Here is a 57,671-nt window from a genome sequence, read left to right on the forward strand (position 1 = left end):
GGGTTTAAAGTTGGCCAACAGACATCCTTTTTTGTTGCGGATATAATAGTTCCCCCAGGGGTACATTGAATTGGTTCTGCCACCGCGGGCTGCATATTCCCATTCTGCTTCGCTTGGTAATCGGTAATCGCTTTCAACAGCCATCTTTTTTCTTTCCAAAGCAGCATTTTGTATATGGGTGCGCCAGTGGCAAAATGCAACGGCCTGTTTCCAGTTAACACCTACTACAGGGTAGTTACCAAAAGCAGGATGTGCAAAATATCTTTTAGTCATCGGTTCATTGTAGGAATAGGAAAAATCACGCATCCATACCAGGGTGTCCGGATAAATGGGAACCTGATAACGCACAATAAATTTACTGCGTGGCTGCCCGGCATTTTCTCTTTTGGCGGCTTCAAATAAATTAAAAGTTTCTACCTGATACAACAATTTGTTGGGGTCAATATCCGGCTTGCCATATAATCTGTTATCCGGCGCAAGAATGAGCTTGTTGCCTAATTTTTCCAGATTTGAGGCATCATATTTAATGGTACGCGCTTTGTTCCAGTCAATGGCTATGGCAGAATCACCACCGGTAGCACCGGCAGATGATTTATAGTAACCCAACTCTTTTGCGGCAAGTGAGTCACGCACCCAATATACAAACTGCCGATAATCATTATTGGTTATCTCTGTAGCATCCATCCAAAAGCCCGGAATAGATACCTGTCTGTTACGGGCGGTATAATTAAAATTAATATCTTCATCACTGGGGCCCATGTGAAAGGTTCCTGGTGGAATGTAAACCATTCCTCTCGGTTTTCCCATACTTTTTCCGGCGCCCGGCGCTACTCCATGTAACTGGCCATCATCCAGCGGATTTTTACTTTTCCCTTTGAAACAGGCAGTAAACCCCACCGATACCAACGACACCAGCAAAATACTATAATGGTACTTCTTCATAATTTCTTGATAGAATATTGACAAATATATAGCAATAAGTAGCACACATGCTACTTTGTAAAATTAGCTTTAATTTAAATTTTAGTTCGAGTAAAGTTCAACGATGCATTTACTTAACGTTCTTTTTACTAACTTTATTTTCCGGGAGGGATAAACAGGGAGAGTGCAAATTAATGGTTTAATTGAAATTCAGAAAAAAAATTTGAAAAATTGGACTGAGGATTTTGGCAGGCATAATTTTCACAAACATGAAACATTGATTTACAGTTAAATTCTTTACCTATTAACAAAGGGAAGCCTTCATTAAATTTTATTGAAGCCTGAAAAATTTTATTGGGATAGTACTTTTTTAAAAAAGGAGCAATATAGTCTGTTGCCTCATTTCCGGTAAAAACCACTTCTTTATTGGGATAAATAAAATGTTGTACTACCAATGCCCAGTAACCAAATGACGTTGGATACTCAACAATAACTTTTTGAAGGCTTGAAATCATTTGCCTGCTTCGCGCTGCCCATTCTGGTTGATGAAAGATGATTGACAGATACCACAAGTTAAAAGCCATTATTGCATTGGCACTGGGTATAGCACCATCATATAGTTCTTTTTTTCTTACAATAATATCTTTTTGATACTGTGGTGTAAAATAAAAATAGAGTTGTTCTTCGTCAGAGTAATCGGCTATTACATGATTACAAAGTGTTTTTGCTTTTTCCAAATAATCAGCATTACCAGTAATTTCCTGCAAAGTAATATAGGCTTGAATTAAAAAAGCCTTATCATCTAAAAATGCGGGTATTCCAGCCTGATTCGACTTCCAGCTATGATACCAAATGCCATTTATATTGAAATTTGTTTCAAGAAATTGCATGTTCTGAATTGCCAAATCCCGATAACTTTCAATGCCCGTGGCAGCGTATGCTTTTCCTAATGCGTTATTCATCAATGCATTCCAACCGAGTAAAATTTTATCATCTAACCCGGGCGCAACTCTTTTTGACCGCTCTTTTCGTAATACAACCTTGCAATTTTCAAGCATGAGGTTGAAAGCATCGGGCTGAATACCTTGTTTTTCTGCAAAAACTTCTGTGGGCTCCTGTATCCATAAAATATTGCTATGCTCCCAATTACCTGCATCTGAAATTCCATAATATGCACAGAAGAGCGGTGCATCATCACCCAAAATTTGTTCTATTTCAGCTTTTTGCCATACATAATATTTGCCTTCTATCCCTTCACTATCTGCATCCAATGCACTGTAAAAGCCGCCATTTTCATGCATTAAATCTCTTTGCAGCCATTCAATGGTTTCAGCTATAGCTACCTGATAGTTGTTTTTTAGGGTGATTTGGAAAGCTTCTGACAATACCTCAACCAAAAGTGCATTATCGTACAACATTTTTTCAAAATGGGGCACCAGCCATTCTGCATCAGTACTATATCGTGCAAAACCACCACCAATCTGATCATAGATGCCACCTTGCAGCATTTTATCAATACTCAATAATGCCTGCTGCAGTGCCTGTTCATTGCCGTTGTGATGATAATCACGTAATAAATTCCGTATCACCATGGTTTGTGGAAATTTAGGCGCTTTCCCAAAACCACCCCATTTGGTATCGGCTAACCGCAATATGTTTTGGGTAATTGTGATACCCATTTCTTTTTGCAATCCATCCATTTGCTGTTGCAGCTCTGATATGCCAAACTGATTGGAAACGTGAATATGTTGCGTTAGGGTTTCGGCCTGTTGCTCCACCTCTGCCCTTCTTTCTGTAAACGTTTTGTGTACAGCCACCAACACTTCATTCCAACTCATTCTGTTATATGCCCGTTCAGGCGGGAAATAGGTTCCGCCAAAAAATGGCTTTGCATCTGGTGTTAAAAAAACATTCAATGGCCAGCCGCCGCTGCCTGTTAAGGTTTGTACGGCATCCATATATATATGGTCTAAATCCGGACGTTCTTCACGGTCTATTTTTATATTAATAAAATATTCGTTCATTAAAGCAGCCGTATATTCATTTTCAAAACTTTCTTTTTCCATTACATGACACCAGTGGCAGGCAGCATAACCAATGCTCACCAAAATGGGCTTATTGTTTTGTTTTGCTGCAGCAAGGGCCGCTTCGCCCCAAGGATACCAGTTTACCGGATTATGCGCATGTTGCAATAAATACGGACTGGTTTCGTGTATTAACCGATTGGCATGTTGCATATTTGTGAATATTACCGGCAAATTACAGAAAAGAAAAAATCCTTCTGCAAACAAAAGGGCTTTTGATATGTGATTTAGGGAAAATTTTTAAATGAATCAACAACGCTTCAATGCTATTTTACCGGTTGATTGGATGCTAAAAAATGTTCAATGGCAGCAGTCATACTGGGAATATGTATATCGGGTGCTTTAATATTTAATGTAAGACCTGCTTCTTCCACTGCTTTGGCCGTATTGCCACCAAAAGCACCAATGAGTGTACCATTTTGATGAAAATCGGGAAAGTTATCGAAAATTGATCGCACCGCACTGGGCGTAAACAAACAAACCATATCAATATCATTGTTTGTAAAAAGGGGTTTGATGTTGTTACTAATACTGCGATACATAAAGCCTAACTGGTATTCACACTTATTGGTTTTTAACCAGTTTACAATCTCATTATCCTGCTGATTTTCACTGCAAACATATAAGAAATTTTCATTTTCTTTATGTTTGTTAATCACAGAAAATAAGCTCTTATTGGTACCATCAGCACCATAAAAAACCTTCCGTTTTCTGTATAAAATAAATTTTTGAAGATAGAGGGCTACTGCCTCGGTAATGCAGAAATACTTGGTATCCTGACTAATAGAAACCTTCATTTCCTCGCATATACGAAAAAAATGATCAATGGCATGGCGGCTGGTAAAAATAATGGCAGTGTAAGCAGCAATATCAATTTTTTGTTTTCGAAATTCTTTGGCAGTAATTCCTTCTAAACATATAAACGGCTCAAAAACAAATTGCACATTATATTTTCTTTCGATGTCGAAATAGGGCGATTTCTCACTTTCCGGTCTTGGCTGGGCAATTAAAATTTTTTTTACCGGTTTACTGCTAACAACGTTCGAATTTTTAGTTGCTTTTTTTACCATGCTGTTGTACTAAGTGAATACAAAATTAAAAACTATTTGTCTAAATATTGGAACATTAGCCTGTACATGCACAATACAGGTATTATTTCTACGGCGCAAATGTACAGGAAAAAATGTAAGCTGCTTATTTTAAGCTCACGCCGAAGAGTAGATAAACTAATGATAAAACGATACAACCATAAAAATGCCAGTAGGAAAAAACTAAACTGTAACGCAAATGAAGCATAGGGTTTAGCCGAAAATGCAATTAGCCAAATAACCGGAATTAAGAAAATGGCTGCCACTTTATTGATTAAAAAAACAATAAAATTGTAACCCGATGCAGCCTGTTTTACGTTAAAAATCCATCCGGCAGCCGAAAGAATTAAAAATTTACCCCCATATATAATAGCCAGCAGAACACTGCTGTACAGCACCAACAACCAGAATGAAAAAATATGAATGGAAAAATATTGTGCAATCAGCGCAATATATAATCCGCCATTCAAAAAAAACAGAATATTATAAAGCAATGATGACAATTGCCCCTGAATTAATTGTTCCCGCATTTGTTTTTGCCGGTAGGTGGTTTGAAAAAAATAAGCAAATAAATTATCAAAATATTTAGGAAACAATTGACGCAATAACCCTAAATAGAATAACACGCCACACAAAACATAAAACAATTCATCTTTGCCACCCGACTCTTTGAACCTGGTTATTTGATAAACAGGTGCTTTCAGAAATGGCAGGGTTGAAACAGGAAGCCATTGGGCGTAAGTGCTGGTATCCAAATTGCTTTTTACAACTACAGGTACTGGCACAACGATATTTAAAGTCGAATCAGTTACATTTTTAATACTGTCGGTTTTAAGCACAACGCTGTCTTTCCTAACCACGGGCCTTATTTTTTTTATCAACGGTTGTACCATTGTACTTTCTAATGCAGGCTGGGTGGTGGTAATTTTTTTTTGCAACTGTGGCAATGTGCTTTTTTCAGCTTGCTGAACCGGCAACTGATGGCCAGAATCAGTCTGTGCCGCAGAAAACCCTGGCATTAGTGCAAAAAAGAAACCCAACAAAGCAATGGCAATCCACTTCATGATGCGCAAAAATAGTGATAAGCCTTACCTGTTAATCAGATTTATGAATTTTTGAGTAGTTATTTTACCGGGCAATGTTGTCTATTACAGTAGTTCATACCTGTAACTTTACATTTTAATTGATACAATATTACCCATGGCAGGCATTTATGTGCATATACCATTTTGTAAACAGGCTTGCAATTATTGCAATTTTCATTTTTCAGTTGCAAAAAAACAGATACCCGAAATGGTACATGCTATTGCACAAGAAGCGGAATTACAAAATCAGTTTTTAAAGCAACAGATAGTTGATACACTCTATTTTGGAGGAGGAACCCCTTCATTGCTAACCATTGAACAGCTTTTGTTTTTGTTGGAAACCATACAACAACAGTATACCCTTGCCGCTGATGCAGAAATTACCTTAGAAGTGAACCCAGATGATTGCACTCCGGAAGCTTTGGTGCAATGGCGCAGTGCAGGCATCAACCGATTAAGCATGGGTGTTCAATCTTTTCGGGATGCTGATTTAGTATGGATGAACCGTTCGCACAATGCAACAGCTGCCGTACAAGCCATTCAACAAGCCTATACTGCCGGGTTTTATAATATTAGTATTGATTTAATATATGGTATACCCGGCTTAACAGAAGAAGCCTGGAAAGAAAACATAAATAAAGCCATAACACTACCTATTCAGCATCTTTCCTGTTATGCATTAACCATTGAACCCAAAACAGCCCTGTATCATTCCATTGAAAACAAATCAAAAGAAAATATTGATGCTGCTGTTCAGGCCAAACAATTTGAATTGTTAATGCAATGGTTACCGGAAGCAGGTTTTGAACAATATGAAGTTTCTAATTTTTCCAAACCAGCCTATGAAAGTAAACACAACAGTAGCTATTGGAAAGGGATACCTTATGTTGGATTGGGCCCATCAGCACATTCGTATAATGGCAAATTGCGGCAATGGAATATTGCAAACAACACATTATATATACAAAGCATTCAAAAAGGAAAGATTCCTGCAGAAACAGAAGTGCTTACACCCGTTCAAAAAAGAAATGAACAAATTATGATTGCCTTACGTACCAGAGAAGGCCTCACTTTGTCAACACTTGATGATAACTGGACTGAAACAAACAAATTACGATTAATACGAGCTGCTCAAAAATGGTTATACCAGGGCTTCATGGAATGGCAGCCACAAAAAGAACAAATTCGTTTAACAAAAAAAGGAATGTTGTTTGCCGATGGTATTGCTGCTGATTTATTTGAAGTAAATGCTTAATTACAGCATTAAATTAAATAGCTTTCAATTTTTTTAAACCCTTCTTCCGGTGATAAATTTTCCCATAAAATGGCATAGATAACTGAAGCAATGGGAATAGATGTTTTAAATTGCCGGTTGATGGTAACCATACACTTTGCAGCATTATAGCCTTCAGCAACCATATTCAATTCCAGCTGAGCCGACTTTACGCTATAACCCTTGCCAATCATATTTCCAAAAGTACGGTTGCGGCTAAACAGTGAATAACAGGTTACCAATAAATCGCCCAAATAAACGGATGCAGCATAGTTAGTGGTATGATTTTTTTTATCGGGTAAATAGTTGGCAGTAACTACCGATAAAAAATGACTCATTTCATGAGAACAGTTGGCAATATATACGCTTAAAAAATTATCGCCATATTCTAATCCATGCGCAATACCGGCACCCAACGCATAAATATTTTTTAATACTGCTGCATATTGCACACCTATAATATCACTATTAACCCCGGTATTGATGTATTCTGTTTTAAAATAATTGGCCAATTGCTGCGTCATTGTTGTATCCATACCGGAAAAGGTAAGATAGGAGAGCTTTTCAGCCGCAACTTCTTCGGCATGGCAGGGGCCTAATAATGTATAATAATCAGATATTGGGAATTGAAATTTTTCTGACAAATACTCATGAAACAAATAATTCCCTTCAGGCAAAATACCTTTGATAGCCGAAATAATTTTTTTTCCCTGCAATGCATGAGCAGGCAAATCAGTGAATGCAGCAGCAACAAATGCAGATGGGATGGCCACTACAATTACTTCGCTTGTATTCACAACTTCATGTATGGAAGCTGACAAATGCAACAATTCCGGATTAAAATAAGCATTGCTTAAATAATGCGGATTGTGTTTGCGTTGCTGCATTACAGCAATGGTTTTTTCATTTCTAATCCACCAATAAATTTTGTTTTGGTTATCGGTTAAAATTTTGGCTAAAGCTGTTGCCCAACTTCCGCTTCCTACAATACCTATTTGCATACTTGTATTTTTTCGATTGAACAAACATACAATACAAAGAGTTGATCCCTGCAATTACAACATAAAAAACCGGCTACAGAACTGCAACCGGATAAAAAAATTGATACAGCAAAACTCAATTTGCTTTCACTTCATACAATTTATCTTTAGGGGTAACCAATACCTTGTCTTTGTCTTTCAATAATTTACTCACGGTTGCATAGGGCCCTGTTACCACTTCATCACCTAATTTTAAACCATTGGTTATTTGAATATAGTTTAAATCCTGAATACCGGTTTTAACGGGTACCATTTTAACGGTACCATCTTTCTGTATTACAAAAACTACTTCCCGGGTATTATCATTTGGGGTATTATTATTAACAGTAGCATCACTATTATTATTAGAAGTTGCCGTTTTTTTATTAGATGTGGAATCGGCATTCATATCGCGGGTAGTCACTGCATTCAATGGTACACTTAACACATTACTGGCAGTTTTGGTTTGTATATCGGCACTGGCACTCATACCGGGCCGGAAGGGGAAACGGCCTTTTACAATTAAATCTTTATAACTATCCTGCAACAAACGAATGTGTACTTTGTAATTGGTAACATCGGTTGAAGTAGTAGTTGAAGATGCATTGGTAACGGGGTTTGCTATTTTATAAACAACCCCTTTAAATTTCCTGTCGTTGTAAGCATCTACCTCCACTAAAGCAGTATCACCAATTTTAATTTTGGGGATATCATTTTCACCTACATCTACTTGTGCAACAATACTGCTTAAATCAGCAATCCGCATCATTTCAGTACCTACATTAAAACTGTTACCGGCCACACGTTCGCCCTTTTTAATACTCATTAAACTGATAACACCACTCATGGGGGCGGTAATAATGGTACGCGATAAATCTTCATTGGCTTTTGCCAACTGTGCCTGTGCATTTTTAATATTGGCTTTATTGGCAATAATATTTTGAAGTGCTGCATTGTAATTGGCTTCAGCAGCGCGATACGCTTGCTGGGCTGTTTCAAATTCCTGTCGGCTGATTACTTTGTCATCTAACAATTTTTTTTGGCGATTAAAATTTGCCTCAGTTTGTTCAACGGTTGCTTTTAAGCCTGCCAGGTTTGCCTGTGAATTGGCCACCTGTGCCTGTGCCTGTGCTACTACCGCAGCCACCTGATCGCGCTGTGTAACATATATGTCGGCATAAATTTTTGCCAATTCCTGGCCTTTCTTTACGGTGTCACCTTCATTTACATTGAGTGCAACCACTTCCCCACTAATATCAGGACTAATTTTCACTTCCACTTCCGGATAAATTTTACCACTGGCATTTACACTTTCAATAATGGTTCTGTTCTCGGCCTTTTCGGCAGAAACCTTAATGCCTTCATCTTTACCAATAATGCCGGCAGCTTTTAATCCCCATAAACCACCGAGTAGTATAACCAATATAATGATGGTCCAAAATAATTTTTTATTCATAATATTTTTTTATTATATGTTGATTGAGATGTTGGATGTCTTGTTGAAATATTTCGTTGCTTATAATTTTAAACCCATGCCTTTATAAAATTCTAATAATTTCATTTTGAAAATATAATCATACTCATTGGCTACCTGTTGCAATTTGGCTTTCAGTAAATTATTTTGATTGGTAATTAAATCAACCGTACCCAACATACCAATTTCATAACGTTTTAATGCAAAATCGTAAGCCTTCTGAGCACTCATTACGCTTTTTTTACCGGCAGTAAATTTTTCGAAAGCAGACTCTGCGTTGCTGTATGCTGTATAAATATTGTTTTTTAAGGTAAAATTTGCCTGTTCATTTTGCAACTGTGTGTTTTTGTAATTGAGCTTGGATTGCTGGTATGCAATTTTGCTTTGCCCATTGTTAAAAACAGGAATACTTAAACTTAAACCCAACCCCTGACCAAAGTTGTTGGTAATTTGATTACTCCATCCCTGCCACAACTGTCCAAAGTTTCTTTTAGACTGAGTAATAGAAATATTTGGACTTTGCACATAATAGGTATTGGTACCAATTTTTACAATAGGCTCTGCACCGGTTATTGGTGAATACCCATTGAAAGTGTACCCATCAATCTGATTAAAAGAATTATAAAAGTTGGTACCTAAACTTAGGCCAAACCCAAGCGTAGGATATAAAGCTGCTTTGGCTACCTGAATATTTTTTTGTGCAGCCTTTAACCGAAAGGCGTTACCCTTTTGTAAAGGCTGATTATTCAAAGCTAAAGCATACACAACTTCGGGTTGTAAATCTGCAAAGGATTCTAATGGTATCGTTGAAACATCTGGTGTATCTACTTCAAAGGGTGCAGCAGCATCCAAATTCAATACTGCTTTCAATTGTAAAACGCTTTGTAAAAAAGTGGTTTTAGCAGCAATGTAATTGCTACTATCATTGGCTAATTGTGCCTCTAGTTCAATTTGGTTCAACTCAGGCAATGCACCTGCATCTACCTGCTTTTTAGTAATATCTAACTGCGTTTGCGTTTGTTGAATTTGTACCTTACTAATATTAATTTGCTCATTGGCACTTAATACCTGTAAATAATAGGTAGCCACATTTAATGCCGCATCGTTCGATGCTTTTTCTACATCGGCCAAAGCCGCCTGTGCACTGAATTGAGCGGCAGAAACATTGCTCTTCAATCGATTCCAATTGTATAAAGTTACATTGCTATTGGCTTGTATATTTTGATACAAAGCCTGTGTATTGGTGTAAATATTGGTGGTTCTGTCAATTGACCGGCCAAATTGCACCCCAACACCCGTTCCTAACGAAACGGTGGGTATTTGAAATAATTTAGCCTGCTGTACCTGCAATGCAGCCAGTCTGGCCTGCACATCAGCCTGTTTTACAGAAATATTGTTTTTCATGGCATATTCTACGCATCGCTGCAAACTCCACTTGTCTTCTTTGTTTTGCGCATTGCTATACAAGAAGAGTAAGGAAAAACTAATCACCAAAAAATATTTCATGCATTATCGTTTGTGTCCATTAAAAAACATTCCCATACCAGTTAGATGCCTGATTCTCTATTTTATATGGATGTTTCGGAAAACTGCATTCCATACCTCCTTCAAATTGTTTAGCCCCCCGTTAACCAAAAACTATCTTCAATCAAACATCTTATTACAAAAATAACAGAATAGTTCAGGCACTCCGAAATTTTAGATAAATGGTTTATTGAGCAGGAGCAACGGCTTTTAGAAAGGCCTGTTGTAAATCGGCCACCAAATAATTGGCTTCTTCTAATCCAATATACAAACGAAGCATTCGGTGATTGGGGTTCATTTTGTTGTATTCATTTTTTGGCATACCGGCGCAACGGGGAATGATTAAACTTTCATAACCACCCCAGCTAACCGCCATTTTAATATGTTGCAGGGCATTACAAAATAATTCTATTGTTTCAAGCGCTACCGGCTTTAAAACAAGGGTACACAAGCCACAGGCGCCTTTCATTTGTTGCTGCGCCAATTCAAACTGCGGAAAACTGCTGTCGAACGGAAAGATAACCGATTCAACCATGGGCTCCTTTTTTAAATAACCAATAACCTGTTTCGTGGTTTGTGTAATATGCGCTAACCGCATGGGCAATGTTCTAAGGCCGCGAATTAACAACCAGGCATTAAAGGGCTGTATACCACTGCCTATATTCATATATTCACTATTAAAAATGCGTTGAATCATTGCGCTGTTACTACTTAAAACACCTGCTACCACATCGCTATGTCCGCTAATGTATTTAGTAGCCGATTGCAGGCTAATATCAATACCCATTGCAATGGGTTGCTGATAAACGGGTGTACAATAACTGTTGTCGATAACGGTAACAATGTTGTGCCGTTTTGCCAATGCTGCAACAGCACGAATGTCCTGCAGTTCATACGTCCAGCTATTGGGCGATTCTAAATAAAACAATGTGGTATTGGGCTGTAGTGCATTTTCCCAATTTACAATAGCTGTTCCATCAATATAGGAATGCGTAACACCAAAACGGGGTAAAATTTCTTCAAACATTTTTCTTGCCCAGGTATACACACCTGCCACACTTACAATATGACTACCTGATTTTACATTGGCCAGCACTGCTGCAAAAATAGCTGCAGCACCACTGTTAAACACCAAACAATCTTCCGCACCATCTAATGCAGCTAGTTTTTGTGTCAGCATTTTAACTGTGGGATTTAACCCACGGCTATAGAGCCAGGTATTGTATTCATCAGCAAAAGCTTCACGCAAATCCGCCACCGTTTTAAAGGAAAAATTAGAAGTTTGCACAATGGGTGGAGCCACCGCCCTGAAGTAGGCCTCATTATCTTCGCCCAGCTCATTTAAAATGTATGATAAAGAATAAGTATCTTCCATAGCAATTCAATAAATATTTAAATAATGGTTTCTTTTCGGTTTTGTTGTTTTTTATGAAACAGAAAATACAATGCAATAAATCCAGCCAATACCAAAATACCAACCAGCGCTGTATCAGGACTGTGAATAATAATGCTGATACAAACAAACACATAGGCAGCAATAAAAATAAGCGGCAGTAATGGATATAATTTCATTTTATATATTCCGGTGCCATCTAAGTGTTTTGTTTTTCTTCTTAAAATAAAAATGGTAGCACTGGAACCCACCATACCAAACGAATCTAAAAAAATAGTGAAATTTAAAATTCTTTCAAAGGTTTGGGCAAAGAATAAAATTACAATACACATTGCAGCAAATACCGTTAAAGAAACAGTTAACACCTGATTTTTATTATTTTGAACAGCAAATGCTTTAGGCAATGAACCTTCATCACTCATTGCATACATGACTCTTGGATTGCTAAGCAATAAGGCATTTACATAAGAAAGAACACCCACAAACAAAAAGAATGAAAAAATTTCAGCACCTCGAATACCAAATACATTTTGAATTAACACATAAGCAATTTCTGTTTCATTTTTCATCTGATGAAAACCGATAACCCGATAATAACTCAGGTTTACCAATAAGTACAATACAATAATGATGGTAATGCCCATAAAAATACCACGGGGCATATTTTGGGCCGGCTTGTTGATTTCATTACCAAAATTGATGGTTTGCTGATAGCCTCCATAAGTAAACGATACAGCTATGAGACTAATCCCTAAACTTTGAATCCAGCTCATATGTGGAGTGCTATCAGCCATAACACTTGCTGTTGCTACTGCCTGATGATATGGAAAAAACAAGGCCGCAATGAGTACCACTATCATTCCTATTTTAATTAGCATTAAAATATTTTGAGCCTTTGCACTCATACGCAAACCCATTAAATTAATACCATAAAACACTAAAATAGCCCCGGCACTGATAATGGCTTTATCAATATCCGTCCACTGATGACCGGGAAACAATTTTGTAATATAACCACTTCCTATTAATGCAACGCCACTTAGTGATGCAGCATTGCTGATTAAAATGATACAGTTAATGGCAAACGCAATACTAGGATGATAGGCTACTGAAAATATTTTATAATACCCGCCGGTAACCGGGTAACGGCTACCTATTTCCGCATATGTTAAAGCACCACAAAAAGCTATCAATCCACCCAATATCCATGCAGTAAAATAAACAGATGGCGTAATGGCATCCTTGGCAGAAGTAGCGGCGGTTCTGAAAATACCCATTCCAATTACCAGCCCTACTACAATCATGGTAAAGCTAAACAAATTCAGTTGTTGTTTTCCCTGCATGTTGCTAAAGTATGGCACTCAATATAGTAAAGAAATCAATGAAACACAGAAAAAGCTGTTCATTCTATAGGCCACTTTCTATCCATGCATAAATAGCAGGATAGATACCACCCTAAAAACCGACCCATGAATTGAACATAAAGCATCATTTTCCGGCAATAAGCAATGGCACATATCTGTTCAAAAAACAGCTCAATATATTGGTTTAGAAGTTGAGATGATTCTTTTTTCAATACGCCTGTCCGGCACAATCCAAATAACAGCTACTACCCCATATAAAAACAAAGCCACCCAGGCATTCCAAAATCCAACTGCAATGGCAATAATATAAATATAAACTGAAACTTTTCCCTTAACATCATTGTTTATGACTGCAGCTAAAGCAGCCTCTTTTCCATGCAATGCAATTAACGTACGAACCAAAATAAAGTAAGCAATGGCATTCATTAATAACACAAAGCCATACAATACCACCGGTAAACTTTCAAAATGATTTTCCCATCCATCCCGACACAAATGGTACCAATGACAACCAAAAAAACAAATACAAATTTTCAATAATATTTTGCCGTTTACAAGCGCAACACTTTGCATTAAATAAATGGTGGTGGTTACTCCAGTAAATTCCAATATAAATAAAACTCAAAATATAACTTAGCAATACCGGCCATATTGCTTGTAATGCACTAAATGTAGCAGTATGTGGCACTTTAAACTCTAACACCATTATGGTAATAATTATGGCTATTACGCCATCGCTAAAAGCTTCCAATCTTCCTTTTCCCATGGTGAATCATTCGGTGAAAAAAATGAAATTAAATAAAAAATGTACAATTCAAAGCAATTACTATTTTTGCCTTGTATTTGGTTCTTTTTATTGCATTGCAAGCCATTCTTTCAACGGTATGCATTGTGATAGAAGGATTAAAAGGGAAACCGGTGTAATTCCGGTGCTATCCCCGTAGCTGTAAGGGCCTCAGTAAAAGAGAAAGCGATAACAACCACTGTTCCTAAAACGGAATGGGAAGGTGCTAAAGCCCCAAGCCAGAAGACCTGCCAGATACAGCCTCATTGAAAAATGAGTTTGTCATTCACGGCTTTCGGGTGAAAAGCATGGAATGTAAAAGACTGTCTGCAGCAGTCAATTATATTTCTCCGTTTTTTTGTTTTCCTGAAAGCTCATTGTTTCATTTTAAAAACAATCAACAATGAGCAAAAAATTAACGCTCCTTCTTACATCCATAGCTTTGGGCTATGCAGCTTTTGCACAACAAGACTCTATGGCCACCCGCCAGTTAAACGAGGTGGTAGTAACCGCTTCTAAAACACCTATTAAAGAATCAGAAACGGGTAAAATTGTAACCGTAATTGATCAAAAAACCATTCAAAACCATGCAGGCAGCAGTTTAGCTGCATTGTTGAATACACAGGCAGGTTTTTTTATTAATGGCAGCAACAATGCATTGGGTACTAATTTAGATTTGTACTTCCGTGGTGCTTCTGGAGGCAATATGTTAATTGTGATTGACGGAGTGCCGGTGTACGACCCCTCACAAATCAACAATTCATTCGACCTGAATAATATTCCTTTAGACCAGGTAGAACGTATTGAAATTCTGAAAGGCGGACAAAGTACTTTATGGGGCAGCAATGCCGTTGCAGGTGTTATTCAAATTTTTCTAAAAAAAGAAGCCAAAAAGAAAATGGCCCTGAATGCCAACGCATCTTATGGCACTTATAACACTTTCAATAGTGGTGCCGGCATTAGCGGCTCGCTTAAAAAATGGGATTATTTGGTGCAGTACAACTACATTAAAAGCGCCGGTTTCCCTGCTGCTTATGATAGTACGGGTAAGCAGAACTTTAAAAAAGATGGTTTTGAGCAAAGCAGCGTAATGGCTGAAACCCGTTACCATTTTTCACCTTCATTAACAGCAAAAGCGTTTGGCAATTTTAGCCATTACCAAACCGATTTACCTGCCGGTGCTTTTACCGATGAAAAAGATTATACCCTTAACAATAAAAATAATTTGGGTGGACTGGCATTAGATTTTCAACACAAAAAAGTAAACTGGACTTTACAGGGAAGTTACCAGCAGACCAACCGCCATTATGTAAACGACAGCACTTATGTTTCGAGCCCTTATTACAATTATTCGAACCAGCAATATAACGGCAATACCACTACGTTAGAAACCTTTGGCAGTATCCGTTTCCAAAAACATATTCGCCTGGTTTCGGGTATTCAGTACCAACATCAAAACACCAGCCAAAGCTATTTCAGTACCGGACCTTACGGACCCTACACCTCTGAACTGGGAAAAGACAGCGCCAATGTTAACCAGCTTTCGGCGTATGCCTCTTTGCTGTTGCTGAATATTCATGGGTTTAATTTTGAAGCCGGTGGCCGCGTTAACCACCATTCCATTTATGGTAACAATGCAACTTATACCCTTAATCCCTCATTTGTAATTGATGAAAATACCAAGTTATTTATTAACATTTCATCAGGCTATAATATTCCTTCGTTGTATCAATTGTATAGCGCTTATGGCAACAAAAATTTAAAACCTGAAAGCAGTACTACTTATGAAATTGGACTCCAAACCCAAAGCACAGATAAAAAAATGAGCCTGCGCCTTGCTGCATTTAAAAGAGATACCAAAAACCTGATTATTTTTTATACCGATGCCAATTACAACAGCTACTACATCAATCGCGACCAACAACACGACTATGGCTTTGAAGTAGAAAGCAATACACAAATTGGTACAATTGGCACCTGGAGTAATAATCTTACCTATATTGACGGGCATGGCATTCAAAATGGTGTTAGTGTAAACAACCTGTTCCGACGTCCTAATTTTGTGATGAACAGTGTACTTACCCTTTCGCCCGTAAAAGGCTTTACCATTGCACCGGCCTTTAAATACGTAGGTACTCGTTTAAAAGGGCCTTATGATATTGGACCTGATTTACAGCCCGCTTATTATACTGTTGACTGTTTTATCAGCTACCGGGTTAACAAACAAATTCGCCTGTTTACTTCGCTCAACAATATTACCGACCAACAATATTTTGATATTGTAGGCTATAACAGCAAACGCTTTAATATGATGACAGGGGCTTATTTTAACTTTTAAATTAAAACAATCGTTATGTCTATTCAAAAATTCAATCCGGCAACAGCAATTGTATTGTTGTTTATTTTATTAGCCGCTGCTTTGCGTATTTGGAATGCAGGCAGTACCCTATCGCCTTTGGCCAATTTTACGCCCATTGGTGCCATGGGGCTATTTGGTGGTACTTATTTCAATCAGCCCTGGAAAAAATATGCATTTCCTTTAGGTGCTCTTTTTTTTAGTGATGTGATAATGATGCATACCATTTATGCAGGTTACGGTAACGGGTTGCTGTACAAAGGATGGATATACACTTATCTTGCATTTGCAGTAATTGTTTTAATAGGCACATTGATTAAGCATGTAAAAATGAGTACGGTAATCACCGCGGCATTTGCGGCTGCACTGGCACACTGGATTATTACAGACTTACCCGTTTGGTGGTTTGGTGGATTAGATATCAGAAACGGCCAACGCTTACAGCGCAATTGGGATGGGTTTGTTCAATGTTATGTTCAGGCTTTACCCTTTTTAAGGAATATGCTGGTAGCCAATATTGTATACGGCGCCATTTTTTACGGCAGTTTTGAATGGCTGCAAAAAAAATATCCGGCCTTATCAGTGCATGCGGTTTCAAAATAATAAACGTACAGGGCTTGCTGCAGTAGCCCTGTTTTTTCTTAAACCCATACTATGCTAAAAATTGTTTCCTTTTTGCCGGCCGCCACACAAATGATATATGATATGGGCCTCGACCATATGCTCTATGGTATTACCTTCGAATGTCCTGAACCTGCCCTTTCTCAAAAACCCAAAGTGGTTCGCTGTGTTTTAGAAGACAACCATTTAAGCAGCACTGAAATTGATACTATTTTTTCTGCTGCGAAAGCATCGGGAAAAAGCTTGTATTATGTGGATGAAGATTTACTCCAACAAATAGACCCCGATATTATTTTTACACAGGATGTTTGTGAAGTATGTCAGATTGATACGGCCTGCACTGCCGCTGCCATTGCCCGATTGAAGAAGCAACCACAGTTAATTGCCTTAACACCGCAAACACTGCAGGATGTGTATCAAACTGCCATCACTATTGCTACTGCCATAGGTAAAGAAGAAAAAGCATATCAGTACCTGGCACAACTGCAACAAACCACAAACCATATTTTAGATAAACTTCGTCAGCACCAAATGCCGCTTAAAACCGTGGCATTGTTGGAATGGATACAACCCATTTATAATTGCGGACATTGGATTCCTTACCAGATAGCCATGGCCGGTGGCATAGACATGCTCAGCCATCCCGGTGGCGATTCCATTGTTACCCCCTGGAGCAAAATTGTACGTTACAATCCGGAAATTATCATCATTGCACCCTGTGGCTTTTCCATTCATCGTGCAAAAGAAGAAATACATCTTTTAACTCAATTTCCGGAATGGAATGGTTTAAAAGCAGTACAAAACCGGCAAGTTTATCTGGCCGATTTTGATTTGTTTACCCAACCCAGTGCCGGAACACTTGTTAACGGTATTGCCTTGCTGGCAGCATTATTTCATCCCCAATTATTTCAGATTCCTGCATCATTGCAACATAAATATCTTCAGCTTTATCCCCAAACCTTTGCTTATGCCACACCATGAAGAAAAATTATGCGCCCGCTGCCAGCAACCTTTTGAATGTAAAGTGGGCGATATAACCCATTGCCACTGCACTGAAATTACATTAACAGATGCGGAAAGATCTTTCATTGAAAACCGTTACAGCGATTGCCTTTGCAAAGCATGTTTATTGGCACTAAAAAACAAATATATTTTATTTAAAGAAAAATATTTTTTACCATGATTATTTTAATAACCGGTGGAGCCAGGAGTGGCAAAAGTAATTATGCGCAAAATCTGGCATTAAATATGAGCAACAGCCCGGTTTATGTTGCCACGGCTAAGGACTGGGGAGATGATTTCACCGAAAGAATTCAACACCATAAAAATAACAGAGGAAAAGAATGGATGAGTTATGAAGAAGAATTTGAAGTGAGCAAACTGCCTATTCAGGAAACAGTTGCAGTAATAGATTGCATTACGCTATGGCTTACCAATTTTTTTATCAAAAACCAAAACAATATTGATACAGCACTAATAGAATTTAAAAAAGAAATAATAGCCATCCATCAAATGCCGGGTACTTTTATCATTGTAAGCAATGAGATTGGAATGGGTGTTCATGCAGAAACGGCCATTGGCAGAAAATTCACGGATTTACAAGGCTGGGCTAACCAATTCGTGGCCTCACTGGCCGATAAAGTGATTTTTATGGTGAGTGGTATTCCTGTAATCATAAAAGAAACAAATCAATAATGGCACATCTATCTGTTTTTAACTGGAGTGGCGGCAAAGACAGTGCATTGGCACTTTATAAAGTTTTTCAAAATACTGAATGGCAGGTTGGCGCATTACTTACCTCTGTAAATCAAACTTATAATCGGGTGTCTATGCACGGTGTTAGAAGTATATTGTTAGAACAACAGGCTGCCGCCATTGGCATACCGTTAGTAAAATTATTACTGCCAGAACAACCTGATATGGATACCTATAACAGACTGCTCACCAATACCATGCAACAATTCAAAGCACAAGGGTATACCCACTCCATTTTTGGCGATATATTTTTAGAAGATCTGCGCAACTACAGGGAAGAAAAATTAGCAGCAGCCGGCTTTCAGGCACATTTCCCTTTATGGAAACGCAACACTATTGAATTGGTGCATGAGTTTATTGATCTCGGCTTTCAATCTATTATCGTTTGCACAAAGGCAGAACTGTTAGATGAAAGTTTTGCAGGCAGAATCATTGATCATGATTTTCTGAAAGACCTTCCCGCAAATGTTGACCCATGTGGCGAAAACGGTGAATTCCACAGCTTCGTTTTCAATGGCCCTATTTTTAGGCAACCCATCCCGTTTACCATTGGCGAAAAAGTATTGCGTACCTACAACGCACCTAACAATGCAAGTAACCCCTGTTCATCACAAAATCATCAACAAAACCAGATGGGCTTTTGGTTCTGCGATTTAATTCCTGCTAACCATGGAACTATTTGATGTATTCAATAAAAGAAGAGATACCCGGCATTTTACCAATGATGTTGTTCCGGATATGGTATTAGAAAAAGCACTGCGGGCAGCACACATGGCTCCATCTGTTGGATTAAGTGAAGCCACCAAATACTATTTGCTATTAGAGCAGCATATCAAGAATGCTATTCACGAACTATTTCAAAGCGAAAACCAAAAAGTTGAAGCAGAACTTTTACACAACACTGCTCTGTTACAACAGTACAAAAAATTAAAACTGGAAGCAATTAAAGAATCGCCCGTTGGATTAATTATTGCAACTGATTATAGTGTACTGGAAAAATTTACCATTGGCATTTCAGGCACTGCCGATACCCTGCAATGGAGCAGTGTTTGTGCTTTACAAAACCTATGGTTATCATTAACTGAAGATGGATTTTCACTCGGTTGGGTATCTATTCTAAATTTTACGGCATTTAAAAATTTACTGAATATACCGGCGCATGAATACCCATTGGGATATTTTTGTATTGGGAAACCGGCAACCGATTATGGACAACAACCCATGCTGCAAAAAGATGGCTGGAAGTCCAAATCAAAAAATTCGGAAGTAAAAGAAATTAAACAGTTATATCCTACTGCAAGTAATGCTGCAAACTTTCAATTCAGTAAAATTGCCGGAACAAACAATACTTTGCTCAAAGAAGCACTCATCAAAAAAACAAATGGCAAAACCAAACCCGTAGGTGCATTGGGTATATTAGAGTCCATTGCAGTTAAAGTTGGATGTATACTGGAAACAACTGCTCCGGAAATAAAAAATCCGAACATGATTATTTTTGCGGCTGATCATGGTATTGCTGCAACCGGACTGGTAAATCCATATCCGCAGGTAGTTACACAACAAATGGTTCGCAACTTTTTACAAGGTGGTGCAGCCATTAATGTTTTTTGCAGGCAAAACAACTTAAAACTTACCATTGTTGATGCAGGTATCAATTGCGTTTGGAAAAATGAGGATTTAGCATATCCCAATTTTACAGTGAGCAAAATAAATATGGGTACTAAAAATTATTTGGAAGTACCTGCAATGACCAAAGACGAGTTGGTAACCTGTTTACAAAAAGGGAGGGAGTATATTCTCCAACTAAAACAACAGCAATGCAATACAATTGCCCTTGGCGAAATGGGCATTGGCAATAGTTCATCGGCAGCACTTATTATGCATGGCTTATTAAATATTCCTTTAGCAGCATGTGTGGGAAGAGGCACTGGCACAAATAATGACCAATATCAAAAAAAATTGAAAGTATTGGAAAAAGTGGCTCATCAATACCACCTCCATCATAACAATATCGACCCTTTACAACTTTTACAACTAATTGGAGGATTTGAAATTGCCATGTTAACAGGCGCTTACTTGCAGGCGGCTGCGGAAAAAATGGTGATTATTGCTGATGGATTTATTACAACAGCAGCATTGCTTGTAGCAAAAAAATTACAGCCAAATGTTACAGATTATTGCATAGCATCACATCTTAGCAACGAAAAAGGTCATCAGCAAATGTTAGCCTATCTGCAATTACAACCATTGTTGCAATTAGAATTACGTTTAGGTGAGGGAACCGGTGCAGCATTAGCCCTTCCCTTAATCCAGTCGGCTATTGCTATGCTGAATGAAATGAATGATACCGATTCCTTTCAAATCAACGGACCTTCCAACTAAATTAAATTTTTTATTTGTATACATGAAGAAGCAAATACAATTTTTTTTTACTGCATTAATGTTTTTTACCCGATTACCGGTTCCAAAAAATATTAACCACAACCAAAATTTACTGCAACAGTCGGCTCGCTATTTTACCTGGGTGGGTCTCTTGGTTGGTTGCATTACTGCAACTGCATATTATGTTTTCAGCCTGCTGCTGTCTGCACATCTTGCCATTGCTTTTTCTATGTTAACAGGTATTTTAACTACAGGTGCTTTTCATGAAGACGGCTTTGCAGATTGCTGTGATGCATTTGGCGGAGGCTGGACAAAAGAAAAAATTTTACAAATTATGAAAGACAGCAGGCTGGGTACTTTTGGAGTAACCGGCTTAACAGGAGTATTGGCATTGAAGTATTTGCTATTGGTTGAAATTAGTCCTCAAATTCATAGCAAATACTTTTTACTGCTTTTTCCATGCGCACATGCTGCCAGCAGGTTTATGGCCATTGTTATCATGCAAACAAGTAGTTATGTACAGGATACAGATACCAGTAAATCAAAACCATTGGCTAATAGAAAATTAACCGTTATTGAAATAGCAATTGCTATTGCAGGAGCCTTAATTCCATTTTGTTTTCTTCCCGGCATTTGGCTTGTTACATTAGTGCCCATGTTATGGGTAACATGGCGGGCTGACACATATTTTAAAAAATGGATAGGCGGTTATACAGGCGATTGTTTGGGCGCCACCCAGCAGGCTACTGAAGTTGTTTTCTATATTGCTGTTTTGATCATAGTTAACCACCTGCATTAAATATATAAAATGATCATTTATTTAATACGTCATACCACACCTTCTATACCAAAAGGAACCTGTTATGGTCAAACTGACATTGAACTATCCCATACTTTTGCTGAAGAAGCAGCAACCCTTGCAAAATTTATTCCACCACTTAGTTTTAAGGTATACAGCAGCCCCTTACAACGTTGCAAATTATTGGCTAAAAAATTGTTTCCGGATGTGCCCACTCAATACATACCTGAATTAATGGAAATAAACTGTGGCCAATGGGAAATGAAATTTTGGGATGATATTCCAAAGGAAGAACTCAATACCTGGATGTTCGATTTTGTAAATTGCCCCTTCCCAAATGGTGAAAGCTATATACAGTTCCATGAAAGAATATCAAAATGTTTTCAGCATATTACATCCAACCCAAACTATCCTTTGGCCATCATTACCCACGGTGGTGTAATCAGAAGTATTTTATCCTATCTTACCCAAACACCCTTGCAAAAATCATTCGAAATTTTTAATATACCATATGGTTGCATCATTCAACTTACCTTACAAAACAATCAAAGCAGCTGGCAATATTGTTACAATCCACAACCAACACAAACAGAACAACACAGACCTGCTTAATCGTTTTTTGATTGTACCTTAGCAAAAACCTAACCGAATGACGATTCATTTCGACCAGCTCATTACCGTAACATTTACCTTGTTTGCGGTGATTGATATTGTAGGCTCCATTCCACTGCTCATTTCTTTAAAAGACAAAATGGGCGATATTCGTTCGTCCAAAGCCACACTGGTTTCGGGCGGCTTAATGATTTTGTTTTTATTGGTGGGCCAACAGTTTTTAAGTATTCTCGGTTTAGATATCCGCTCTTTTGCAGTGGGTGGGTCCATCGTTATCTTTTTATTAGGTTTGGAAATGGTATTGGGCCACGAAATATTTAAAGGCGATGCCGATGCTGCCTCGGGCACTGTGGTTCCCATTGCATTTCCCATCATTGCCGGAAGCGGAACCCTTACTACCATCATGTCGCTCAAAGCCAACTTTCAACAGGGTTATATTTTAGCAGGCATCCTCATTAACCTGGTCATCGTGTATATTGTACTTAAATCATTGAAATGGATTGAGCATGCCCTCGGAAAAGCAGGCCTGTTGGCTGTTCGCAAATTTTTTGGGGTAATATTATTGGCCATTGCCGTAAAAATATTCAGCAGCAATATTGGGGCATTCGGCAAATAATACTTTTGTTACCGGCTTTGGCTATGCTATTGAGCTTCCGTTGCGTCGCACCCTTGTACGTTCTGTTCATAGCGCAGCTTTGGGTATCACCGCAACAGTTTATTCAGAATTATTGACGTTTCAATAGCCGAAACATTTATTTTTGCGGCCGAACAACTACAGGCCTCGTAGTACAATGGATAGTATAAGAGTTTCCGAAGCTCCAGATCCAGGTTCGATTCCTGGCGAGGCCACAATCTACCCTTTGAAACCCTTATTTTAGCTGTAAATATACAAAATCAGGGTACAAAGAAGGGCCGATTTATTATGACACTGAGCCAATCCTTAACAATACCTCAAAACAAATTTTGACCTCTCCCCAAAAAATTAAACAAGAAAAAATTATAAATATCCTGCCTTAACCCCTTAATACCCCCACCCAAATAAACGAGCGTTTTTTTGCCTACTTGTTTTATATTTGAAAGATTAAATATGCAAGTAGAATGTTTGAACAAACCTTTAAAAATATTGACGATATACTTCACAAAGACGCAGGATGCGGCAGTGAATTGGATTACGTGGAGCAAACCTCCTGGATTTTGTTCCTAAAATATTTGGACGACTTAGAGAAAGACCGTGCCACAGCAGCCGAACTTACAGGAAAGGCATACACGCCTATTATTGACAAAGAATATCGCTGGACAACCTGGGCTGCACCTAAAAACAAGGACGGTAAACTCGACCACCACAACGCTTTGACAGGTGACGACCTCACCGACTTTGTAAATGGCAAACTCTTTAACTACCTCAAAAAGTTTAAGCAAAGTGCCGAAAGTGCCGACACCATTGAATATAAGATTGGCGAAATTTTCAGCGAACTGAAAAACCGAATCCAAAGCGGTTACAACTTACGGGAAGTGATTAACCTCATTGACCAGTTGCGTTTCCGCACCCACGCAGAAAAGCACGAAATGAGCCACCTCTATGAAGACAAGATTAAAAATATGGGCAACGCTGGGCGTAACGGTGGCGAATACTACACGCCTCGTCCGCTCATTACGACCATTGTAAAAGTGGTTGCCCCTAAAATTGGCGACAAAATTTATGATGGTGCTTGTGGCTCTGCTGGCTTCCTGTGCGAAGCGTTCAATTATCTCAAGTCACACAAATCGCTTTCCACCAAAGAAACCGAGATACTTCAAAAGAAAACCTTTTACGGCAAGGAGAAAAAATCGCTGGCTTACATATTGGGTGTAATGAATATGATATTGCACGGTGTGGAAGGTCCTAACATCATACACACCAACACGCTTGCCGAAAACCTTGCCGACATACAGGAAAAAGACCGCTATGATGTGGTGCTTGCCAATCCACCATTTGGTGGAAAGGAACGTGCTGAAGTGCAACAAAACTTTCCGATAAAAACAGGCGAAACCGCTTCACTCTTTTTGCAGCACTTTATTAAAATTTTGAAAGCAGGTGGCAAGGCGGGTGTAGTAATCAAAAACACATTTTTAAGCAATACCGACAATGCCACTGTTGCCATACGCAAAACCTTGTTGAAAAACTGCAACTTGCACACCGTGTTGGATTTGCCCGGTGGCACTTTTACCGGTGCAGGTGTAAAAACCGTTGTGTTGTTTTTTGAAAAAGGAAAACCCACGCAAAAGGTTTGGTTTTACCAATTGAACCTCGACCGCAATTTAGGCAAGACAAACCCACTCAACGAAAACGATTTGGCGGAGTTTATTGAACTGCAAAAAACCTTTGCCGATAGCGAAAACTCTTGGACGGTAAATGTGGCAGCCATAGACCAAAGCACTTTTGATTTAAGCGTAAAAAACCCGAACAAAAAAGAAGAAATTACGCTACGCCAACCGCAAGCCATTTTGGAAGAAATGAAAGCATTGGATGAAGAAAGTGCGGAGATTTTGGAATCTATTAAAAGTCTGATCTAATATGAAAGACGAAATTGTATTATACCGGCCCGATGCACTTGCCGAGCATATTGAAGTTAGGATTGATGAAAAAACGGAAACCATTTGGCTAACCCAACAGCAAATTGCTGATTTATTTGGCACGCAACGACCCGCCATTACCAAACATTTAGGAAATATTTTTAAATCGGGCGAATTAGACGAAAATGTGGTTAGTTCCATTTTGGAACATACCACCCCTCACGGTGCCATTAAAGGCAAAACACAAAAGTCCAAAGTGAAGTATTACAATATAGATGCCGTATTATCTGTGGGTTATAGGGTAAATTCTGTCCGAGCTACCCAATTTCGCATTTGGGCAACCAGAGTTCTCAAGGATTACTTGTTAAAAGGCTATGCCCTAAACAATCGAATGAACAGAATGGAAGACAATGTGGAAGCTATTTCAGAAAAAGTTAACCAAATTGAGCTGCAAATAAATACGCACCTTATTCCTACCCAAGGTGTATTTTTTGATGGGCAGGTGTTTGATGCTTATGAGCTGGCATCAAAAATTATCCGATCGGCAAAGCAAAGCATAGTATTGATAGACAATTACATAGATGAAACCACCCTCACCCATTTGGCAAAAAAGAAAAAGGGGGTAAACGTGCTGCTGCTCACCAAAACCATCACTAAACAATTACAACTGGACGTGCAGAAAGCCAAAGCACAATACGAAAACTTTGAACTAAAAACCTTTACCCATAGCCATGACCGTTTTTTAATTGTTGACAACAAAGAAGTGTATCATTTGGGAGCTTCACTCAAAGATTTAGGTAAAAAATGGTTTGCTTTTTCGAAACTGGAAGCCAAATCGGTAGAAAGTATTTTAAACTCAATTTTGGAAATGATATGACTTTCGACAAGCTCAAGTCCCAAGAAGGACCACAAAAAACAAAGGCAGGTGCGCCAAGTCGAACCTGGGAAATAAAGAAGTTGGGGGAAGTTTCAGAAATTCTAAATGGTGGAACTCCAAAAACCAATATTGCAGAATATTGGGACGGTGATATTCATTGGATTACTCCTGCGGATTTAGGAAAGCTAACGAAACCAACAGTTAATAATACTCCTAGAAAAATCTCAAGGTTAGGTTTAGAGAAATCTTCTGCAAAGTTGTTTCCTGAATACTCAGTAATACTTTCAACGAGAGCACCAATCGGACACTTGGCAATAAATGAAGTTCCGATGAGCACCAATCAAGGTTGTCGTGGAATTGTGCCGAGCAAAAAACTTGACACTTGGTTTTTATATTATTTCTTGAAAAAGAATGTTGATTTACTTGATAGTTTAGGAACTGGAGCAACTTTTAAAGAGCTTTCAACAAAAGCACTTGCCGGAATTGAAATCCCCCTTCCCCCACTCCCCGAACAACAACGCATTGTTTCCATTTTAGATGAAGCCTTTGCCGCCATAGCCAAGGCAAAAGCCAATGCCGAACAAAACCTCAAAAACGCGAAAGAACTTTTTGAAAGCTATTTGCAGGGGGTGTTTGAGAAAAAGGGTGATGGTTGGGAAGAAAAAATGTTAGAAGAATTAGCAGACGAAAATTGCACCCTTTCTTACGGAATAGTTCAACCTGGTGAAGAATTTGAAAATGGTTTGCCAGTAATCAGACCAACTGACTTAACAAGCAGATACATAAAAGTTGAAGGATTAAAAAAAATTGACCCAAAATTGGCTGATGGTTACAAGAGAACAAAATTAATTGGAGATGAATTGTTTTTATGTGTTCGGGGAACAACTGGAGTAGTTTCAATTGCTACCCCAGAATTGAAAGATGCCAACGTGACAAGGGGCATTGTTCCTATTCGTTTCAATTCAAAAATTATCAATCAGGAATTTGGATATTATTTGCTCATTTCAAACTATGTCCAAAAGCAAATTAGAGCAAAAACCTATGGTGCAGCATTAATGCAAATCAATATTGGCGATTTAAGAAAAATTCTTACTCCTTATCCATCACTCAAAGACCAACAACCTATCGTCCGCCAATTAGATGCCCTGCGAACCGAAACGCAAAAGTTGGGAGGGTTATATCAAAAGAAAATTGATGATTTGGAAGAACTGAAAAAATCAATCTTGCAGAAAGCATTTGCAGGAGAGTTGAAAATGGATAGTGTAAAAGTTGCACAAATAGCATAAATCAATGGATAATGAATGAAATAGTCATATATACAACTGCTGATAAAAAAACTGAAGTAGAAGTTCAGTTTGATGGTGATACCGTTTGGCTCAACCAAAGGCAAATGGCTAAATTGTTCAACCAAACCAAGCAAAACATAAGCCTGCATATTAATAACTGCTTTAGAGAGAAGGAATTAAACAGAAAGGCAACTGTCAAGGAATCCTTGACGGTTCAAAAAGAAGGTAAACGGAACGTAACACGCAAGATAGAATATTACAATCTGGATGTGATTATTTCAGTAGGATATAGAGTAAAATCAGTAAGAGGCACACAATTCCGCCAATGGGCAACCCAACGCCTGAAAGATTATTTGGTAAAGGGCTATGCCATTAATCAAAAGCGATTGGAAGAATTGGGAAAAATGGTGCAACTGATTGAACAATCAGGCAAAGCGGAAACCTTGCAATTGCACGAAGCCAAAGGGCTGTTGGACATTTTGAGCCATTACACCAAAAGTTTTGTATTGCTCAATCAATATGACAGCCGCAATCTACAAACAAGCAACTTAAATGAAAACATTACCTATGCAATTAGGTACGAAGAAGCCATAACCGCCATAACAGCGTTGAAAAAGCAACTCATGGGAAAAAAAGAGGCAACGGACTTGTTTGGAAAGGAGAAAGACAATGGTTTCAAAAGTTCGTTAGAAAGCATTGTACAAACTTTTGGCGGGCATTACTTATATCCAAGCATAGAAGAGCAGGCGGCTCATTTGCTGTATTTTGTTATCAAGAATCATTCTTTCAACGATGGTAATAAACGCATCGGAGCATTTCTATTTATCTGGTTTTTAGAGAAGAATAAACACCGTTTCAAACAAACAGGTGAATTAAAAGTGAACGACAATGCACTTACAGCCATTGCTTTGTTGGTAGCGCAAAGTGCCCCCGAAGAAAAAGAACTAATGATACAACTAATCATTAACCTAATTAGAGACTAATATGAACGAAGCAGAAAATAGAGCAGAACTCATAGACCCAAAGCTAAAAGCTTGTTGTTGGGGCGTTATTAAATGGACAATAAACCTCAATTAAAAAAGTAAATGAGCAGCACAAAAATATCCATACGATTTTTTGACGACCGGGAAGTACGTGCCTTATGGGACGAAGAAAACGCTAAGTGGTGGTTTTCGGTATTGGATATTGTTGCCGTGCTTACCGACCAGAACGATTATGCCAAAACCCGCAACTATTGGAAATACCTGAAAGCCAAGCTAAAGAAAGACGGCAGTGAAGTGGTTAGTGCCACTACCCAGTTGAAATTACTCGCTCCTGATGGCAAAAAACGCTTGTCTGATATGCTTGATTACAACGGTATTATTGCCTTGGGTAAAGAGTTTCCAGGCAAAAAGGCAAACCGGTTTATTGAATGGTTTACCTACAGTGATGAAAGTATTGACGGAAAAAGTAAAACCAAAGCGTATGCCTTATTTGACAGTTCATTTATCAACAGCATAGAAGTAGGTACCACTAAAGGATTGCAGCAAATACACGGCTACTTATTTGGCGGTTTGTATGACTTTGCAGGGCAAATCAGGCAGAAAAATATTTCAAAAGGTGGTTTTCAATTTGCAATGGCTCGTTTTCTTGAAGATACACTAAAGCAAATAGATGAAATGCCTGAAAACACTTTTGATGAAATAGTAGCCAAATATGTAGAGATGAATGTTGCTCACCCATTTATAGAAGGCAATGGCAGAAGCACCCGAATTTGGTTAGACCTGATATTGAAAAAACGTCTGAAAAAATGCGTGGATTGGAGTAAAATCGGGAAAGCTGAATATATGAACGCAATGGTAAAAAGTCCTGTAAACAGTAGTGCTTTGAAAAAACTACTCAAAAACGCTTTAACCACCGAAATAGATAGCAGAGAAATGTTTATGAAAGGAATTGACTATTCCTATTACTACGAGGAGAACAATTGAAAATTGATAATTGAAAATGGAAAGTTGAAAATGATGGAAAAGAAAGAAAATATCGTAATGAACAAATCGTATGTGTTTGCATTGCGGATTATAAAATTATACAAGCATTTGTTAGCGGAACAGAAAGAGTATGTGTTGTCAAAACAAATATTGAGAAGCGGAACTGCAATAGGTGCTTTAGTTAAAGAAGCTGAACACGCCCAGTCAAAAGCAGACTTTATCAACAAAATGAATATAGCTTTAAAAGAAGCCAACGAAACAGAATATTGGTTAATGCTGTTAAAAGATAGCGATTATTTAGACGAAAGAAGTTTTCAATCTATTCATTCTGATAGTTCAGAACTTATTAAGCTTTTAGCAAGCATCGTTAAAACTTCTAAACAAAACAATGGCAAATAATTTTCAACTTTCAATTATCCATTTTCAATTATGAATGAGGCAGAAACAAGAGCAGAACTCATAGACCCCAAGCTAAAGGCTTGTGGTTGGGGCGTTGTGGAAGGCTCTAAAGTCCTTCGTGAATACAACATTACAGCAGGTAAAATTCAAACAGGTGGTGGCAGGGGCAAAAGAGAAACTGCCGATTATGTGTTGGTTTACAAAGGAATCAAATTGGCAGTAGTTGAAGCCAAAAGTGATGAATTAGAAGTGGGCGAAGGTGTAATGCAAGCCAAAAAATATGCGGAAAAACTTCAATTAGAAACCACATACAGCACCAACGGAAAAGCCATTTACCAAATCTGTATGAAATCAGGCGAAGAAGGTTTGGTAACAGATTTTCTAAGCCCCGAACAACTTTGGAATAAAACTTATTCAATTGAAAATGGACAATTGACAATTGAAAATGAATGGCGAGAAAAGTTTGCGAATGTGCCGTTTGAAGATAAAAGCGGCACCTGGCAACTTCGCTACTATCAGGAAATAGCAGTGCAAAGGGTAGTTGAAGCCATTGCACAAGGCAAAGACAGAATTTTACTCACCCTTGCCACAGGAACGGGAAAAACAGCCATCGCTTTTCAAATTGCGTGGAAACTGTTTCAAACCCGTTGGAATCTTTCAGTAATTGAAAATGGAAAATGGAAAATGAAGGCTATGAAAAAGACAATTTTCAGCTTTCAACTGTCAATTCTCCATTATACCGAAGACCGAGAATTTTATTTTTAGCCGACAGAAATATATTAGCCGACCAAGCCTACAATTCGTTTTCTGCATTTCCTGAAGACGCATTGGTGCGTATAAAACCCAACGAGATAAAGAAAAACGGAAAAGTGCCCACCAACGGCAGCATTTTCTTTACCATTTTTCAAACCTTTATGACTTCACCAATGGAAAATGGAGAATTGAAAATGGAAAATGACCCGGACAGTGAAAATAATTCTCAATTTTCCACTTTCAATTTTCAATTATATCCGAAGGATTATTTTGATTTTATCATTATTGACGAGTGCCACCGTGGCGGAGCAAATGACGAAAGCAATTGGCGGAGTATTTTAGAATATTTCAGTCCGGCAGTGCAATTGGGTTTAACAGCCACACCCAAACGAAAAGACAATGTGGACACTTACCGCTACTTTGGCGAACCAGTTTACATCTATTCGCTGAAAGAAGGCATCAATGACGGTTTCTTAACACCATTCAAAGTAAAACGCATTAAAACCACGCTGGACGATTACTGCTACACTTCTGATGATACCATTGTGGAAGGCGAAATTGAAGATGGCAAACTCTATGAAGAAAAAGACTTTAACCGCACCATTGAAATTATAGAAAGAGAAGCCAAAAGAGTAAATATCTTTTTAGATGAAGCCAACCAAAACGAAAAGGCAATTATATTTTGTGCCAATCAAGGACATGCAGCATTGATAAGAGATTTGGTAAACCAAAACGCCAAAAGTAAAGACCCATTTTATTGTGTTCGTGTTACAGCCAATGACGGAGAAGAAGGCGAAAGATTGTTGAGAGAATTTCAGGATAACGAAAAGACAATACCAACTATACTGACCACTTCGCAAAAACTTTCCACGGGTGTAGATGCAAGAAACATTCGAAATATCGTGTTGCTTCGTCCCGTTAACTCAATGATTGAGTTTAAACAAATCGTAGGTCGTGGCACACGATTGTCTGACGGCAAAGAGTTTTTCACCATTTACGATTTTGTAGATGCTTACAAACACTTTTCAGACCCCGAATGGGACGGAGAGCCAATTAGAGAAGAACCAAGCAGTGTAAAAGAAGCAAAGGGCGAGTATAAACCAAGAGAACCAAAAGAACCGACTGAAACAGAACGCAAACAGAAAATAAAAATCAAACTGCGAAACGGAAAAGAAAGGGAAATCAAACATATGGTTTCTACTTCGTTTTGGAGTGCAGACGGCAAACCCATTTCAGCAGAAGAGTTTTTGAATAACCTGTTTGGTGAGTTGCCTAAACTTTTCAAAGACGAAGAAGAATTGCGGAAACTTTGGAGCAATCCAATTACCCGAAAAGGTTTATTGGAGAATTTAGATGCAGCAGGTTTTCCAAAAAACGATTTACTGACTTTGCAAAAGTTGGTAGATATGGAAAAAAGCGACTTGTATGATGTGTTGGAATACGTTTTCAATGGCGACTATATCGCAATGACAAGAGAAGCCAGAGCTAAAGCAGCCGAAGCGACCATTTTTGCCTTACTCAACGACAAACAAAAAGAGTTTATCACTTTCGTGTTGAGCAAATACGTTGAAACAGGCGTTGACGAACTCGACCAAGAAAAACTACCTATCTTGCTGACAAACAAGTATCAATCATTAGAAGATGCGAAAGAAATTTTGGGTGATGTGACTAACATTAGTAGGCTTTTCATCGAGTTTCAACAATTTTTGTATCAGAAGAGAATTGCATAGGAGATTACTCATTTAATATTTAACCTAAGATATTTCCAAGACATTTTAATATATATTTAAAATTAAATATAATGTGAATTAGAGAAACTCTTCAAAAAAATAAATACAAATTCATATAAACTTTTAAGCTCCCTCTAAATGAAGGCCTTATTCCATGCTTCAGAAGTATTTAGTAACATCAAAATGAGTTCTGGCGAGGCCACAACATTTCCTACACTTTAGTTTTTTTCAATACAGGTATCCTACCTTACCCATTGCATTCATACCCAATTGATGCTTATTCATGCACAATTTTAAGAACCTGAAACGAACCTGCTATCATTTTAGGGCGTCCTTTTTCACCCGGTTGCATGGGCTCAAAATTAGCGGTAGGCATATAAATGGTATGCGTTGCTTCATCCACGCAACTGGTTCTGGCACCACGCTTAGTAGGTACATTTTCCACCACTTCATATTTGTCTTTAGATAGTTCTTTTATTACCGTCATAGTGCCCGATCCATTCGAAGTGCAGATATAATGCAAAGCAGGGTCAAACACCACGCCATCACATCCATCCCCTATTGGCAAATCAGCTACTATCTTCCCATTGTTGGCATCTACTACCATTAATCGTTTTTCACAACCGGCAAATAATCGGTTGGTGTGTACATCTATCACTAAACCAGTAGGTGATTCTCCCGGAGCAATTGGCCAATGGGCTATTACAGCCATTTTCTTAATATCAATCACCACTATTTCACTTTTATCTTCAATATTTACAAATATTTTCCCTTTACCATCGCTCACTGCAGTTTCGGGTTTGCCGCCTACTGCAATGGTGCCCACTACTTTATCTGCTGCCGGGTCTATCACCGACAAATCTTTACTTCTACCATTACAAGTAATGATTTTTTTGGAATAGCCATCATAAAAAATGGCATCCGGATTTTCACCAGTGGCAATCTGGCCAATTACTTGATTATTCGATAAATTGAATACAGTTACATTGTTACTACCGCCATTGCTGATATATCCTTTCCCCAACCCATGTACCAGTGCAATACCGTGAACGCCCTTCGTATTGGGAATAACACCCAATGAATCGCCGGTATTTTTATCGAGAATATTCACCTGTGTACCATGCGATACGTATAATTTATTCGAAGCGGCATCTACTGTTATGTAGTCCCACCAACCTGTACTGGCAATCGGAAAATGGCCGCTGAGGTGATAGCCGGATTGGGCTATACAGACTTGGGCAGTCATTATACTTACCAGGAGTAGGCAACAATAAGTGATAATTGATTTCATATTGTAATTTTTATTAAAAAAAGTTGTTTCATTGCGGTCATGAAATATGGCAACAATGAATGCGCAGTAATATAGAATAAGAATTTATGGGGTGTCCAATCAAAATTATGGGTACATTTTGTAGCAAATCTGTAGTTGTGTCTTGGACATTGTAAACGGGCTTTTCTATCTTCGAAAAAAAACCGTGTGCAGTGCCGCCGGTAAAAATATGCACATAGGTACACTGCGCATAATCTGGATGTCTTCATTAATACTACTTTCATTATTCAGAAACCTTAGTATGGTGTCAGGTGCGTTCTGTTTAAAAATAGCGGCAAATACCTCATGGCCGGGTAATAATTGTTTTTGCAATACGCGTAATAACACACTGTCAAACCACCTGAATTTTCGCTGTTGCAAAGAAATGCTGAGTTTAGGTTGCCCAAACTGCAACAGACTTTTTACAATGGCTTCCGTTTGTTGCTGTATAAAATAAAAAGCATAGCCACTGCTGCCCTTAGCCTGTCCGCCGGCAATACCTATATGAATAATGTGCCCTTCTTTTGGGGTAAAATGATAATTGGTCATAGGTATTTTCCCAAATTCCTCATGCAATACATGATATCCATTGCCAACTCCATATTTTTCCTGCAAGTAAGTATCAATGGCCGCATCGTATACTTCGTATGCTAAAAGTTGTTTGGTAAATAAAGTGTATTCTACCAATGCGGTATTTGAAGTAAATGGCAATACATACATAAATGTGGTGCCGTTGTGCTGACTTACGGTAAAATCCATAAAAGTAGCCATACTCGGATCAAAAACCGGTTGGTTGGTTTCTATTAGTTTTCCTTTAAAATGCTGCCATAAAAAATATCCTTTAAAATCATCAGGTGGCCAGTTGCCGGCATTTACAATACTGTTAAACACATACTCTCCGGTATATGTGCCATGATCAGTTACAACAGTTACGCCATTGTTTTCATTACGCAATGCCTGTACCGTTGCATATACCAATTGAACATTGTCAAATCCGGCGCTTTGCTGCAGCACATACTCGTAGAAATCAATGCCACGAATCATTTTGTATTGGTAAGGTGTAATTGAAAAATTAGTATCAACAGCAGGTGCCACAAACCGAAGCTGCTCCCATCTGTGGTGAACAATTGGCTCAAATAATCCGGGTGATGCTTCCCAGAAACACCAGGTACGGTCATTATTTTTTTTAGCATCCTTGTCAATCACCAGAATTTTTTTTTGTTGCATGGCAGGCTCTTGCAGCAAGCGCATTAATAAACTTAACCCGGCACAACCGGCACCGGTAATAATATAATCAAATTGCAGGGGCAAATATTTCTATTGATGATGTGAGGGAATCATTGTATTGTTTTGCGATTGCTGAATTTGTTCATCGCGTTTTACTTTATCCCAATATTTTTTGGCAACAATCAACATCCCAAAACTTTCGCCTTCTTCTTTCTCCAAATGTTTGTGGTGCATTTTATGCGCCCAGCGAATGGCTTTAACATACTTGTTATTGCTGCGCGTAAACCACTTAAACCGCTGGTGTATAATTACTTCATGCACCAGAAAATAAGCCAGCCCATATAAAGCAATGCCAAAACCAATGGCAGCGGCAAAATAATTGACATGCTGTAAACCCAGCATAATACACAACCAACTGGGTACGGCAAATATGAGGAAGAAGGCATCATTCTTTTCAAAAAAACCTTTCCCTTTTTGGTGGTGGTCTTCATGCAGGTACCATAAAAAACCATGCATAACATATTTATGGGTTAACCAGGTAATGCCTTCCATCACACAAAAAGTAGCAATTGTAACAAATATATAAATAGCTAACATCATAAATAAAGACTTAACACCAAAAAAAACAGGGCTTGAATAATGAACAAATGTACAGCGAAATGGTTCTTTTTATAAAAATCCATGTATTGAAAAACTGTTAATAAACCGGCACTGACAAGAAACCAGCAGAGATAATTATACACGGGTACCTTTATTGCATCCCAATGCCAAAAACCTAATTTAATGGCAGTAGGCTCCATGATTAAATCAAAGCACATGGCTAAAATGGCACCATCTATCACCATTACAATGCGTACCGACCTCCGGTCGAAAAATCCGTGCATATAGGTAAAAACCCTGAACAGGCGTTCTATCACAAATCGCATAATGGTACCACTGCAAAATACCACCACAAACCAATAGACCCCAATTAGTAATGGTACACCGGCTAATTGAATGCCCATTACTTTGCCATACACATAATCACCAAATAACCAGCCGGTATGTACACCAATCATTTCTGTTACCATTCCAATTGCAAAGCACAGGGCTGCGTACATCCAAAAAGCCTTGTTGCGTTTGCGCTGATTGGCGATTAACAAAAACAACATCAACAACAAATTGAGTGGAGTGAATGCCACAAACCAATGTTTGTAACCGGTAAACAATATACCGATAGCACCACTTACATGCACCAGCAATGCAATAAATACCGACCCATTTTCTATTTGTTTATCTGTCATCCCGGGTGCTGATTTTTTTCAAATAAGGAATGGCTAATCCACTCATAATTTTAGCGCTTTGCAAACATAAGGGTATACCTCCACCCGGGTGTACACTGCCCCCCACAAAGTATAATCCTTTGATGGTTTTACTGAAATTGGGATGCCTCAAAAAAGCAGCCCATTTGCTGTTGCTGCTGGTGCCATATAAAGCACCTTTATACGATCCGGTTATAGATTCAATTTGCACCGGATCTAATATGGCTTCTGCCTCTATCAAGGGGGCAATATCGGTATGTAACATCCGGTTTAATTTGTTAATGATGGCGGCTCGGGCCTGTTGTTGCATGACAGCCATATCTTTACGTGTTGCAGCAGGCACATTGATCATTACAAACCAGTTTTCCTTATCGGCAGGTGCCTGTATGCCGGGTTCACATTTGGCCGTAATGTTGATGTATACGGTTGGATCGGGGTACAGCTTTTTTTCATTGAATATGGCAGCAAACTCAGCGGCATAATTGTTACTGAAAAATATATTGTGCAGATCTAATTCAGGAAAACTCTTTGCAATACCCCAATAAAATATCAGAGCACTGCTACTCCGCTCCTGCCGGTCAATTTTTGCTGCTGTCTTTTCATCTTTTAATAAATAGCGATAGGTGAAATAAGTATCAACATTGCTCACTACCAGATTGGCCATGTACGGTACACCCTTGCTGTAAATACCTTTTATCCGTCCATCTTCGTGGATAATGCTTTCAACAGGGGCATTAAAATGAAACTGCACACCTTTCTTCAAAGCAAGGTGATGCAATGCATGGGTAATGGCAATCATGCCTCCTTCAGGATAAAAAGTGCCTTCATTCATTTCTAAATGTGGTATTACACTTAACATACCCGGTGCCCGGTATGGGTTACTGCCATTATAGGTAGCATATCGGTTAAATAACTGTGCCGTTTTCTCCTGCCGGAAATATTGTTTGTTCAGTTGGTGTAAACTTTTAAAAAGATGTTTGAAGCGAATTGCTGCTAAAGCAGTAATGATTTTTTTTTGAAAAAAAACAGCCGGTTGATGTAACGAATAATTTAAAAATAGCGTACCCACCTTGTTGTACAAGTTGGAAGCATCTTTTAAATAATGCGCAATATTGGCCGCAGGCTCACCAAGCATTTGCTCTGCTTCTGCGGCAAACTGGCTGATATTGGTATAAGCCACTACTTTAGTGCCATCTTCATAAAAATAACGACAGGCCACCGGCATACTACGGTATTGAAAATAGTCATGGATGGGTTCACCGGCCAATTCAAATAAAGCTTCAATATTGGCAGGTTGGGTAAACAAACTGGGGCCTGCATCAAAATGATAGCCATCCAGTTCAAAATAACTCAGCTTGCCACCGGGATAACTGTTTTTTTCAAATACCTGTACCGGATAACCTGCCACAGCCAATCGAATGGCAGCCGCTAAACCTGCTACACCTGCACCAATAATAATTACGGAGGGCTGTTGCTGCATGTAACAAATTTAAAAAGAAAATGCCGGTTGCATTTGCCACCAGGCATATACTTTTGGAAAAGCGATCTGAAACCAGGTGGTATACAACTGAGCATTGATGGTTAATTCATGCTGAATGGCACCCATAGCAGCATAACGAAAATGGTGCACTTCAGTATTGCAGGGTTCTATTGCTGCATCATAATAACCCACCAGTACATGATCAAATTCATGTTCGGTTAATCCATTTTCAAAAGGAGCACGATATACAAAATCAAATATTTTATGCAAAGGCGTGGTAAATCCCATCTCTTCACTCAATCTTCTTTCTGCGGCAACTATAATACTTTCACCGGGTCGGGGATGGCTGCAACAGGTATTGGTCCACAAACCCGCACTATGGTATTTCTGCAATGCTCTTTGCTGCAATAACAATTCTCCTTTTGTATTAAAAATAAATATACTGAACGCACGATGCAGCAAACCTTTCCGGTGGGCTTCCATTTTTTCCATCACCCCAATGACTTCATCTTTTGTATTGACCAACATTACAGATTCCATAGGAGCACTATTACATTTTTAGCATGAATGATATCGATTTGTATACAAAAACATCGCAAATTGTATACAGTTATATCGAATATTATAACAGGTTAAACTGACCGCGTATTCCGGCCTTTGCTAAAATAACCATTTTGCCATAATCGGGTATGCGAATGCGTTCCTGCATAATTCTATGTGGTGCAGTTTGCTTAATTTTTTTGAACAGGGAGAGGTAATATTTGTATGCTACATATACCCCAAAACGGGCTTTCATGGGCAGTTGCAGAATACCCTGATAGGCAGCATCAAAATCATCCTGAATATCGGCCTCAATGGCCGCTTTCTGCAAAGCACTGAAATTTTTGAAATCACATCCGGGAAAATAGATGCGGTCTAACCCTTCATAATCGGCCTTTACATCGCGCAGAAAATTTACCTTTTGAAAAGCAGCCCCTAATTTCCTGGCTGCCGGTTTCAATTGCGCATACAATGTTTTGTTTCCATCACAAAATACATGTAAGCACATTAAACCCACTACTTCGGCGCTGCCATAAATGTATTCTTCATAACCGGTACGGTCGTAACATTGCCGGGTTAAATCCATTTCCATGCTGTATAAAAAAGCATCAATTAAATCACGTTCAATATGGTATTGATGTACGGTTAACTGAAAACTGTGTAATATCGGGTTCAGACTGATCCCTCTTTCCAATGCATCATAGGTTTGCTGTTTAAATTCTGCCAGCAGGGTTGCTTTATCAAAGTCATGAAAAGTATCTACAATTTCATCGGCAAATCTTACAAATCCATAAATATTGTGAATGGGTGCCCGCAAATCTTTGTGCAGCAGGTTAATGGCACTGGAGAAAGAAGTGCTGTACTGCTGTGTAGTAATGCGGCTGCATTCCTGACTTACCGAGTGAAACAGTTTCATCATAAACAAATATTTTTTTTAATATAATAATTTTAGATTTTATCACAACAACATTTAACCAAATTTTTTTACCACTTCTTTTGCCACCACTTCGCCACTAATTAAACTGGGTGGCACACCGGGCCCGGGCACGGTTAATTGCCCGGTGAAAAATAAATTCGCTACTTTTTTGCTATGACACGATGGTTTTAAAACAGCTGTTTGGAACAAAGTGTTCGCTAAACCATAGGCATTCCCTTTAAAAGCATGGTATTGTTCAACAAAATCCGATTGTGCAAATGTTTCTTTAAACAAAATGGCATCTTTTAAAGACTGGCAATAGTGTTTTTCCATTCTTTCTATTACCTTATTAAAATACATTTCCCTTAACGATGAACTATCGCCTTCCAGACCCGTTGCAACGGGTATCAGTATAAACAAATTTTCATATCCTTCCGGCGCTACAGTATTATCCGTAACAGATGGTGCGCATACATAAAACAAAGGATCTTCCGGCCATGTTTTGGTGCTGTATATTTCACGACCATGCCCTTCAAAAGAAGTGTCAAAAAACAAAGTGTGGTGTGTTATCCCTTTTAATTTTTTATTGAGCCCAACATAATACAACAAGGCACTGGGTGCCATTACGCGTTTCTCCCAATATTCCGGCGTATAAGAGCGATAGGCATTGGGTAATAATTGTGTTTCTACATGATGATAATCGGCCCCTGCTATTACCACATCGGCTTCAAAGGTTCCGGCATCTGTAATAACGCGGCGTGCTATGCCGTTTTCAATGACTATCTCTTTTACTTCAGCGTTAAAATGAAACTGCACGCCCATTGATTCGGCCAACTGATGCATGGCCTGCACAATGCAATACATGCCACCCTGCTGTGGATACCACGTGCCACCTATTACGTCGGCATAATTCATTAAACTGTACAAGGCCGGTGTATTTTCAGGAAGTGCTCCCAGAAACAATACCGGAAATTCCATGAGTTCCCGTATTTTGGGATGTTTAAAATAACGGCCAACATGTTGTTTCATATTGGTAAACACATCTAATTTAAACAGCCCTGATATCAAATCTTTATCTAAAAACTCGCCCAACGAGCGGCCGGGTTTATGTACTAATTTTTGAATACCCACTTTGTATTTATAAGCAGCTTCCTCTAAAAAAACCTCCAAATGTGACGCACTGCCGGGCTCTAAACTTTCCAGCAATGCCTGAAAAGCCGGATAGCTGGCAGGAATATCCATCGGGCCATCTTTCCAAACTACCCGGTACGAGGGGTCTAATCGTTCTAAGTAATAGTAATCGCTTACCTTTTTACCAAACTGAGCAAAATACCGCTCAAACACATCGGGCATCCAATACCAACTGGGGCCCATATCAAACACAAACCCTTCGCAGTGCATTTGCCGCGCCCTGCCACCCGGACCACTGTGCTTTTCCAATAAGGTTACTTCCCAACCGGAACGCGCCATAAAACTGGCGGCCGACATGCCTGCAAAGCCGGCTCCTATAACAAGTGCTTTTTTCTTCATGAGAGGATACTAAGATAACACCGAATAATGCCTTTCAATTTGCTCTTTCAATAATTTACGGGCAAAATGTATTCTGCTTTTAATGGTACCCAGCGGTTCATGCAATATATCAGCTATTTCGTGGTATTTAAATCCATCATAATACAACATAAAGGGATTGCGAAAGATTTCGGGCAAGTGATGAATAGCGGCCTGTACTTCTTTCATATTGATTTTGGAAAGTGCATCATTGCTCACTGCACCCTGATTGATGTTCAATAAAAATTCATTGGGCGTGCTATCGAATATGGTTTGCTGCTTGGCTTTTCTCCGGTAATTATTGATGAAAATATTGCGCATAATGGTATACAACCAGGCTTTAATGTTGGTGCCAACATTGTATTTATCCTGATTAGCCAACGCACGGTACAGGGTTTCCTGAAACAGGTCTTTGGCCTGCTCATTGTCTTTGGTTAACGTAATGGCAAAGGGTTTTAAAAACTCTGCGTTATTAACCAGCATTTGATTGAATTCTACTATTGACATAACCTGATTGTTTAAATTATGATGTTGTAAAGTTAAACAAATATTTTTCGTACTGCCAAATATTTTGTTTAATATTTTTTGTAAAAGATAAAACAAAACAGTGCACCATTCCAGTAGGTTTTTTAAGTATAACAGAATGAGCGGGTTATACACTGTATTTACCCATTTTAAACACGGCTGCACCATTTGAAGGTTTTGTTAAATCAACATGATGCCGGTTTTTGGATGGCCGGCTACCCTGCAAACACAGTGTACCCAATGTTTTCGGTTATAGATACGTGCTGCATATCTGTTTGGATGGGTATGCGCTTCAATAAGAGCCAATGAACCCATACCGTTTGCCGGTGCAGCAGCATTATAATAGATGCATTGTTTAGGCTGTTGCAGGCAATAAAAAAGCCACTACAACGGTAATGGCCTTCAGTGCTATAGGAAACAGGATTACTCAGTTTTTCCAATGGTAGCAATGTATTCCATTACTTCTGTCAGCGATTTTTTAAGACATATATTGTCAGGTACTTTCTTCTTATACTGCTGCACCAATTGTCCGGATATTATTACCGGTATTTGAGGCATTTCCTTATGAATATGATGCAGCATTTTCTCAAGATTGAAATGATGGGTAACAGAAGTTAAATGCGTATACATTAAATTGGGTTGCTTTACCTGAACTACATAAGCCATATCTTTAATGGGCACATTGGCTCCTAAATAATAAATTTTAACACCTCTACTTTTCATTAAATAATACATGAACAATAAACCCAGCTCATGATGTTCACCTTCAGGTAAAAACAATAAGGCAGTTTTATTGAGCTGTAAATGGCTGTGTGTGCTTTCAATGCCTACTATTAATTTTTGCCGGATAACATTGGTTACCAAATGTTCCTGCGCCGGATTAATGTGATTGGTTAACCAAAGAATACCAATCCGTTCCAAAAAAGGAAAAATAATCTGGGTAATGGATTTTTCAATACCCTTGGTCATGATGTAATTATCTAATACTGCCTCAAATTCTTCTAAATTCAGATAAATCATGTGACCAATGAGTTCATTCACTATCCGTTCCTGCTGTGCCTGAATATGTGCCAGCGACAATATTTTGTCGTTGATTTCAGCGGGATTCATACGGTCAATATGCGATATTTTAAAACCGTACTTATTTAACAAAGCAATGTTTAGCAAAGTGCGCAGTTCCTCATTGCTGTACAATCGTATATTGGTTTCAGTGCGCTGTGGCTTTAAAAAATTATAGCGCTGCTCCCAAATACGGATAGTATGCGCTTTAATACCCGACAGGTTCTCTAAATCTTTTATAGTAAACGCATTCATAGTATGTACAACAAGGCCGAAAAAAAATTGTTTACTTTTTCAAATATAAATATTCAACAGTATTCCGGCCGGGATTTTCTTTTACCGGGCAGAACGGGCCACTTGCAATAAATAGGCGCCATACCCGCTCTTAGCATATTGGGCTGCCAGGGCTACCAGCTGAGCTTCTGTAATAAAGCCCATCCGAAAGGCTACTTCTTCTATACAGCCAATTTTTTTACTTTGTCTTTTTTCAATTACCCGAACAAACTCACAGGCATCGCTATACGAATCAAAAGTGCCGGTATCTAACCAGGCAGTACCTCTGTTCATAATGCCTACCTGTAATTTACCTTTTTCCAAATACACCCGGTTTACATCGGTAATTTCATATTCACCACGGGGCGAAGGAGCAATGTTTTTGGCAATGTGTACTACTTCATTATCATAAAAATATAAGCCGGGGACGGCGTAATTAGACTTGGGATGTTGTGGCTTTTCCTCTATCGATAAGGCCTTTTGCTGCGCATCAAAGGCCACTACACCATACCTTTCCGGATCCTGCACCTCATAAGCAAATACTGCGGCACCTTCCACATCATTGAATGATTGCAGCAGCTTGCTAAATCCCGATCCGTAAAAAATGTTATCACCCAATACTAATGCTACTTTATCCTGCCCAATAAAATCGGCACCTATTACAAACGCCTGTGCCAACCCGTTGGGCACTTCCTGCACGGCATACGAAAAAGCACAGCCAATTTCTTTACCATCGCCGAGTAAACGCTGGAACTGCGGACTGTCTTCCGGCGTAGTAATAATTAAAATTTCGCGAATACCAGCCAGCATTAAAACAGAAAGCGGATAATAAATCATGGGCTTATCATACACCGGCATCAGTTGTTTGCTAATGCCTTTGGTAATGGGGTACAAACGGGTACCGCTGCCGCCTGCCAAAACAATACCTTTCATATTGTAACAATTTTATTGTAAAGAATGGTTCCGGTTTTAGAGTATGGTAACTGCATTTTGGTTGCTGCCATCTGTTTAAACGACCGAAACAACAATCCGGCGTTTGCAACTATTCCTTTGCTCAAAATCCACAAGTAGCTATCGCATCCTCCCACATAGGCAAAATCCTGTCTTTTTCTGAAATAATCAATGCGTCAGCAGGTATCTGCCAGTCAATCTGCAATTGCACATCATTGTATCGAATGCCCCCTTCTGCCGCTTTGTTGTAATAATTATCACATTTATAAAAAAATACCGCCCGTTCACTCAATACTACAAATCCATGGGCAAAGCCACGGGGCACAAACAACTGCAAATGATTATCGGCCGATAACTCCACGGCAAAATACTGCCCAAAGCTGGGTGAATCTTTGCGCAGGTCTACCGCTACATCCAGTACAGAACCTTCCAATACCCGCACCAATTTGGCCTGTGCCTGCGCCCCTTTCTGAAAATGCAGCCCCCGCAAAACACCTTTTAAGGAGGCCGACTGATTGTCTTGCACAAAGCAAATATTTAAACCGGTTTGTTTAAAAAAAGTTTGCTGATTAAAACTTTCAAAAAAATAACCCCGCTCATCTTTAAACACAGTGTTTTCTATCAAATAGCAATCCCGCAAAGGGGTAGGCGTTGTCTTCATACATCCATGTTTTAATGTTGGTGTCGTTTAGTGTACATGGTTTCATAATACTGCTGATAAGCACCACTGGTTACCTGTTGTAACCATTCGCCATTGTTCAGGTACCAGTCAATGGTTTCATTCAGTCCTTCCTCAAAAGTTACGGTAGGCTTCCAGCCTAGTTCTTTGTTGATTTTAGTAGCGTCGATAGCATACCGCCTATCGTGCCCGGGGCGGTCTTTGATATGTGTAATCAGTTGTTCACTTTCACCAGGGGCACGTTGCAGCTTTTCATCCATCAGGCTACAAAGTAGTTTTACCAAATCAATATTCTTCCATTCATTAAATCCGCCAATGGTATAGGTATCATTGATTTTTCCTTTATGGAATAACAAGTCAATAGCGAGTGCATGGTCTTTTACATACAACCAGTCGCGGGTATACAAACCATCGCCATAAACGGGAAGGGGTTTGCGTTGAATAATGTTATGAATGAATAATGGAATCAGTTTTTCCGGGAAATGATATGGCCCATAGTTGTTAGAGCAATTGGAAATAATGGTATTTAAACCATAGGTTTCGGCATAGGCCCTTACAAAATGATCGGAAGCGGCTTTACTGGCCGAATACGGCGAATTGGGATGATAAGGCGTAGTTTCAGAGAACAACCCGGTTTCGCCCAGCGCACCAAATACCTCATCGGTTGAAACATGGTAAAACAAATGATTATCCCAATGAGCCACCCAGTGCTTTTTAGCCGTATTCAATAAATTAACCGTACCCACTACATTGGTGTACACAAAATCCATGGGTGAAAGAATAGAGCGGTCTACATGCGATTCAGCCGCCAGATGTATCACATCGGTAATGCCCCATTGTGTGAACAATGCCTCTAAAGCAGCCGCATCGAGTATATCTACTTTTTCAAACTGATAATTGGCGTAGTGTTCTATATCTTTCAGATTGGCTAAATTACCGGCATACGTCAACGCATCGGCGTTAATGATGCGGTACTCCGGATATTTGGTCACAAATAAGCGCACCACATGCGAGCCGATAAAGCCTGCCCCTCCGGTAATCATAATATTTTTAGTGTACATGCTATTGTAATCCTTTCGTGAAATAATACAGTTTTAAAATACAACTATGCTTCCCATGGCTCGTCTTTCACCAAGGCATACACCATTTTAATCCCTTCTTCCAATGAAATATGTGCCTTCCAGCCCAGACGGTTCAGTTTGGATACATCCATCAGTTTCCTTGGCGTACCATCGGGTTTCGAGGTATCGAACCGAATGCTGCCTTTGTAACCGGTGATGTGTTGAATATGATGGGCCAATTCGGCAATGGTAATATCTTTTCCCCAGCCTACATTCACCAAACCCGGTTCATTATAGTGCTGCATTAAAAACAAACAGGCATCGGCCAGATCATCTACATGCAAAAACTCTCTTTTGGGGGTTCCGGTTCCCCACAATACCACTTCTGCCTGCTGTTTCCGGGTAGCGGTAATGAATTTGCGTAATAATGCCGGCAGAACATGCGAGGTATTTAAATCATAATTATCATTAGGACCGTATAAATTGGTGGGCATGGCTGAAATAAAGTTGCAGCCATATTGCGCCCGGTATGCATCGCACATTTCTATTCCTGCAATTTTTGCAATGGCATAAGGCTGATTGGTTGGCTCTAAATACCCCGATAATAAATATTCCTCCTTCAAAGGCTGTGGTGCCATTTTGGGATAAATGCAGGAAGAACCCAGAAACAACAACTTGGTTACCCCATGTAAATAAGCCGCATGAATAATATTGGCTTCTATCATCAAATTCTCATACACAAATTGGGCGCGGTAGGTATTGTTGGCTACAATGCCGCCTACTTTTGCGGCAGCCAGAAAAACATATTCCGGCTTTTCCTGCGCAAAAAAATTAAATACCGCCTGCTGATTTCGCAAATCCAGTTCCCTTGAGGTACGGGTAATGATGTTGATGTACCCGCCCGCCTGTAATGCCCGAACAATGGCACTACCTACCATTCCACGATGACCTACCACATAAATTTTTGATGTACTATGCATATTATAATTGCATTCGTTTTGGATAAATATGTTTCGTTTCGGTGATTTGTTTAGCAAGATATCATCCGCTATTTTCTGTATTCTCTATCTAATATACCAAATCCCAACACGCCAAAGACCAACAACTAAAGACCAACTTGCCAAAATATAACCACAAAGAGTGCTGAGTGTTACGCAAAGGGCACAGAGTGGGTGGTAAATCTCAGCATCATCCACAAATCAGTCCATCATTCGTACAGGCCATGAACGCCTTGCAACCAGCCAAAGACCAACACCCAACTCCCTATTCAAATTCATTATTCACCCTAAAACCCTGTTCCTTTAAAAACTGTTCACGTTTAAACAATGCTACATCGGCTGCTACCATTTCAGTTACCATTTCTGCCAATGTATAGGTGGGGGTCCATCCTAATTTTTCTTTTGCTTTAGTAGCATCGCCAATCAGCAAGTCTACCTCCGTTGGCCGGTAATACCGGGCATCTACTTTCACCACCACCTTCCCTTCCGGTACTGCATAACCACCATGGTTTTCAGTAACATACCCTTCCTCTGCCACTCCGGTACCTCTAAACCCAATGTGAATGCCCAGTTCGGCAAATGCCATCTGCACAAAATCGCGGATAGGGGTTGTTATGCCGGTAGCCAGCACAAAATCGTCCGGTTTTTCCTGTTGCAAAATGCGCCACATGCCTTCTACATAATCCTTCGCATGGCCCCAGTCGCGCCGCGCTTCTAAGTTTCCCAGAAACAAGGTATCCTGCAAGCCCAATGCAATCTTCGCCACTGCACGGGTTATCTTCCGGGTTACAAAGGTTTCACCACGCAAGGGTGACTCATGGTTGAATAATATTCCATTGCAGGCAAACATATTGTAGGCTTCCCGGTAGTTTACCGTTATCCAGTAGGCATACAATTTTGCCACTGCATAAGGCGAACGGGGATAGAAGGGGGTGGTTTCACTTTGCGGAACCGCCTGCACTAATCCATACAATTCAGAGGTGGAAGCCTGGTATATTTTTGTCTTTTGTATCAATCCCAATAACCGAACGGCTTCCAGTATCCGCAAAGTACCCAGTCCATCAGCATTGGCCGTATATTCCGGCGTTTCAAAACTCACATGCACATGGCTCATGGCTGCCAGATTATATATCTCATCCGGCTGCACTTCCTGAATAATGCGGATTAAATTGGTGCTATCGGTTAAATCACCATAATGCAATATCAAATGCCGGTGCGGTACATGCGGGTCTTCATAAAACCGATCAATCCGCCCGGTATTGAACAGCGAGCTGCGCCGCTTAATACCATGCACTTTATATCCTTTCTTCAATAAAAATTCGGCCAGGTAGGCCCCATCCTGTCCGGTAATACCCGTAATCAATGCTTTTTTCATATCCGGATGCTTCAATAGTTTGAATAATGTGTACCATCTGCCGCAATTTCCTGCTGCCCGCTAACGGGCGCAAAAATAAGGGGTTTTACAGGCAAAGCAGCACTTCACCTGATGGTTTTAATGAATATTTGGAACAAATGGGCATCATCTGTTGCAACCTGCAACCGTAACACCGATGTTCAACAATAAAAAATGGGAAATTTGGCCCGATACCGCCAACACGAATGTACGGTATGGAAAAAGTGATTCCAATTTTTTTTTGGGGGGGAAGTGAAGCTGAAAAATAGGAAATAAGGAGGATGAACTTTCTATGTATAGCCCTTTCCTGTTGCATGGAAGCATTAAGTATATATTCAGAGAATCTGTTATGGAGTAAACTGAAAACGGACTATGCTTCTCTATTTCCCAATTTGATTGACCGAAGGCGTTTCAACCGAAGGCGGTTAACGCCCTTTATTGTTCAGGTTCAGGAACACATTTCTGCCAAGCTTGAAAACCTGAGTGAATTAATGGTGATTGACAGGAGGAGATAATGCGGGGAATAGAAATGTTGGTGGATGTGAAACACTGCGAATACAGGAAGCCCAAATCCTATTGAAACATTGCTGCAGCGCCTGCCAGAGATTCGGGAGTGCCCACATCTACCCAGCTATCGCCGGTATGGTCGAAGCACAGTATGGGATAATCGGGTGCCAGTTTCAAATACACATCTACCATGGAATATTTACCAGCACCAGGCAGGCGCTGCAATAAATTGGGATGCAGGATATGGATGCCACTGAAAGCTTTAGGATATAAAGGCGCATCCATCAATACCAGTTTTTCTTCTCCGGTTTTCCGGTTGCGCCAACCGCAAAGGCGGTTCCGTTGGTTAAATAAAAAATAGCGGGAAGAGGTACGCTGCATGACCGCCAGTGTGGCTGAGGCACCTAATGCAATATGCTGGGCCAGCATAACATATAGATCCAAATTGGTGAGTACATCCACATTCATCAACACCAATGCATCACAATCTCTAAAAAGGGTTCGGGCACGGTACAATCCGCCACCGGTTTCTAATACTTCACTGCTTTCATCTGAAACCATAATTGTACTGCCCCACCCCTGATTAGCCTCGATAGCAGCAATGATCTGATCGGCAAAATGGTGTACATTTACCACCACGTTGGTAATGCCAAATTGTTGCAGGTAGCAGATATTACGCTCTAACAAAGTTTTGCCATTTACCATAGCCAGTGCCTTGGGATGCTTAAGGGTAAAGGGTTGCAGGCGGGTACCAAGGCCGGCAGAGAGCAACATGGCTTTGATAACAGGATCTGGTGATGAGGTATTCATAACAATCAGTTAACGGTTATATATTAGAAGATTCAATAACAGGCGTAGTGACCCAGTTGGCACGGTTGGTATGGGTTAACTGTACTTTCAGATTGTACTTGTTGCGCAAATGGCGTGCCGTTTGTTCGGCGGCATAAACACTGCGGTGTTGTCCGCCGGTGCACCCAAAATTGATTTGCAGATGGTGGAAGCCGCGTTGCATGTATTCCTGAATGGTAATATCAATCACATCCCATACGCTGTTTAAAAATACATTCATCTGGGTTTGCTGTTCCAGAAAATCCTGTACCGGTTTATCCATGCCGCTAAGATGTTTGTAGGCATTGATGCGGCCGGGATTCAGAATACCCCGCATATCAAACACAAATCCACCTCCGTTATCGGTTGTATCCGCCGGGATCCCTTCGCGGTAACTGAAGCTGTTGATTTCAACCCGCAATGGCGTATGCTCATTGGCTTTGGGTATATGAAAACGTTTCAGTATGGGCGCATCAGTCATTAACCGCAGCAGGCGGTCCAGTTCCGGGGTAATAATACCCATCTGCCGGTGCTGCAGAAAGAATTGCAGGTTTTGCAGGGCCAGCGGAATACTGGCTAAGAAATGCGCCTTTCGTTCAAACAGGCCACGGAAGCCATAGGCGCCGAGTACCTGTAAGAGGCGGATGAGTACATAGCCATTGTACTGCCCTTCAAATACGGTTCGGTGCAGAGGTTGCGGCAAGAGCCTGTCAATACAATCCATATAATATTCCAGTAAACGATGCTTCCAGTCCTCGCTTAAATTGGCCCTGGCCTGCCACAATAAACTGGCCACATCATATTGCAGGGCGCCTTTCATTCCGCCTTGAAAATCGATACAATATACTGCACCTTCCAGCACCATGATATTGCGGCTCTGAAAATCGCGTACCATAAAATAACGGTGTTCCGTTTTTGTAAGGTAAGAGCCCAGTGCTTCAAAATCGTCCATCAGCGCCTGTTTATCATAGGGCAATTGGAGGGTGTCGAGAAAATAATATTTAAAGTACAGCAGATCACTCAGAATGGCCTGTTTGCCAAATTCTTTGGCCGTTAAGCAGGCTTCGTAAGGAAAATTCCTGTCCCCATTTATCTGCAGTTGAGCCAGCATGGCCAGACTTTTTTGAAATAGTGCAAATACCGCAGGAGTTGGTCCATCAGCCTCCAGCACATTCAGTAAGCTGATATTACCCAGATCATTCTGCAGGTACAGGGTATGTTCGGCATTCATGGCCAGAACGGCCGGTACGGGCAAATTGGCCTGCTGAAAGTGGACACTAAAGCGCTGAAAGGTCAGGTTTTCCTTTGTATTCAAATTATAAGTAGCAACCAACGACTGTTTGGGCAGGTGTACCCGGTAATAGTTGCGGTTACTGCCACTGGGCGGCAATTTCTCAATTCTTTCCGGTAACATACCGGTATATTGTTGGGTTAAATTGGCAATTTGTTCCGGAATCGTTTGCATAAGCCAAGGTTCAATGATTGGGGGATAAAAATAATTGAAATGATGGTTTTATTTATTATTTTTTAATAGATTAATTGAAACCTTCACAGTAATTTACAGTTTTACACTATTTCTGACCAAAACTAAAATGCATGAAGCTACTGAAACAACTTTTACTGCTAACGGGAATGGTATTGACTACCACCGTAATTTTTGCACAAAAACCGATTACCGGAAAAGTAACTGACGCCAAGGGGCAACCGCTGGAGAGTGTAACTGTACGGGTAAAAGGCACCCACACCACTACCAGCACCAATGCCCAGGGGGCATTTACCATTACTGCAGCGCCGGGAGCTACGCTGGAGATTAGCTCAGTAGGCTTTGAACCTCAAACCATTAAAGCGGGCACTACCGGTAATCTTAACATTGTATTGCAAGAATCTGTTGCCAATCTGGGCGATGTGGTGATGGTGGGAAGCCGCGGGGCCGGAAGAAGTAAAACCGAATCGCCCGTGCCGGTAGACGTGATTAAGCTGGGCACGGTGAACAATACCACGGCGAGGATGGACCTTACCTCGGCCCTGAATTATTTAGCCCCTTCTTTCAACTACAACAAACAGAGTGGCGGAGATGGCTCAGATGCGATTGACCTGGCAACTTTACGTGGACTGGGCCCTGACCAAACCCTGGTATTAATTAATGGCAAACGCCAACACCAAACAGCCTTTGTGTCTTTATTCGGCACGCGTGGCAGAGGGGCTTCGGGCACCGATTTGAATGCAATACCAGTTGATGCCATTGACCGGGTGGAAATATTACGCGATGGTGCTTCGGCCCAATATGGTTCAGATGCCATTGCCGGAGTAATTAATATTATCCTGAAAAAAGATGTGAACCACCTGAGCATCAACACCGGCTGGTCGGGCTACTACGACCACAAATACAACTCGCTCAACGGCTTCGACCCGAGCCAATACTACACCGGCCATCAGGTAGATGGTAATACCGTATCAGTTGGGTTGAACTATGGCTTACCGATTGGGAAAAATGGCGGCTTCATCAATTTTAGCGGCGATTTCCGTTCTGCCGGCAAAACTTTTCGGGAAGTACCTGATACGAATGTCATGACTAACCCGAAAGCCCTACCCATCAATACCATCCACCGGGCTTTTGGCGATGCTTCTGTTTTAGCTGCAGGGAGTATGTATAACATGGAAATTCCATTAGCAGGCACGCAAACTACCTTTTACAGTTTTGGAGGCTACAACTACAAAAACTCTAATGCCTACGCCTACACCCGTAACTTCTCTGCACACCCCGAACGATTCCCCACCGATGCCAATGGCAAACTGATTTTTGTACCCGGCATCATGAAAAAAACAGCAGACGGCTTAGAAACATATTATAACCCTATTGAAGATGTACATATTACTGACTACGAAGGCTCTGCCGGTTTTCGGGGCACTTTAGGCAAGGGGTGGAATTGGGATATCAGCAATACTATCGGTTATAATAACTTCCATTATTTCGGCCAAAAAACATTCAATGCTTCCTTAGATGCTGCCGGCGCCAACAAAACTAATTTTGATGATGGCGGGTTTAGCTTTTTACAGAATACCGTGAATGCGGGTGTGAACAAAAACATCAGCAAAGGATTTAATCTCGCATTTGGTACAGAATATCGCTATGAAAATTATAAAATTTATAAAGGTGAAGAAGCTTCTTATGCTTTATACGACCAAAGTAAAGCGCCCGGTGCGCAGGGCTTCCCCGGCTTTCAGCCCGACGACGAAATTAATGCAAACCGCTCCGTGATTGCTGGTTATGCAGATGCCTCCATAGATGTAACCAGTAGATGGTTAATTGATATGGCTGTACGTGCAGAAAATTATACAGATTTTGGCGGTGTGGCTACCTACAAATTTGCAACCCGTTATAAGGTAACCGACAACTTTAACCTGCGTGGTTCAGTAAGTACCGGTTTCCGCGCCCCTTCTTTACAACAAATTAACTTTAGTAATACTGAAACCAGCATTCTGGGTGGTCAGTTAGTAGCCGTGAAAATAGTTCCTAATTACAGTCCGGTTGCCCGCACTGCTGGTATACCACCACTTACACCTGAAAAATCAACCAATGCTAGTCTGGGTTTTACCTGGAAACCAGCCACCGGTTTAACCATTACCACCGATGGTTATTTAGTGCATATCAAAAACAGGGTAGTATTATCCGGACAATTCAGTGCATCTGACAATACTCTGCCCACAGCGCTTACCTCGGCATTAAACAGTCTGCATGTAGTAGCTGCACAATTCTTTTCAAATGCCGTTACCACTACCAATACCGGTTTAGATATTGTGATAGATTATAATAAACATATTGGTAAAAGTAATTTGCATGCCACATTAGCGGGCAACTTTAACAACATTAAAATTGATGCTTTGAATGTGCCCAATGTACTCAACACCAGTTACCTGCACCAGCAAACATTTTATAGCAGCCGTGAACAGTCTTTTCTGATGGCTTCGGCCCCAAAATCTAAATTCTCATTGGGATTAGATTATAGCCGCAATAAATTTGGAGCAGGCATACATTTTACCTATTTTGGACAGTTAACCACACAGGGATTTGGTTATTCCGGTTCTCCAAACCCCACCCCCAACGGACCAGGCGACCCGAATATCTCGGGTAGTGGCAATGGGTACGACCCTTATGTAACTACCGATAATGGTGCCACTTCTGTACCCGAAAACTTTTTGTTTCATGGTAAAGTAACCACCGATATTTATGCTTCGTACAAATTAGCCAAGTCGGTAACATTATTTGGCGGTATTGATAACTTATTCAATGTTCACCCTGATTTGTCGGCCGTGCCGAATGCACGTTATGCTTCTGCATACGACAGTGAATCCGGTGGACCTTTCGATGCTGTACAAATGGGATTTGATGGCATGCGGATGTTTGTTAAATTAGCATTTAACTTCTAAGCATTTTTTCCAACTACAACACAGCAGCCGCTTCCTTTGGGAGGCGGTTTTTTTTGGTGTGTTTGAAACTTAGTCTTGGACTGAGTATGTTGTAATTGCTCATTTTGTTTTTATCCTTGGATTTCTAGCGGTTGAAATTGCCAGTACCCAACTTAACTGTTTTCTGTTCCTGAAAATAGGTTGCAAAGGCAGACTGCACTCCTCCGGAGTGCGCCTTTCTATTCTGAAGTTTCCTGTTATCCAAACACTGCTCCTTTTGAGCAGGTTTAAACAGCGCCTTCATTTACCGTTGAACCAAATAGCTTTGTTTTGAAATGGGTGCCATACTATTACTTCAATATCCTACTGTTCTGGCGGTTTTTTTTTTGGAATTCCCGCAGTATTGCCACTACTGCTAACGTTACCCATTTTGTGTAGTTAAAATGAATGGTTGGTGTTATAACCTTTTGTGGAGATACTGTAGTAACTGAACCTAAAGACCAAATTCTACTGGCTCAACCTCATTCCTTGTTTTTCCCCGAAAAATAATAGACCGGAATACCTGCAGTGGTAATCAAAATACCCAGTAATGAATTGATGATGGGTGCCTGCCCTGAACGGTATTGCATAATATCTGTATATAGTGTAGCGGAAAGAAAAAAAGTTACAAATGCAACAAACAACAAGGGCACAAAAGGATATCCAAATACCCGGTACGGCCGGGGGGTGTCTTTCATTTTACTGCGCAGAATAAATACCCCCAGCGCACTCATCCCATAAAAAAACCAACTCACAAAAATGAGCATATCAGTAAGCATATCAAAAGAGCCACTCAATATCAGCATCACCGTCCATACTGCATTGGTAATCAATGCATTGCCAGGGGTATGGTACTTTGGCTGCATTTTGCCCGCCCAGGCAAACCATCGGTTTTCGGTGCCCATGGCATAGGTAACCCTTGCCGTTGCCAATACATTGGCATTGGTGGTGCTGATGATAGAGAAAATGACCATCAACGCAATCATACTGCCCCCCCATGTGTCCCATACCACCGTAGCAGCATCTGAAGCCACAAAAGCAGACAATGCCAACCGATGGATGGGCAAAACATAGAGATAGGCCAGGTTCACCAATGCATACACCACCATACAAAAAAACAGCCCTATTAACAGGCTTTTGGGAATATTGCGCTGGGGTTGTTGAATTTCGCCGGCCACAAAAGTGATATTGTTCCAACCATCATAAGCCCAGAAGGCACCTGCCAGTGCCGCCATATAAGCCCCCACCAAAGCCCATCCCGTTGGTGCACCGGGTAAATGCTCCTGCAAATGATGCCAATGCCCTTTTCCGGAGAATAAAATGCCACCAATTAATAGTACAATGGCTACTGATTTTAAAGCGGTTAATACACGTTGTATAGCACCCCCCTGCCGCACACTGCGGTAATTGACCCAGGTTAACACCAGCACCAGTGCAATGGTGAGTAGTTTAACACCAATATGGTTTAATGGATAAATGGTACCCACCAAGGGTATGGTAACATGCACAGCCTGTACGGTAGCAGCACTGCATTGGGGTAACGCAATAAAATAATTGGTGTATTGTGCAAATACATAAGCAATAGATGCATTGCCGGCAGTATTAAATACCGCAAAAGCCGCCCATCCATATACAAACGCAAAGGCATTCCCGTACATTTTCTGGAAAAAGATATATTGGCCGCCTGTTTCCGGAAACATGGCTGCTACTTCGGCATTACTCAAAGCCCCAAAAAGCGTGATGAGGCCTGCCACTACCCATACACTCAGTAATAACCATGGGTCACCCAATTGTCCTGCCATGAGTGCCGGTTTCATAAAAATACCGGAGCCAATTACTCCTCCTACCACAATGGCAACGGTGGTACGAAACCTCAAGGTACGTTGTAATTTAGCCATTCAATTGTTTAATTGTTGATAAAGTTGGGTTGCTGATTTAAAAAACAAAAAGCCCTATCCGTTAGTAGGTGTCAGACTTTGTGCCAGCAGCCGGTGAAAATGATGCGTACCCTGTTCGAGTAGAACAGAGTACCGGCCATGCTGATAAAAACGGGAGCGGATACCCTTTTGTACCAGTTGCACTACGGCTTCATCTTCCTGCTCCACCGTATCCAATCCACTGCCGGCACCGCTGCCTAATTTATCCGCATCGTATACATAAGTGATAAAGCGAACGGTAGTTTGATCGGGCGATTGGGGTTCAATGATATTCAGCGACAAACCCCAAGGATAAAAATTAAACATCATGTTTGGATATACCCAAAAATAATAGGCCGCAATTTGTTTGCCTACATCGGGCGCATTGGGCGGTATATCAAAACAAACATCACCCGCTTTGGCAATGCCAAGTTGCAGATTGCTCAGTGAAAATAATTCGGTGGTATAATCTTTAAAATTGAGGATGGCATTCAGTTGGGGGTGAACAAAAGGAATATGAAAACCTTCCAGATAATTTTCGCAATACAATGCCCAATGTGCCTGTACCTGATAGGTGGCCGATAAATCGGGCCGATACTCCATGTGTTGCAGCGGCAACCAGTTTACCCGTTGCATCATATCGCCGAAATAGGCGGTGGCGGGTAAGCCGGGCATTAACCGGGTAAACAACAGGTTGCCCCATTGAAACAGCGGTAATTCGGGCAGGTGGTTGTTTTCGGGAATAAAGTTTTGCACCCCTTCAAATTCGGGCATGGAGATAAAGCGTCCATCCAGTTGAAATAACCTGCCGTGATAATTGCAACGCAAGTGCTTGGCATTACACGGTGTTTGGGCAATGATGTTGCCCCGATGGTTACATACATTGCTGAGGCAATGGTATTGGTTTTGTTGATCGCGAGTCAATACCAGTGGCTCCTCCAGATATTCCGGCAGCAATGTAAAAGGGTATACCGTTGTATTGGCATCGAGGCGGCCGGTATCGCCTATCCACTGCCAGGAAGGGGCAAAGATGCTATCTTTCGATGCTTCAAAATAATATGGATCAAGGTAAAAATCGGTAGCGATGGTTCTGGCCACTGCAATATCAGGATGAACAAATAGACTGCTCATGGTTCAATATTTCTTTAAAAATAGGAAATTGAGCGGAAACCTGAGGTTGGGATTTGGGGGTGGAGAATGTTAACTTAGCTGTGTAAACATTCTCCTTTTCTTCTTACCGAACTCTTGCTATCATCCCTTACCCGCTGAGGCCTTTCAAAAAACATCTAACTGCTTAGCAATCATATTTCTATTACAGGCCATTAGCAATTGCTTCTCTCGGGTACCTCTACCCCAAAATCAATTTTTCAAAAGTAAAAAAACATTTCACCGGTTAATTAATTCAGCATTGAGGAAATGCTATGCGCAATGGGCAATATATTTAATAAATATTTTATTTAAATACATAAAAATACGTTTATACATATAAAACTAAGTCCATATTTTAGTGGCTGTGTTGTATGTGTAAGCTCTTCCACATCCACTCGGTTGGATTTACCTGATACACACACTCGTTGAGCCGAAGTTGGTGTATGCAGGGCATAGCCAAGGAGTTGCCGGCTGCAGATCCGAGAAAAAAAATGTTGCAACGGGCTGCCATTGCTCACCTAAATGCCAGTTTGCCCCATATTGCATCCAGGCAGTTTTGGAGGCAAGCATTGGCTGGCCAGTTTTGCAGTTTATGCACTATTACAGTAGGGTTGCTTCAGAACTGATGGCAGCATTCAATACTTTAGAAACGGGGCAATTGGCTTCTGCATCTTTTACTGCTGCATCGAATTGATCTTTAGAAATGCCCGGAACTTTTGCCTTAACTATTAAATGCGAATGGGTAATACCGGCATCACCCAAAGTAATTTCGCATTTGGTTTCTAAATGTTCAGGTGTGAAACCTGCTGCACCTAACACAAAACTTAATTTCATGGTAAAACATCCGGCATGTGCGGCTGCTATTAACTCCTCGGGGTTAGTGCCTACACCTTCCGCAAAACGTGAATTATAAGAATATTGGGTTTGCTGCAGCGTAGTGCTTTGTGTGGTAAGATGGCCTTTGCCTTCTTTACCTGAGCCGGTCCATATGGCAGTTGCATTTCTAATCATAATGGTATTATTTGTTGAACAGGCAAGATACAAAATGTAGAAGCCTTTATCTTTGATGCCATCAATAATTCCCTATTTCGTGAATGTAACAGAAATCTGGCACCAACTGATAACAGGTATTCAACAAACTTCTTTCTTAGAATTTACGGGTACTATTTGCGGTATTGCCAGTGTGTTTTTCTCCCGAAGGGAAAATATATTGGTATATCCGGTTGGGATGGTGAGTACCATTATTTACATTTACTTGTATCTGGTACATGGTTTATACGCCGATGCCTCCGTTAATTTTTATTACACGGTGATGAGCATTGTTGGTTGGATAATGTGGTCTAAAAAAAAGAATCACCAAACCGTTTTGCACATTTCTTATAATTCAAAAAAAGAACAATGGATTAGTGTAGCGTTCTTTGCGGTTTGCTGGGTAGTATTGTTTTTAGTATTGCATCATTTTACCG

The 57,671-nt window shown here is 40.0% G+C and carries 53 protein-coding genes, 1 tRNA gene, 1 pseudogene and 1 riboswitch (2 of these 56 only partly in view); of the genes and pseudogenes, 24 read left to right on the forward strand and 31 right to left on the reverse strand.

Features of this window, described 5'->3' with window-relative positions; genetic code table 11:
* The 4 genes from porK to AC3QLY_RS02550 all read right to left on the reverse strand — a co-directional run.
* Positions 1–942 carry the 5' portion of a T9SS ring complex lipoprotein PorK/GldK gene (porK, locus tag AC3QLY_RS02535; protein WP_074418197.1) on the reverse strand. Its footprint begins 351 nt before the window's first position, so the window shows 942 of its 1,293 coding nt (coding positions 1–942); the start codon lies at positions 940–942; its stop codon lies off the left edge, out of view.
* Between the two features lie 170 nt (positions 943–1,112).
* Positions 1,113–3,158 carry a thioredoxin domain-containing protein gene (locus AC3QLY_RS02540; RefSeq protein WP_288095625.1) on the reverse strand — a complete coding sequence of 682 codons (2,046 nt, stop codon included), beginning with the start codon at positions 3,156–3,158 and terminating at the stop codon, positions 1,113–1,115.
* 113 nt (positions 3,159–3,271) lie between these two features.
* A complete protein-coding gene (locus AC3QLY_RS02545; RefSeq protein WP_074421087.1) occupies positions 3,272–4,075 on the reverse strand; it encodes a uroporphyrinogen-III synthase in 804 nt (267 codons plus the stop codon).
* A 32-nt stretch (positions 4,076–4,107) separates the two neighbouring features.
* Positions 4,108–5,157, reverse strand: coding sequence for a DUF4271 domain-containing protein (locus AC3QLY_RS02550; RefSeq protein ID WP_492990497.1), 1,050 nt, complete (start codon positions 5,155–5,157; stop codon positions 4,108–4,110).
* 136 nt (positions 5,158–5,293) lie between these two features.
* Here AC3QLY_RS02550 and hemW point away from each other — a divergent pair, with 136 nt between their 5' ends.
* Positions 5,294–6,433 carry a radical SAM family heme chaperone HemW gene (gene hemW, locus AC3QLY_RS02555; RefSeq protein WP_492990499.1) on the forward strand — a complete coding sequence of 380 codons (1,140 nt, stop codon included), beginning with the start codon at positions 5,294–5,296 and terminating at the stop codon, positions 6,431–6,433.
* Positions 6,434–6,441: 8 nt separating this feature from the next.
* On the opposite strand, the gene AC3QLY_RS02560 is transcribed toward hemW, so the two are convergent.
* The 7 genes from AC3QLY_RS02560 to AC3QLY_RS02590 form a co-directional block, all read right to left on the reverse strand.
* A complete protein-coding gene (locus AC3QLY_RS02560; protein WP_074421089.1) occupies positions 6,442–7,452 on the reverse strand; it encodes an NAD(P)H-dependent glycerol-3-phosphate dehydrogenase in 1,011 nt (336 codons plus the stop codon).
* A gap of 115 nt (positions 7,453–7,567) precedes the next feature.
* Positions 7,568–8,926 carry an efflux RND transporter periplasmic adaptor subunit gene (locus tag AC3QLY_RS02565; RefSeq protein WP_074420491.1) on the reverse strand — a complete coding sequence of 453 codons (1,359 nt, stop codon included), beginning with the start codon at positions 8,924–8,926 and terminating at the stop codon, positions 7,568–7,570.
* Positions 8,927–8,986: 60 nt separating this feature from the next.
* Positions 8,987–10,450, reverse strand: a complete 1,464-nt coding sequence (locus AC3QLY_RS02570) for a TolC family protein (RefSeq protein ID WP_074420490.1) — start codon at positions 10,448–10,450, stop codon at positions 8,987–8,989.
* Positions 10,451–10,655: 205 nt separating this feature from the next.
* Positions 10,656–11,843 carry a trans-sulfuration enzyme family protein gene (locus AC3QLY_RS02575; RefSeq protein WP_218331304.1) on the reverse strand — a complete coding sequence of 396 codons (1,188 nt, stop codon included), beginning with the start codon at positions 11,841–11,843 and terminating at the stop codon, positions 10,656–10,658.
* A gap of 17 nt (positions 11,844–11,860) precedes the next feature.
* Positions 11,861–13,204 carry an APC family permease gene (locus AC3QLY_RS02580; RefSeq protein WP_218331303.1) on the reverse strand — a complete coding sequence of 448 codons (1,344 nt, stop codon included), beginning with the start codon at positions 13,202–13,204 and terminating at the stop codon, positions 11,861–11,863.
* Between the two features lie 192 nt (positions 13,205–13,396).
* A complete protein-coding gene (locus tag AC3QLY_RS02585; protein WP_492990503.1) occupies positions 13,397–13,720 on the reverse strand; it encodes a hypothetical protein in 324 nt (107 codons plus the stop codon).
* A complete protein-coding gene (locus AC3QLY_RS02590; protein ID WP_492990505.1) occupies positions 13,689–13,991 on the reverse strand; it encodes a TMEM175 family protein in 303 nt (100 codons plus the stop codon). Before AC3QLY_RS02590 ends, AC3QLY_RS02585 begins: the two co-directional genes overlap by 32 nt.
* Positions 13,992–14,088: 97 nt before the next feature.
* A riboswitch (cobalamin riboswitch) is annotated at positions 14,089–14,279 on the forward strand.
* A gap of 133 nt (positions 14,280–14,412) precedes the next feature.
* On the opposite strand from AC3QLY_RS02590, the gene AC3QLY_RS02595 reads away from it, so the two are divergent.
* From AC3QLY_RS02595 to hsdR, 19 genes are all read left to right on the forward strand, one after another.
* Positions 14,413–16,347, forward strand: coding sequence for a TonB-dependent receptor plug domain-containing protein (locus AC3QLY_RS02595; RefSeq protein WP_492990507.1), 1,935 nt, complete (start codon positions 14,413–14,415; stop codon positions 16,345–16,347).
* A gap of 15 nt (positions 16,348–16,362) precedes the next feature.
* Positions 16,363–16,968, forward strand: coding sequence for a DUF6580 family putative transport protein (locus tag AC3QLY_RS02600; protein WP_218331301.1), 606 nt, complete (start codon positions 16,363–16,365; stop codon positions 16,966–16,968).
* Positions 16,969–17,019: 51 nt separating this feature from the next.
* On the forward strand, positions 17,020–17,967 hold the full coding sequence (locus tag AC3QLY_RS02605) for an ABC transporter substrate-binding protein (RefSeq protein ID WP_492990509.1): 948 nt from the start codon (positions 17,020–17,022) through the stop codon (positions 17,965–17,967).
* Positions 17,954–18,169 carry a cysteine-rich CWC family protein gene (locus AC3QLY_RS02610; protein ID WP_068244382.1) on the forward strand — a complete coding sequence of 72 codons (216 nt, stop codon included), beginning with the start codon at positions 17,954–17,956 and terminating at the stop codon, positions 18,167–18,169. Before AC3QLY_RS02605 ends, AC3QLY_RS02610 begins: the two co-directional genes overlap by 14 nt.
* On the forward strand, positions 18,166–18,681 hold the full coding sequence (gene cobU / locus AC3QLY_RS02615; protein ID WP_075051753.1) for a bifunctional adenosylcobinamide kinase/adenosylcobinamide-phosphate guanylyltransferase: 516 nt from the start codon (positions 18,166–18,168) through the stop codon (positions 18,679–18,681). The genes AC3QLY_RS02610 and cobU overlap by 4 nt, the downstream gene beginning before the upstream one ends.
* A complete protein-coding gene (locus tag AC3QLY_RS02620; protein WP_287101440.1) occupies positions 18,681–19,424 on the forward strand; it encodes a Dph6-related ATP pyrophosphatase in 744 nt (247 codons plus the stop codon). The genes cobU and AC3QLY_RS02620 overlap by 1 nt, the downstream gene beginning before the upstream one ends.
* Positions 19,411–21,123 (forward strand): nicotinate-nucleotide--dimethylbenzimidazole phosphoribosyltransferase, encoded by a 1,713-nt coding sequence (cobT, locus tag AC3QLY_RS02625; RefSeq protein ID WP_288095607.1) that lies wholly within the window; start codon positions 19,411–19,413, stop codon positions 21,121–21,123. The genes AC3QLY_RS02620 and cobT overlap by 14 nt, the downstream gene beginning before the upstream one ends.
* 22 nt (positions 21,124–21,145) lie before the next feature.
* The gene (locus tag AC3QLY_RS02630) at positions 21,146–21,922 is read left to right on the forward strand and encodes an adenosylcobinamide-GDP ribazoletransferase (protein WP_218331297.1); all 777 of its coding nucleotides are present in this window, start codon (positions 21,146–21,148) and stop codon (positions 21,920–21,922) included.
* Positions 21,923–21,931: 9 nt separating this feature from the next.
* Positions 21,932–22,534: an alpha-ribazole phosphatase gene (gene cobC, locus AC3QLY_RS02635; RefSeq protein ID WP_218331296.1), complete on the forward strand. Its 603-nt coding sequence runs from the start codon at positions 21,932–21,934 to the stop codon at positions 22,532–22,534.
* 37 nt (positions 22,535–22,571) lie between these two features.
* Positions 22,572–23,150, forward strand: coding sequence for a MarC family protein (locus tag AC3QLY_RS02640; protein WP_075051813.1), 579 nt, complete (start codon positions 22,572–22,574; stop codon positions 23,148–23,150).
* A gap of 161 nt (positions 23,151–23,311) precedes the next feature.
* Positions 23,312–23,383: transfer RNA gene (locus tag AC3QLY_RS02645), tRNA-Arg, on the forward strand.
* 249 nt (positions 23,384–23,632) lie between these two features.
* The gene (locus tag AC3QLY_RS02650) at positions 23,633–25,087 is read left to right on the forward strand and encodes a type I restriction-modification system subunit M (protein WP_074419363.1); all 1,455 of its coding nucleotides are present in this window, start codon (positions 23,633–23,635) and stop codon (positions 25,085–25,087) included.
* Between the two features lies 1 nt (position 25,088).
* Positions 25,089–25,964 carry a RhuM family protein gene (locus AC3QLY_RS02655; RefSeq protein WP_074419364.1) on the forward strand — a complete coding sequence of 292 codons (876 nt, stop codon included), beginning with the start codon at positions 25,089–25,091 and terminating at the stop codon, positions 25,962–25,964.
* Entirely contained in the window at positions 25,961–27,250 is a 1,290-nt protein-coding gene (locus AC3QLY_RS02660; protein WP_179853199.1) for a restriction endonuclease subunit S, read from the forward strand. The genes AC3QLY_RS02655 and AC3QLY_RS02660 overlap by 4 nt, the downstream gene beginning before the upstream one ends.
* Positions 27,251–27,261: 11 nt before the next feature.
* Complete coding sequence (locus AC3QLY_RS02665) at positions 27,262–28,233, forward strand: virulence RhuM family protein/type II toxin-antitoxin system death-on-curing family toxin (RefSeq protein WP_074419365.1); 972 nt, start codon at positions 27,262–27,264, stop codon at positions 28,231–28,233.
* A gap of 102 nt (positions 28,234–28,335) precedes the next feature.
* Complete coding sequence (fic, locus tag AC3QLY_RS02670) at positions 28,336–29,217, forward strand: protein adenylyltransferase Fic (protein ID WP_492990515.1); 882 nt, start codon at positions 28,336–28,338, stop codon at positions 29,215–29,217.
* A gap of 30 nt (positions 29,218–29,247) precedes the next feature.
* Positions 29,248–29,616, forward strand: coding sequence for a four helix bundle protein (locus AC3QLY_RS02675; protein WP_218331295.1), 369 nt, complete (start codon positions 29,248–29,250; stop codon positions 29,614–29,616).
* A 30-nt stretch (positions 29,617–29,646) separates the two neighbouring features.
* The gene (locus AC3QLY_RS02680) at positions 29,647–30,381 is read left to right on the forward strand and encodes a DEAD/DEAH box helicase family protein (protein WP_492990517.1); all 735 of its coding nucleotides are present in this window, start codon (positions 29,647–29,649) and stop codon (positions 30,379–30,381) included.
* Complete coding sequence (hsdR, locus tag AC3QLY_RS02685) at positions 30,294–32,099, forward strand: EcoAI/FtnUII family type I restriction enzme subunit R (RefSeq protein ID WP_492990519.1); 1,806 nt, start codon at positions 30,294–30,296, stop codon at positions 32,097–32,099. The genes AC3QLY_RS02680 and hsdR overlap by 88 nt, the downstream gene beginning before the upstream one ends.
* A 277-nt stretch (positions 32,100–32,376) precedes the next feature.
* Here hsdR and AC3QLY_RS02690 read toward each other — a convergent pair whose 3' ends face one another.
* The 15 genes from AC3QLY_RS02690 to gmd all read right to left on the reverse strand — a co-directional run bounded on the left by AC3QLY_RS02690 (position 32,377) and on the right by gmd (position 47,341).
* On the reverse strand, positions 32,377–33,390 hold the full coding sequence (locus tag AC3QLY_RS02690; protein WP_492990521.1) for a YncE family protein: 1,014 nt from the start codon (positions 33,388–33,390) through the stop codon (positions 32,377–32,379).
* Between the two features lie 165 nt (positions 33,391–33,555).
* Positions 33,556–34,719 carry a lycopene cyclase family protein gene (locus AC3QLY_RS02695; protein ID WP_081298665.1) on the reverse strand — a complete coding sequence of 388 codons (1,164 nt, stop codon included), beginning with the start codon at positions 34,717–34,719 and terminating at the stop codon, positions 33,556–33,558.
* Positions 34,720–34,725: 6 nt separating this feature from the next.
* Positions 34,726–35,235, reverse strand: coding sequence for a sterol desaturase family protein (locus AC3QLY_RS02700; RefSeq protein ID WP_074418300.1), 510 nt, complete (start codon positions 35,233–35,235; stop codon positions 34,726–34,728).
* On the reverse strand, positions 35,232–35,918 hold the full coding sequence (locus tag AC3QLY_RS02705; protein ID WP_074418301.1) for a carotenoid biosynthesis protein: 687 nt from the start codon (positions 35,916–35,918) through the stop codon (positions 35,232–35,234). Before AC3QLY_RS02705 ends, AC3QLY_RS02700 begins: the two co-directional genes overlap by 4 nt.
* Positions 35,908–37,416 (reverse strand): 1-hydroxycarotenoid 3,4-desaturase CrtD, encoded by a 1,509-nt coding sequence (crtD, locus tag AC3QLY_RS02710; RefSeq protein ID WP_074419370.1) that lies wholly within the window; start codon positions 37,414–37,416, stop codon positions 35,908–35,910. The genes AC3QLY_RS02705 and crtD overlap by 11 nt, the downstream gene beginning before the upstream one ends.
* Before the next feature lie 9 nt (positions 37,417–37,425).
* Entirely contained in the window at positions 37,426–37,956 is a 531-nt protein-coding gene (gene idi / locus AC3QLY_RS02715) for an isopentenyl-diphosphate Delta-isomerase (RefSeq protein ID WP_074418303.1), read from the reverse strand.
* Between the two features lie 82 nt (positions 37,957–38,038).
* Positions 38,039–38,875, reverse strand: coding sequence for a phytoene/squalene synthase family protein (locus tag AC3QLY_RS02720; protein ID WP_074418304.1), 837 nt, complete (start codon positions 38,873–38,875; stop codon positions 38,039–38,041).
* 51 nt (positions 38,876–38,926) lie between these two features.
* Entirely contained in the window at positions 38,927–40,402 is a 1,476-nt protein-coding gene (crtID, locus tag AC3QLY_RS02725) for a bifunctional phytoene desaturase/3,4-desaturase (RefSeq protein WP_074419371.1), read from the reverse strand.
* 9 nt (positions 40,403–40,411) lie between these two features.
* The gene (locus AC3QLY_RS02730) at positions 40,412–40,927 is read right to left on the reverse strand and encodes an RNA polymerase sigma factor (protein WP_492990526.1); all 516 of its coding nucleotides are present in this window, start codon (positions 40,925–40,927) and stop codon (positions 40,412–40,414) included.
* A gap of 441 nt (positions 40,928–41,368) precedes the next feature.
* Positions 41,369–42,259 carry a MerR family transcriptional regulator gene (locus tag AC3QLY_RS02735; RefSeq protein ID WP_074419372.1) on the reverse strand — a complete coding sequence of 297 codons (891 nt, stop codon included), beginning with the start codon at positions 42,257–42,259 and terminating at the stop codon, positions 41,369–41,371.
* Between the two features lie 81 nt (positions 42,260–42,340).
* Positions 42,341–43,210 carry a glucose-1-phosphate thymidylyltransferase RfbA gene (gene rfbA / locus AC3QLY_RS02740; protein ID WP_074418308.1) on the reverse strand — a complete coding sequence of 290 codons (870 nt, stop codon included), beginning with the start codon at positions 43,208–43,210 and terminating at the stop codon, positions 42,341–42,343.
* A gap of 121 nt (positions 43,211–43,331) precedes the next feature.
* Positions 43,332–43,889: a dTDP-4-dehydrorhamnose 3,5-epimerase gene (gene rfbC, locus AC3QLY_RS02745; protein ID WP_074418309.1), complete on the reverse strand. Its 558-nt coding sequence runs from the start codon at positions 43,887–43,889 to the stop codon at positions 43,332–43,334.
* Between the two features lie 11 nt (positions 43,890–43,900).
* On the reverse strand, positions 43,901–44,968 hold the full coding sequence (rfbB, locus tag AC3QLY_RS02750; RefSeq protein WP_074418310.1) for a dTDP-glucose 4,6-dehydratase: 1,068 nt from the start codon (positions 44,966–44,968) through the stop codon (positions 43,901–43,903).
* A gap of 44 nt (positions 44,969–45,012) precedes the next feature.
* Positions 45,013–45,948, reverse strand: coding sequence for a GDP-L-fucose synthase family protein (locus AC3QLY_RS02755; protein WP_218331293.1), 936 nt, complete (start codon positions 45,946–45,948; stop codon positions 45,013–45,015).
* A gap of 283 nt (positions 45,949–46,231) precedes the next feature.
* Complete coding sequence (gene gmd / locus AC3QLY_RS02760; RefSeq protein ID WP_492990530.1) at positions 46,232–47,341, reverse strand: GDP-mannose 4,6-dehydratase; 1,110 nt, start codon at positions 47,339–47,341, stop codon at positions 46,232–46,234.
* Between the two features lie 296 nt (positions 47,342–47,637).
* Here gmd and AC3QLY_RS02765 point away from each other — a divergent pair.
* Positions 47,638–47,862, forward strand: a pseudogene (locus AC3QLY_RS02765) (IS982 family transposase); the annotation flags it as partial.
* 70 nt (positions 47,863–47,932) lie between these two features.
* Here AC3QLY_RS02765 and AC3QLY_RS02770 read toward each other — a convergent pair.
* Positions 47,933–48,676 (reverse strand): sugar phosphate nucleotidyltransferase, encoded by a 744-nt coding sequence (locus AC3QLY_RS02770; RefSeq protein WP_218331114.1) that lies wholly within the window; start codon positions 48,674–48,676, stop codon positions 47,933–47,935.
* A 16-nt stretch (positions 48,677–48,692) separates the two neighbouring features.
* On the reverse strand, positions 48,693–50,159 hold the full coding sequence (locus tag AC3QLY_RS02775) for a RapZ C-terminal domain-containing protein (RefSeq protein ID WP_492990532.1): 1,467 nt from the start codon (positions 50,157–50,159) through the stop codon (positions 48,693–48,695).
* Positions 50,160–50,290: 131 nt separating this feature from the next.
* Between AC3QLY_RS02775 and AC3QLY_RS02780 the strand changes: the two genes are divergently transcribed.
* Positions 50,291–53,122, forward strand: a complete 2,832-nt coding sequence (locus AC3QLY_RS02780; RefSeq protein ID WP_492990534.1) for a TonB-dependent receptor — start codon at positions 50,291–50,293, stop codon at positions 53,120–53,122.
* A gap of 500 nt (positions 53,123–53,622) precedes the next feature.
* Here the strand turns inward: AC3QLY_RS02780 and AC3QLY_RS02785 are convergent, their stop codons facing one another.
* Positions 53,623–55,038 (reverse strand): APC family permease, encoded by a 1,416-nt coding sequence (locus tag AC3QLY_RS02785; RefSeq protein ID WP_218331117.1) that lies wholly within the window; start codon positions 55,036–55,038, stop codon positions 53,623–53,625.
* Between the two features lie 54 nt (positions 55,039–55,092).
* Positions 55,093–56,187 (reverse strand): aromatic ring-hydroxylating oxygenase subunit alpha, encoded by a 1,095-nt coding sequence (locus AC3QLY_RS02790; protein ID WP_218331118.1) that lies wholly within the window; start codon positions 56,185–56,187, stop codon positions 55,093–55,095.
* Positions 56,188–56,630: 443 nt separating this feature from the next.
* Between AC3QLY_RS02790 and AC3QLY_RS02795 the strand changes: the two genes are divergently transcribed.
* Positions 56,631–56,831, forward strand: a complete 201-nt coding sequence (locus tag AC3QLY_RS02795; protein ID WP_353744836.1) for a DUF2891 family protein — start codon at positions 56,631–56,633, stop codon at positions 56,829–56,831.
* On the opposite strand, the gene AC3QLY_RS02800 is transcribed toward AC3QLY_RS02795, so the two are convergent.
* A complete protein-coding gene (locus AC3QLY_RS02800) occupies positions 56,806–57,216 on the reverse strand; it encodes an OsmC family peroxiredoxin (protein WP_074421214.1) in 411 nt (136 codons plus the stop codon). The two genes, AC3QLY_RS02795 and AC3QLY_RS02800, sit on opposite strands and share 26 nt — an antisense overlap.
* A gap of 55 nt (positions 57,217–57,271) precedes the next feature.
* Between AC3QLY_RS02800 and pnuC the strand changes: the two genes are divergently transcribed.
* Positions 57,272–57,671 carry the 5' portion of a nicotinamide riboside transporter PnuC gene (pnuC, locus tag AC3QLY_RS02805; protein WP_081301432.1) on the forward strand. It continues 239 nt past the right edge of the window, so the window shows 400 of its 639 coding nt (coding positions 1–400); its start codon is at positions 57,272–57,274; the stop codon falls past the right edge of the window.

The organism is Hydrotalea sp. GW822-HT8A01 (assembly GCF_058798575.1).

What these genes read in the sequence shown, in the direction of transcription:
- AC3QLY_RS02550 (WP_492990497.1), bottom strand. Translation starts at nt 5,157, where the DNA reads ATGAAGTGGATTGCCATTGCTTTGTTGGGTTTCTTTTTTGCACTAATG.
- hemW (WP_492990499.1), top strand. Translation starts at nt 5,294, where the DNA reads ATGGCAGGCATTTATGTGCATATACCATTTTGTAAACAGGCTTGCAAT.
- AC3QLY_RS02770 (WP_218331114.1), bottom strand. Translation starts at nt 48,676, where the DNA reads ATGAATACCTCATCACCAGATCCTGTTATCAAAGCCATGTTGCTCTCT.
- AC3QLY_RS02660 (WP_179853199.1), top strand. Translation starts at nt 25,961, where the DNA reads ATGACTTTCGACAAGCTCAAGTCCCAAGAAGGACCACAAAAAACAAAG.
- gmd (WP_492990530.1), bottom strand. Translation starts at nt 47,341, where the DNA reads ATGAAAAAAGCATTGATTACGGGTATTACCGGACAGGATGGGGCCTAC.
- idi (WP_074418303.1), bottom strand. Translation starts at nt 37,956, where the DNA reads ATGGAATCTGTAATGTTGGTCAATACAAAAGATGAAGTCATTGGGGTG.
- cobU (WP_075051753.1), top strand. Translation starts at nt 18,166, where the DNA reads ATGATTATTTTAATAACCGGTGGAGCCAGGAGTGGCAAAAGTAATTAT.
- AC3QLY_RS02735 (WP_074419372.1), bottom strand. Translation starts at nt 42,259, where the DNA reads ATGAATGCGTTTACTATAAAAGATTTAGAGAACCTGTCGGGTATTAAA.
- AC3QLY_RS02665 (WP_074419365.1), top strand. Translation starts at nt 27,262, where the DNA reads ATGAATGAAATAGTCATATATACAACTGCTGATAAAAAAACTGAAGTA.
- AC3QLY_RS02600 (WP_218331301.1), top strand. Translation starts at nt 16,363, where the DNA reads ATGTCTATTCAAAAATTCAATCCGGCAACAGCAATTGTATTGTTGTTT.
- AC3QLY_RS02775 (WP_492990532.1), bottom strand. Translation starts at nt 50,159, where the DNA reads ATGCAAACGATTCCGGAACAAATTGCCAATTTAACCCAACAATATACC.
- AC3QLY_RS02675 (WP_218331295.1), top strand. Translation starts at nt 29,248, where the DNA reads ATGATGGAAAAGAAAGAAAATATCGTAATGAACAAATCGTATGTGTTT.
- rfbA (WP_074418308.1), bottom strand. Translation starts at nt 43,210, where the DNA reads ATGAAAGGTATTGTTTTGGCAGGCGGCAGCGGTACCCGTTTGTACCCC.
- AC3QLY_RS02575 (WP_218331304.1), bottom strand. Translation starts at nt 11,843, where the DNA reads ATGGAAGATACTTATTCTTTATCATACATTTTAAATGAGCTGGGCGAA.
- hsdR (WP_492990519.1), top strand. Translation starts at nt 30,294, where the DNA reads ATGGAAAATGAAGGCTATGAAAAAGACAATTTTCAGCTTTCAACTGTC.
- fic (WP_492990515.1), top strand. Translation starts at nt 28,336, where the DNA reads ATGAGCAGCACAAAAATATCCATACGATTTTTTGACGACCGGGAAGTA.
- AC3QLY_RS02580 (WP_218331303.1), bottom strand. Translation starts at nt 13,204, where the DNA reads ATGCAGGGAAAACAACAACTGAATTTGTTTAGCTTTACCATGATTGTA.
- AC3QLY_RS02720 (WP_074418304.1), bottom strand. Translation starts at nt 38,875, where the DNA reads ATGATGAAACTGTTTCACTCGGTAAGTCAGGAATGCAGCCGCATTACT.
- AC3QLY_RS02595 (WP_492990507.1), top strand. Translation starts at nt 14,413, where the DNA reads ATGAGCAAAAAATTAACGCTCCTTCTTACATCCATAGCTTTGGGCTAT.
- AC3QLY_RS02700 (WP_074418300.1), bottom strand. Translation starts at nt 35,235, where the DNA reads ATGATGTTAGCTATTTATATATTTGTTACAATTGCTACTTTTTGTGTG.
- AC3QLY_RS02690 (WP_492990521.1), bottom strand. Translation starts at nt 33,390, where the DNA reads ATGAAATCAATTATCACTTATTGTTGCCTACTCCTGGTAAGTATAATG.
- AC3QLY_RS02590 (WP_492990505.1), bottom strand. Translation starts at nt 13,991, where the DNA reads ATGGGAAAAGGAAGATTGGAAGCTTTTAGCGATGGCGTAATAGCCATA.
- AC3QLY_RS02650 (WP_074419363.1), top strand. Translation starts at nt 23,633, where the DNA reads ATGTTTGAACAAACCTTTAAAAATATTGACGATATACTTCACAAAGAC.
- AC3QLY_RS02570 (WP_074420490.1), bottom strand. Translation starts at nt 10,450, where the DNA reads ATGAAATATTTTTTGGTGATTAGTTTTTCCTTACTCTTCTTGTATAGC.
- cobT (WP_288095607.1), top strand. Translation starts at nt 19,411, where the DNA reads ATGGAACTATTTGATGTATTCAATAAAAGAAGAGATACCCGGCATTTT.
- AC3QLY_RS02755 (WP_218331293.1), bottom strand. Translation starts at nt 45,948, where the DNA reads ATGCATAGTACATCAAAAATTTATGTGGTAGGTCATCGTGGAATGGTA.
- AC3QLY_RS02620 (WP_287101440.1), top strand. Translation starts at nt 18,681, where the DNA reads ATGGCACATCTATCTGTTTTTAACTGGAGTGGCGGCAAAGACAGTGCA.
- AC3QLY_RS02610 (WP_068244382.1), top strand. Translation starts at nt 17,954, where the DNA reads ATGCCACACCATGAAGAAAAATTATGCGCCCGCTGCCAGCAACCTTTT.
- AC3QLY_RS02560 (WP_074421089.1), bottom strand. Translation starts at nt 7,452, where the DNA reads ATGCAAATAGGTATTGTAGGAAGCGGAAGTTGGGCAACAGCTTTAGCC.
- AC3QLY_RS02545 (WP_074421087.1), bottom strand. Translation starts at nt 4,075, where the DNA reads ATGGTAAAAAAAGCAACTAAAAATTCGAACGTTGTTAGCAGTAAACCG.
- AC3QLY_RS02640 (WP_075051813.1), top strand. Translation starts at nt 22,572, where the DNA reads ATGACGATTCATTTCGACCAGCTCATTACCGTAACATTTACCTTGTTT.
- rfbB (WP_074418310.1), bottom strand. Translation starts at nt 44,968, where the DNA reads ATGTACACTAAAAATATTATGATTACCGGAGGGGCAGGCTTTATCGGC.
- AC3QLY_RS02630 (WP_218331297.1), top strand. Translation starts at nt 21,146, where the DNA reads ATGAAGAAGCAAATACAATTTTTTTTTACTGCATTAATGTTTTTTACC.
- crtD (WP_074419370.1), bottom strand. Translation starts at nt 37,416, where the DNA reads ATGCAGCAACAGCCCTCCGTAATTATTATTGGTGCAGGTGTAGCAGGT.
- AC3QLY_RS02655 (WP_074419364.1), top strand. Translation starts at nt 25,089, where the DNA reads ATGAAAGACGAAATTGTATTATACCGGCCCGATGCACTTGCCGAGCAT.
- crtID (WP_074419371.1), bottom strand. Translation starts at nt 40,402, where the DNA reads ATGAAGAAAAAAGCACTTGTTATAGGAGCCGGCTTTGCAGGCATGTCG.
- AC3QLY_RS02605 (WP_492990509.1), top strand. Translation starts at nt 17,020, where the DNA reads ATGCTAAAAATTGTTTCCTTTTTGCCGGCCGCCACACAAATGATATAT.
- AC3QLY_RS02565 (WP_074420491.1), bottom strand. Translation starts at nt 8,926, where the DNA reads ATGAATAAAAAATTATTTTGGACCATCATTATATTGGTTATACTACTC.
- AC3QLY_RS02780 (WP_492990534.1), top strand. Translation starts at nt 50,291, where the DNA reads ATGAAGCTACTGAAACAACTTTTACTGCTAACGGGAATGGTATTGACT.
- rfbC (WP_074418309.1), bottom strand. Translation starts at nt 43,889, where the DNA reads ATGAAGACAACGCCTACCCCTTTGCGGGATTGCTATTTGATAGAAAAC.
- AC3QLY_RS02540 (WP_288095625.1), bottom strand. Translation starts at nt 3,158, where the DNA reads ATGCAACATGCCAATCGGTTAATACACGAAACCAGTCCGTATTTATTG.
- AC3QLY_RS02680 (WP_492990517.1), top strand. Translation starts at nt 29,647, where the DNA reads ATGAATGAGGCAGAAACAAGAGCAGAACTCATAGACCCCAAGCTAAAG.
- AC3QLY_RS02785 (WP_218331117.1), bottom strand. Translation starts at nt 55,038, where the DNA reads ATGGCTAAATTACAACGTACCTTGAGGTTTCGTACCACCGTTGCCATT.
- cobC (WP_218331296.1), top strand. Translation starts at nt 21,932, where the DNA reads ATGATCATTTATTTAATACGTCATACCACACCTTCTATACCAAAAGGA.
- AC3QLY_RS02800 (WP_074421214.1), bottom strand. Translation starts at nt 57,216, where the DNA reads ATGATTAGAAATGCAACTGCCATATGGACCGGCTCAGGTAAAGAAGGC.
- AC3QLY_RS02790 (WP_218331118.1), bottom strand. Translation starts at nt 56,187, where the DNA reads ATGAGCAGTCTATTTGTTCATCCTGATATTGCAGTGGCCAGAACCATC.
- AC3QLY_RS02730 (WP_492990526.1), bottom strand. Translation starts at nt 40,927, where the DNA reads ATGTCAATAGTAGAATTCAATCAAATGCTGGTTAATAACGCAGAGTTT.
- AC3QLY_RS02705 (WP_074418301.1), bottom strand. Translation starts at nt 35,918, where the DNA reads ATGACAGATAAACAAATAGAAAATGGGTCGGTATTTATTGCATTGCTG.